Origin of the sequence: Algoriphagus terrigena DSM 22685 (genome assembly GCF_000429445.1) — a bacterium.
Lineage (GTDB): Bacteria > Bacteroidota > Bacteroidia > Cytophagales > Cyclobacteriaceae > Algoriphagus > Algoriphagus terrigena.
The window spans coordinates 115344-173014 of record NZ_AUBW01000004.1 but is presented as its reverse complement, the minus strand read 5'-3'; the positions used below and the strand labels follow the sequence as shown (position 1 = coordinate 173014).

The following is a 57671-nucleotide window of genomic DNA, read 5'->3' as shown; positions in this document are numbered from 1 at the left end:
ACGATTCGCTTTATGTCAATGCCCATCGGATCGGATTCGAACCCAGTGAAATTGCGCTGATATTGAAGGAGTAGTTTCTGACAAATTGAACAAAATAACCCACCGGAATTAGTCTAAATGCAACTCATCCAAGTAGTATTTGTGCAGATTCCATTTCCCTGATAACCATGAAAAGAACAGTTGGATTTTTAGTAGCCTTGGTCATTTGTGTCGTGCAGGCCAAGCTTGGATATGCCCAGGAAAATATGCTCTGCCAAGGCGCTTATTGGACGGAGGACGAGGCCAATGTTCACATGAAGCAATGGGCCACGGAATGGACTACCAAGGCCGACTGGGAACAGCGGGCAGAAGTCATCCGCGAGGGATTGGTTAAGGGAATGAAGCTTGACCAGATGCCGAAGCGCGATACTCCATTCAATATCATCATCCACAGCACTCGCGAGATGGATGGCTATATCGTCGAAAATATTGCGATTGAGAGTTTCCCGGGATTTTACATTACAGGGAATCTTTACAGGCCTTTGTCCAAGGAGCCCTTTCAAAAAAGCCCCGGGATTCTCAGCGTGCATGGACATGGTACAGATCCGAGATTTGGTGAAAGTGTCCAAACCCGCAGTGCGGCCTTTGCCCGGATGGGCGCGGTGGTTTTCGCCTATGACATGATCGGCTATGGCGATTCCAAGCAGGTTGAGCATAAGATTCCCGCTGCGCTCACCATCCAAACTTACAACTCGCAACGGGTGATCGACTACCTCCAATCCCGTCCTGATGTGGATCCTGAAAAAATCGCAGTGACGGGCGAATCCGGCGGCGGCACCCAGACGATTATGCTCACGGCTTTGGATCCACGGATCAAGGTTTCCGTGCCGGTGGTGATGGTCTCGGCCTATTTCTTCGGAGGCTGTGTCTGCGAAAGCGGGATGCCGGTTCACAAAAGCGCGCATCATCAAACCAACAACGTGGAGATTGCTGCCTTGGCCGTGCCGAGACCGATGCTACTGGTGTCCGATGGAGGCGACTGGACGAAAAATACGCCAAGGATCGAGATGCCTTATATCCAAAAAGTCTATGCTCAATACGATGCCGAGAGCAAGGTTGACAACGTCCACCTACCAGCCGAACGCCACGACTTCGGACCAAGCAAACGCGTGGTGGTGTACAATTTCCTCGCGCAATATCTCGGGCTGAATGCCGGGAAGATCCTGGTCAAAAACCAATTTGATGAAGCATTTGTCACCCTTTTGCCCAAAGAAGATCTGATGGTTTTTAATGACAAAAATCCGCTTCCGGCCAATGCCCTCCAAGGTGAGGAAGCGCTTATGAAATCCCTCAATTTCAACCCTTAAGCCAAAGCTTAATCCCGATAACAGCTATGAAATTCCGTTCCGCACTGCTTCTTTCCGCAGGATTGATGACAGGCACCTCTTTGTTTGCCCAGAAAGCCCAAGAAGTCACCTTTGGCCTTTGCACTGATGTCCACATTCCGACCATGCATGATTCGGAATACCGGATGACGGCGTTTATAGAAGCGATGAAAAAAGAGAAGCCGGATTTCATCATCGAATTGGGAGATTTCAGCATACCCAAACCGGAATATCAAAAAGCATATGAAATCTGGAATTCCTTTCCCGGGGACAAACACCATGTGATCGGCAACCATGAGATGGACGGAGGCACTTCTCTTGAGAAAGCCTTGGCCTACCGCAAGATGGAGTCGAGCTATTATTCTTTTGACAAAAATGGGTTTCACTTCATCGTCCTCGATGGCAATGACAAGATCGATCCGAGCAAAAAAGGCTATCAACAACTGATCGGGGCGGAGCAAATGGCTTGGCTTAAGAACGATCTGGAAAAGTCCCAATTTCCGACCATTCTCTTTTCCCACCAGGGACTCTCCACCTACCAAACCCACCAGGAAACCTACGGCGTGGAAAACTACGCCGAAGTTCAGGCCTTGCTCCAAGACCATAACCGGCTTCATCCAGAGCGCAGTGTTATCGCTTCCTTCAATGGCCACACCCACGTCGACTATGCGGAAAACATTGGAGGGATCTGGTACATCTCCACTACTTCGATGGCTTATCACTGGTTGGGAGAAGATTATGGCCATGTCCGCTACAGTGCTGAAGTGGACAAAAACTATCGTTGGATCAAGTTTACGGCGCCGTTTAAGGAACCGCTTTTCACGACCGTGACCATCTCCTCCAAAGGAACTATCAAGATCGCGGGAAAGAAAACCGAATGGGTGGGGCCGTCACCGTTTGACTTGGGTTTTCCGGAAAATCTGAAGCCCTATGTCCATCCTTGGATCACGAAGCGAAAGCTGAAGTTTGAGTAACTCACTGCCTCACTCTTTGGGGAAATGACCGACAATTTTGCCATTACTGGCATTTTTGATCAATTTTAGGTTTGATCTGCACCTTTCCCGATGAAAAAAGTATTCACCTGTTGTTTGGTTTTCCTGGTAGTAACTTCAGAAGTTTCGATAGCCCAAGACTCGCAGAAGGAATCATTTTGGGGAATCGCGGTAGGCATTCGCTCCCAAAATTTCCAGGATCAACTCGTTACCCAGACGAAATACAGCGGAGGGCTGCTCTATTTCATGATCAACCACGAAAAAAACAAAGCCAATACTTGGAGGAAATTTAACTTCGAGGCCGGCATTGGCAGCATGAAAAGTGAGGCGTTCGAGGCCGGGCAGGTGCCAGCACGCTACCTTCAACCAAGTGTCAAATCCTATTGGAACGAAATCAGCTATAGTCATCTCTTCCAGATCAAAAGTGAAGAAAAGAGCTCTTTTTATGTTGGACCGGGAGTTTCGAATGTGATTTCTGTTAGGTACTCTCCCCGCTGGGACAACAGCCAGATCAATTATGAATTTACGGGGAACCTTCAGGCAGAAGGGCGATACTTGAGAGCCTTTGAGCTTTGGGGCAAAGATATGAAGGCGAGTTTTACCCTGAAGCTGCCAATAGTTGGATACATAGCCCGTCCAGGTTATTCGGGAGTTCCGGAGTTTTTGGACCATGAAAAAGACTTTGGATCCTCACTTTTTGACAATACTTCGGTGAGCTGGCTGGGCAATTTCCCCAGGATCCAGTTTGACAACTATGTCGAATTCCCGATCGCCGGTGGAAACAAGATGCAGGTGATCTACAACTGGGAGTATTATTCCTTTCAAAGCCCGGTCACGATGCATTCTGCCGCACACACGATCGGTGTTAACTTCCTGATGAAAGCCAAATGAAAAAGTTCTCCTCCCTTCTTTTGATGTTGATTTTGTTGGGGTCTGGTGCCTGCGAAAATCTGTTTTACGAATCCGAAAAGCAAAACAACAACGCCGATAATTTTGATGTCTTGTGGCAGGCGATGAAAGATCGGTATGCGCTTTTTGAATACAAGAAGATCAACTGGGACAGCATCCAGACTGTGTATCGACCATTGGCTCTCCAAGCAAAAAATGATCAGGAGCTCTATGATGTCATGGCCGAGATGCTCAATACCCTAAAAGACGGGCATACCAACCTCAGGACGCCATTTGATATCAGTCGGTATCTCCCTTATCTGGAAGCTCCTGCCAACTATAATTTTGATCTGTTGGAGAGAAATTACCTGGGAGACTATCGGATCACCGGATTTCTGCTCAATCAAGAGATCGATGGAGTGGGGTACATTCATTACAGAAGTTTTGCCACGCCCATCCTGCAGAGTGAGTTGGACTTTGTGGCAGAGCGGTTCAAAGGCTTGCCAGGAGTGATTATCGATATCAGAAATAACGAAGGCGGGAATCCCGAAAATGGGCTCAAGATCGCTGCCCGCCTGATCGATGAGCGCACAAAGATCTATTCCTTTAAGACCAAAAACGGGCCTGGGCCCGATGATTATTCGGAGGAGAAAGACATCTATCTTGATCCCAATGAAGTGAATCCGCATTTTGAAGGCAGGATAGTCGTCCTTACCAACCGCAAAGTGTACAGCGCAGGCAGTTATTTTTCAGCTTACATCAAAGGAATTCCTGGCGCTATTCTGATGGGGGACGATACCGGTGGAGGATGCGGCGTGCCGGCCGGTTATGATCTTCCCAACGGATGGTATTTCAATTATAGCTCTACGATTGGATATACAGTCGATGGATTGAACTTCGAAGGAGGTGTTCCTGTAGATATCCCGGTTGAAATGACGGAGGCAGACATTGCGGCGGGTAGAGACCCGATCCTGGAACGGGCCATCGAATACATCAAGACTGGAAAGTAGAAAGGGCGCAAGGAAATGCCGGCTTCCTTTTGAAGAGCTAGAAGGCGGAACCATTCCCACATTTGGATGGATCAAAATTAGAACCTTTGGGAATAGCCCGTTACGGTGACTTTTAGGTTCCCTTTAAGGCGACGTTGCTCCCTTTGCCTTTCCAGTTTTTGTCTACCACTAATCTTCGTGAAATGAATCCTCGGCTTCAGTCTATAGCCCTCTGGGCGATCCTCACTCTATTCTTTACTGCTGCATTTCTTACTTTATTTTCCTGCAAAAAAGAATCGGAACAGGCCGAAATTATCTCCGCCGAATCAATTTCAGACGAAGCATTTACCCAGGAGGTTCATGAGGCTTTTTTCATCAGTGACCAACCTGAGGACAATGAAGTCAGGGACATTATGGTGGATCGGCAAAACCAAGTCTGGATCGCGACGGCGGGTGGAATCTTCCGGAAAGTGGAGGTTCAAACGGAATGGGTTCCGGTGATCAGCGGCGCTGAAAGAGGGTCCTCTTATGCCGTGGAACAAGACGGAGCGGGTTCGGTCTGGCTGGGAGCTTGGGACGGGCTTTATGAAGTCAAAGGCGTTGAAGTCAACAAAGTTTCCGATGTTGAGGGACCAATCTCAGAGATTACGGCTGCCGGAGAAGAAGTTTATGCTTTGGGTCCACTGGGAATTTGGAAAAAGAAGGATTCGGGTTGGGAAAAGCTATCTTACTCTATCGCCAAATCGGTGCGGGATGCACTCGCGGACGACGAAGGCAATCTCTGGGTAGCTACCGATGCTGGACTTTATCACTGCGTCGGAGAATCTGTCACACTTTATCAAAACACAGAAGAACTGATCAGCTGCTACGCAAAAGCAGTTTCCTTCGGTCCTCAGGACCAACTTTGGGTAGGAGTCATGGGAGGAGTTTCAGTGAGGGAAGGTCAAAAGCTGAAATATAGTCTCACTGCGAAGGAAGGCATTTCTTCCATTCATGTGAACTCACTTTCCAAATCTCCGGACAATGTCATGTGGGTGGGCACTGAGGTGGGAGTAGTTCGCTATTTTCCTGATGGCAGCCATTCTTTACTTTTTAGCCGTCGCTGGTTGACAGATGATCGTGTCAATCAAGTAGCATTTGACCGGGAGGGAAATGCTTGGGTTGCAACTCAGAATGGTGTTAGCCACATCCGGAAATTCTCCATGACTCTTGCTGAAAAGCAAACCCATTTCTACACTGAATTGATGAGTAAGCACATGCGCGAGCCTTGGATCTGTGGTGTGCTTCGACTCGAAGTAGCAGGGGATACCTCCACCTGGAGAAATTCAGATGACGACAACGACGGGGAATACACGGGAGGATACTTGGCGATGGAGAGCTTTCGCTATGCGGTCACCAAAGATGAAGATGCGTTGATCAAAGCCCGAAAGGCCTTTGGTTTTCTAAAGCTCCTGTACGAAGTCACAGGAACAGAGGGGCTTTTTGCCCGGACTATCGTGCCGATGGACTGGGATCACCTTCACGATCCAAACAGAACTTACGCCGAGCGTGAATTGGCGGAAGCGCTCGAAGATCCCCGATACAAGCCGGTGGAGCAGCGTTGGAGACTCTCTGCCGACAAAAAATGGCTCTGGAAAGGAGATACCAGCAGTGACGAGATGACCGGGCATTTCATGGCTTACTTTTATTTCTATGAGTTTGCGGCCACGGAATCCGACAAAAAGGAAATCCGTGCCCACGTTTCTAAGCTGATGGATGCGATGATCACTAATGATTATAATCTGATCGATGTAGATGGAACTCATACTCGCTGGGGAGTCTGGTCACCGGACAAGATCAACCGCGACCCGGATTGGGCTTCGGAAAAAGCGATTAATTCCTTTGAATTGCTGGCTTTTCTCAAGTTTGCCGCGGCGATCACAGGGGATGAAAAGTATGAAAAGGAGTATCGAAGATTGATCGATGAGGAAGGCTATCTGAAAAACACGGCCCAACTCAACCATAAAAATCCAGCTTGGAAGATCTACTTTGATCTGACCATGGAGGGGTATCTTTTCCCGATTTTGCTGAAATACGAAGAAGACCCCGAGATTAAAAAAGTCTATCAGGATTTGGCGGACGAATGGATCGGAGTGCAAACAGAAGGGGAAAACCTGATCAATAACCTGAGCTATTCCCTGGCCACAGGCAAAAAAGTCAATGTTTCTCAGACGGTTTCCTTCCTGAGAGAAACTCCTTTGGATCTGATGGATTGGCCCATAGATCATACTAAAAGAGAGGATGTATCTGTTGTGCGGACCCCGATTTTGGAGGACATTCAGGTTTCTCAGCTTCCACCTCCGGCTATCCGCGCTACTGTCAGATGGGACAAAAATCCCTGGGCAGCGGTGCAAGGCGACTTACATCAGGTGCGTGAACCTGTATTTTGGCTCTGGCCGTACTGGATGGCGAGGTATCTGGAGATGATTGAGTAGCGGATGGTAGCGGTTCCCGGCTTTCCAAGTTAGATTCCTTTAAAAGTTTACTAATCCGATTCGTCGATGATTATTATTCCTATTCGCTGTCTAAAGACTCTGTTTCGATGAGTTTTACTCAGGCAAACAAGGAATTCCTTCTTTCGCATCCGGTCCAAAGGGCGGTTTGATTCGATAATCTTTGATCTGCGAGGCCACATCAGCGTCCTTCAACTGATAGTCCGGTGTATATCGCACTTCATCCCAATAAGTAGATCTTGGATCCTCAAAACGCCGATCGCCAGTTTTCTCCATCCAGTTGAGAAGTTGCTGGCGTAGCTTAGTTTTGGTTTCAGCCATTTGAGGTTGTGCTGCAAGGTTATGGAGTTGGTAAGGATCGGCAACTACATCGTAGAGCTCCTCTTCTGGACGGGTGCCAAAGGACAGCGCAAAATAGTCGGGTTTTCCTTCTTGTACTTTTTCCTCCATCTCCATAATTAAAAATTTGGTGATCGAATGGTCCACGTCTCCGTATTGCCCGACGGATTGATGCACAGTCGGATCTCCGGCGGGATTTCTTTCGGGCATGGTATTCCAGATGTAGAGGAAGCGCTCATCTCTGACCGCCCGCATCGGATAGCTTAGATCGCCTTTTCTCACGTTGGCGTGACGCTCCCGCTCTAGAAAGACCTGCGATCTGTCCTGCTTTTCACCTGCCAAAAGGGACCAGAGTGACTGGCCGCTCATCTTTTCAGCAGGCAAGTTTGCCGCTTCCAAAAAGCTTGGAGCAAAGTCCACAAAATTCACAAAATCCCGGAGGACTGTGCCGGGCTTCACTTTTTCTGGCCAACGGATCGCCAAAGGCAATCTCGCCCCATAGTCATAAAGATTGGCCTTGGCGCGGGGAAAAGGCATGCCGTTGTCACTCGTCATCACGATGATCGTATTGTCCAACTCACCCATCTCTTCCAGCATCTGGATCAGCTGACCACTTTCCCGGTCAAAGCGTTCCACTTCGAAGTAGTAGTCCAGGATGTCATTTCGCACACAGTCGTTTTCCGGGAAGAATCCCGGAACCGGCATGTCTTCCAGTTTCATCCCGGTCTGGATTCCAGTGTTTGGGATGTAATCCCGATGCGGGTCAGTGCTGCCAAACCAAAAGACAAAAGGCTTCCCCTTAGGCCTTTCCGCCAGGAAAGCTTTGAAATCGGAATAGGTCTTTCCTGCAGGATTGTACTCTAGGCCTGAGACTTTGAAGTCTCCCGGCCCCCAACCTTTGCGGGTGGAACCGGAGAAGTACCCTGCTTCGGTAAGCTGGCTCACATAGGTCGGATATTGGGCTGGCCATTCGGGCCATAGATTTCCGCCGCTTTCGATCTCATGGGGATAGCGCCCAGTAAGAATCGAGGCTCTAGAAGGAGAGCAGGAGGGCGAAGAGGTGAAGGCCTTGTGAAAGAGTGCTCCTTCTCTCGCCAATCGGTCAAACGTCGGCGTGCGAACGACCGGATCTCCGTATACGCCAGCGTGGGGATACGACCAATCGTCTGCAATCAGAAAAAGAATATTAGGTGAAATCTCTGCTGGTTCCTCTTTTTGACCAATAGAGAAAAGAGTGAACAGAATTAGAAAAAAAGGGATCAGATTCATGGCCGTCATTGATTTCGATCAAAATAGCCTGAATCCTTCTTATCTACAAACTATGCCGGAATGATGAGAGATTGAAGCTGGTCTTTACCATCTCGAAGGATGTTCAAATCGATGCGCTCTTTTATTCCCGGTAATTTTCCCTTTTCAGAAAACTGCCAAATCAGCCAATCTTCAGTTTCCGGCTCCACGATCAGATTGTAATTGGCGACCCAGATGGGATAGTCGTCAAAACCCTCGTCATGCAGCACATCCCAAAAAAAGCGGTCGCCGGTGTAGATCATCGGCTTGACGCCATAATGTTCCTCGATGATCCTGAGCCAGTTTTTGAGACCTTCCCGTAGTTTCTCCCGAGGTTGAATGGTGCTGTGCTTTTCGATATCCAATACTGGGATCATGTTGCCGGGCTGGAGTTTGGCAGTCTTGATAAAGTTTTCAGCCTGCTTGGTGCTGTTTTCATTGGGGCGATAGTAGTGATAGGCGCCACGAACGACCGGAAGTGTCCGCGTACCTTCCCAGTTTCGCTTGAATTGGCTGTCGATCCCGTCGTCACCCATGCTCGCCCGAATGACGATAAACTCAATCCGTTGATTTTCCAACTGAAGCTGGAGACCGGAGAAGTCGATCTTTCCCTGATATTCTGAGATGTCGATGCCCAAGACACCCTCCGGGTAGTTGCGGATGGCGTGCTGGAGCTTGAGTTCCTCGGTCAGAGGTACAGCGCCGTGGGTGAATTCGCCCAAGGCCTTTTCAAGTTGATGTCTGAACCTGAATACCAAGACTACAGATGCCAATGCCACCAAAAAGATTAAAGCAACGATTCCTATCCAAGGGGAAGATGTTTTTCGGGGCATACTGGTGGCAATTCCGGGCGCAAATTGGGAAAAGAAAGGTGGACTTGAAAGTTTTAAGTCGCATCAAAAATTAGAGAATTTGATGTGAGATCGGTTTTCCGACCTCAACGTTGAGGTCAGAAAATAGTGTTGACATTAAAATCTGAAAAAATTAAGGCGAAATAGGAAATCAGACCTTGCATTTAAGGTCGGATTTCCTATCTTACATTAAAATTCAAATATTTTAATGTCAGATCAGCGCTACCGAATCAATCCCGACCGGACAGTTCCTTGGAACAATCTTCCAAAACTTCCAATTGACTCCACCCTTTACAGGGATTTGGATGTCTTTGAAGGATTGGGAAAAGCCAAAGCCGCACTTGGAAAGCTTCAAGGCCGGAGCATTGCCATTCCCAATCAGGGGATTTTGGTCAATACGATCAGTTTGCAGGAAGCGAAGGCCTCGAGTGAGATCGAGCATATTTTTACCACAGACGATGAATTGTACAAGGCTTTCAGTGACGAGACTGCTCAAATCAAAGGTCCTGCAAAGGAGGTCTTGAGGTACCGGGAGTCCATTTGGTCCGGACATGAATACCTGGATCAGCATCGAAAGTTTGATTTGGAGTACTTTGAACTCATCTATCGCAACACGACTCAATACACCGACGGTCTGCGAAAACCCTTTGCCCAGACCTATATCCGACAGGGAGGATCCGGTCCCAATGCCGGAAAACCCATCTACACGCCTCCGAGAGGTGAGGGAGTTTTGGAGGAGTTGATGGCTAACCTGATTCAATTTGTCAATGAACCCCAGCAGCCAGAGATCGATCCGCTGATCAAAGTTGCCATCGCTCACCTCCAGTTTGAAGCGATTCACCCTTTTCGGGATGGAAATGGGCGTACAGGCCGGATTTTCAACATCCACTATTTGGTACAAAGTGGATTGCTGGATCTGCCCATACTTTACCTAAGCAAGTACATTTTGAGGGAAAAAGAGCAGTACTACGCCAACCTGGCCGGAGTGACGCAGCGAGCCGCCTGGAAGGAGTGGTTTTTGTTTATTTTCCGGGGAATCGAAGAGACTTCTCTAGACACCTTCCAAAAAATCACCGACATCCTCAATGCCAAAGACGCGATTCTGCATGTCTTGCAAAAAGAAACCAGCATCGCCCGACCCGAATCACTTTTGGAGGCGATTTTCACCCAGCCCTTCACCAAAGTCAAACATTTGGTGGACAAAAAACTCTATGCTGAAAACACCGCCCGGCAGTATTTGAATCAGTTGGTCGAGTTGGGAATCTGTGAAAAACGAAAAATCAGCGGAGGGGACTATTATTTGAATCTGGAGTTGTATCGGATCTTGGGGAGTTAAAGCTCTCAAGGTTGCAAACCTCGAGCAGCCACCTCTACCTCACCTCAAACACCGCCGACTCCAGCGGGCCGAAGTCCAGATCGATTTCTGCACCAGCTTCGGTCACCCGAAGCATTGTCTTCTTTTTTCCAAACATCACTTCGCTGATCTCCCGATCACCCACTGACAGATCCCAGATGTCAAGGATTTCCTGAGAAAGCTTTAGCGCCGTTTGAAGCCCCTCATGCTCCGAAAAGTTGCAAATGACGATCAGCTTTTGGCTTTCATCCCATCGGGCAAAAGCAAATGCTTTGTCGCCATACGCCGGATTTTGAAGACGGTTGACGTTGTGAAGTTCTTGATAGTGTCCCGTCAGTGCAGGAGCTTTCAGGGTAAAATTCAGGACTTCTGAATAGTAGTTTCGCAGCGCTTTTTCATTGGCAGAAAGTTGCCCTCCGTCGAATTTCCCACCATTCATCCATCTCTGATGCTGCGGCACGCCAATATAGTCAAAGATGGAAGTTCGGTTGGGGTGTCCAAAACCCGCCATTTCCGCTGCAGGTTCGCCGACTTCCTGACCGAAATAGATCATCGTCGGCGATGTCGATACCGTGGCCGAAAGGACCATCGCGGGCATGGCTTTCCAGGGATTTATAGCAAACTCCGGGCTGGCGATCCGGACTTCGTCATGATTCTCCAGAAAATGCAGCATGTGACGCTCGATATCTTTAGAAAACTCTAGCACGATGAGCAAAAGATCTGTGGAGCCATGACCTTGGATGAGCTGCTTCAGTGTGTCATATAGCCCGACTTTGTCGTAGAGATAATCCATCTTGCCCTTTTGGATGTAGTCTTTATAAAGACTGGGATTGTAGACTTCGGCCATGAGGAACGCATCCGGCCTGATCATTTTGATGTGGGAATTCAGATAAGACCAAAACTCGACCGGAACCATCTCGGCCATGTCATAGCGAAATCCGTCCACGCCTTTTTCGAGCCAAAATCGGGTGATATCCCTGAATTTTACCCAAGAGTTGGGAACTTCCTTTCCCTGCCAAAATTCGTAATGTGAGCTGCATTCCAAGAATTCTGCTCCGGAAGGCAGCTCCTCAAAATCCTTTTTTCCCTCAGGGCTGATCCCGTAATTGATCTTGGCAGTTTCGTACCAGTCGTCGAAATCCGGCTGTGCCAATCGGGAACCGTTTCCAGTCCATTTAGCCGGAAATTCTTCGAATTTTTTATCTGTAAACAAGTGGATTTCCCCTCCCAGAGTGGTATAGCCGCGCTTGGGTTCTGGTAACTGAAATGTCGCGCCAGTCACGTAGTAGAAGTTATTGTCCTTTTTGTAATCAACAGAGACGTCGTCATCCGCCCCAAAATCCCGAACGCCAGCGGGATTGTTTCGCCCTTCGTAGTAGCGGGACACATGGTTTGGGACAATGTCGATGATGACCTTCATCCCATGCTGATGTGTCCGCTCGATTAGCGCTTCAAATTCTTCCAAGCGCTGGGTCACATCGACTGCCAAATCAGGGTTGACTTGGTAATAGTCACGGATCGCGTAGGGCGAACCGGCGCGGCCTTTGATCACGTCGGGATGGTCTGAAGTCAGCCCAATCTCCGGAAACTCCCCGATCACTCCGTGATGCAGTACGCCGGTGTACCAGATGTGCGTGATCCCGAGCTTTCGGATCTCCTCCAGCGCCAGATCTGTGAAGTCATTGAACTTTCCGACGCCGTTTTCGGCTTTGGTTCCCCAAGGTTTGTTGGTCGTGTTTTTATTGCCAAAGAGTCTGGTGAAGACGTGGTAGATGTTGCTCTTTTGGGGCTTCATTGCTGATGGGTTTGGAAGGTTTGCCGCATCAAAAGGTATGCGGCTAAAAAGCTACTTCATCAGGTTATCGGGTCAATCGGTAGAGCAAAATAGTATTTCTTTTGATCAAATCAGGGTATTGCTTCATATTGATGGTCTCACCCGGCGCATGAGCACCGCTTCCCGAAGCCCCCAACCCGTCGAGGCAATCCATAAATTCCGCCACGAAAGAGATGTCTCCCGCGCCCCGGCTACCCGGGTCGCCCGGCTTCACTTCGCCCAACCCCATGTCGAGGCTGACTTGGTTCAGGATTTTTGCCAACGCATAATTTCCCTCGCTGGGTTCCATGGAAGGCAAGCCGTCCTTGAAGGTGATTTCCGCATTGGTTTGATTGAGGTGCTTGCTGACGATTTCACGCATCTTGACACGTGCGGCTTCCTTTTGAGCTTCTCCCAGAAAGCGCAAATCGCCGGTGACCAAGGCTTCCCGCGCGACGATGTTCGTCTTGCCGAGTGCTTCACCTCTTCCTGTAATCGCATCGTAGCTGATGTCCGATCCTCCGATGATTTGCCCTGGATTGAAAGTCAAGTATTGCTCCCCAGCTAGCGTTTCCTGAAATTGAGTGAGGATTCTGGCCGCTTCGTAGATCGCTCCATAGCCCACCGACTCCCGGAAAACGCCACTCGAATGGCTTTGATTTCCGCTGGTCTTCAGCGTCCAAGTGCTGGCTCCTCTTCTCGCCACGGTTACAGTGCTAAAACCCTGGGCCGTCTCATACGCAAGTGCAATCTCATGCTGTCTGGCTCGAGCGATAAAGTCCTTTCTTGAAATCGTGACATTCCCGGAGCTTTCCTCATCTCCTGGGAAATACACCGTGATCGTTCGGTCGTCGAGCAATCCCAGTTCGTGCATCGCCCTCAGACTGGCCAAAATCAGCACATTCCCACCTTTCATATCGTTGGCTCCCTGACCCGTGGCAATGCTGTCGTTCAGATAGGTGAAAGGTGAAAACGGCATGTCCTTTTCAAAGACCGTATCCAGATGTCCGATCAGGAAAAGCTTTTTGCCTTTGGTCCCTTTTCGGGTTGCTATGAAATGGCCTGCCCGGTTGACTTCAGCTGGTAGTTCCAACCATTCGGTCTCGAAGCCGATCTTTTGAAACTCCCGCTCAAACACCCTTCCCACTTCGCGGACGCCCTCTTTGTTGAGCGAGCCGGAGTTCATGTTGATGGTTTCCTCCAGCAGAGCAAGCGTCTCTTGGTAGTTTTTATCGATCAATTCGGCGAGTTGCTGCTCTTCTTTCGTCAGGTTTTGCTGCGCAAAGGAGAAGACAGGAATCAGGCAAAAGGCTAGAAGCTGGAAGGTCTTTTTCATCCTTGGAAAATAGATGAAAAATCGAGGGATGGCAAATAGCAGACTTGTAAGAAGTGCTGTGAAGAAAATTCAGAACGAGAAAGGGGTGAGCTCAAGTCTTCTCAATAGGTCTATTGTAATCCTCGTAGTTTTTTTCTGACTTTTAAAATCAACCCAAATGCTGTTAAAGTGTCGCGTTGCCGGCAAAGATTGCTCGATTATGCTTTCCTGATGAAGATTTGGATATGGGATGAAACAAATGAGCTACCATTTGTTTCGATTCGTTGCCTAGGTCGTTTTGAAGTTTTGCCTAAATTATGCCCTCAAATAAACTCAAACCATGGCCAATTTTAATATTGATGCTGACAAGAATCTGAACTATGACGCGATCGTCATCGGCTCAGGCATCAGCGGAGGCTGGGCGGCAAAAGAACTTTGCGAAGCCGGACTCAAAACTCTCGTCCTCGAGCGGGGCAGGATCGTGGAGCATGTGGTGGATTATCCCACGATGACCTACGATCCCTGGGAAGTGGAGCTGCGCGGCAGCCTCACACCCGAGCAAAAAGCCCGTCACCCCCAAGGTGGGCGATCCGGTTTTATCGGGTCGATGAACGAGCACTTTCACGCCAACGATGTCGAAAATCCCTACACCGAGGTCAAGCCTTTTCTGTGGGTTCGTGCCCACCAGATGGGGGGACGCTCGCTCCTATGGGGCAAGCAAACCTACCGCTGGTCGGATCTGGACTTTGAAGCCAATGCCAAAGACGGACACGGCGTCGATTGGCCAATTCGGTACAAGGATCTGGAGCCTTGGTACACGCATGTGGAGAAATACGCCGGAATCAGCGGGGAGGCCTTGGGCTTGCCACAGTTGCCAGACTCGCACTTTTTACCTCCGATGGAGCTGAACTGTGTCGAAAAGCACGTGAAGGAACGTATCGAGAAAGAATTCAAAGGTAGAAATATGATCATCGGCCGGGTGGCGCATTTGACGCAACCGCACAACGGACGGGGTCAGTGTCAGTCCAGAAACCGATGCGATCGGGGCTGTCCTTACGGGGCGTATTTCAGCTCCAACGCGGTGACTTTGCCTGCGGCAAATGCGACCGGAAATCTCACCATCCGACCTTTCTCGATTGTGCAGTCGGTCGTATACGACGAGCAAAAAGGCAAAGCCAGCGGCGTGCGGATCATCGACGCGGAGACTGGAGAGGATATCGTGTACAAGGCAAAGATCATCTTCGTCAACGCTTCAACGCTCAGCACGACACAGATTCTGATGAACTCGACTTCCGGCCGGTTTGAAAATGGTCTCGGAAATGACTCGGGAGAACTCGGTCACAACCTGATGGATCATACCTACCGAATCGGCGCAATGGGAACTGTCGAGGGTTTTGAAGACCAATACTATAAAGGTCGAAGACCAAATGGGATCTACATTCCCCGCTATGTTAACCTGAAGGACGGGCCACAAAGCGACAAGTTTGTTCGCGGATATGGCTTCCAAGGCGGTGGCGGCAGATCGGGATGGGGCGCTGGCGGCAATCAGGAGGATTTTGGAGGAAGCTTCAAAGACGGACTGATGAAGCCGGGAAGCTGGGAATTCTTCATCACCGGCTTTGCGGAGTGTCTTCCGTACCATCAAAACCAAGTCTCGCTCAACAAAGAAGTTCTCGACAAATGGGGTCAACCTACACTCAGCATCGATGCCGAATGGGGAGCCAATGAACTCGAGCTCAACAAGCAGATCAAGATCGACGCAAAGGAAATGCTCGATCGGGCTGGACTGAAAGACGTCATGGACTTTGACAACCAGCACGAAATGGGCTACGGCATCCACGAGATGGGCACGGCCCGCATGGGAAAAGATCCCAAAACCTCGGTGCTCAACGCAAACAATCAGGTGCATGGCTGCGAAAATGTATTCGTGACCGACGGCGCCTGCATGACCTCTTCCTCCTGCGTGAATCCATCGCTGACCTACATGGCCTTGACCGCCAGAGCAGCCAATCACGCTATTTCTGAACTTAAAAAGCAAAATCTCTAAGCCATGAACAGACGGGATGCACTCAAAAAATCCGCATTGGCCATTGGCGCCGCTGCCGGAGTACCGACTTTGCTGAGTTTGCTTCAAGCTTGCAGCAAGCAAGATCGACTGACCTGGACGCCTCTTTTCCTCAGCGAGGATCAGGCTGTCTTCATGTCCTCTTTCGTGGATTTTCTCCTGCCAAAGACAGAAACTCCCGGAGGCTTGGACGTGAAGTCCGATATATTCATCGACCTGATGTATGCCAAAGCCTATGATGAAGCAGGACAGAAAAATGTCGTCGCGGAGATCGAGAAGTTCAATGCAGACTGCAAGGCCACTTATGGAAGCGTCTTTGCGGAGCTGAGCGAAGAGGACAAAGCCGCTTGCTTCAAAGCTCACGAGGCCAGTTCTCCGAAGTTTCCCAAGAATGTCTGGGGAACGGCCGTCGGCCCCAGCGAACCTGTTGGCTTCTACCGTGGATTGAAGTCGACCGTGCTTTGGTCCTACTTCAGCTCCGAGGAAATCGGCAAAAACGTCCTGAGCTATGATCCGATCCCCGGACCATTCCAAGGCTGTATTCCACTTTCGGAAGTGGGAAACACCTGGAGTTTGTAAGGATTTTCACTGACCGAAGACCTTTTCAAAGCCTCTTGCGACTGGATTGCAAGAGGCTTTCGGTTTCTTGAAGTGTAGAAAAATTTCCACATAAAAGTGTTACGATTTTTCCCCATACCCAGTCTTGAATGCCGGGATTTGAGGTTTTTAATTTGGCACCATATTGCTTCAGTAACGTGAAATTGTAGAGTGGCTCGATGAAAAAGGCGTTGATAATTGATGATGAGGTGGACCTGTGTAAGCTGCTTTCATTGCAACTGAAATCTCTGGGGATTCCCAATGAGTACGTAAACACGATTCGGGAGGCAAAAGAGAAATTTAGAGAAAACCAGTATGAAATAATTTTTCTGGATCTCAACCTGACTGATGGCAGTGGGTTTGAGATGCTCCAATTCATGAATGGATTTCCCAAACGTCAAAAAGTAATCGTGATCAGTGCCTACGACAACGAGCAAAAGAAGGTCCTCGAAAGCGGCGCTGATTTCTTTCTCCCCAAACCGTTCACCAAGAAAAAAGTAGCGCAAATCGTCGACTCCATTTATCTTTAACTAATTACACCCCACCCCATGAGCAACCAAATATTAGTGATTGACGACGACCAGGATCTTTGTAGGGTTCTTTCGAATTTTTTGAAAAAGTCAAACTATGAAGTCGATGTCGCCCACAAGGCAGCCGAAGGACTTGAACTCCTCAGATCCAAAAGCTACGATCTGATACTCTGTGACTATAGACTTCCCGATATGACGGGCGTGGAGGCTTTGCAGAAGATCAAAGTCCTCAGCCCTGACGCTGCTGTGATCATCATCACCGGATACAGCGATGTACATACTGCTGTGCAGACCTTCCGCTATGGAGCCAATGACTATGTGACCAAACCGCTCTATCCGGATGAGTTGCTGGTGACGGTGAAAGAGACCATCCAAAAAAATCAGGAGAAAAACCAGATAAAATCCGGCCAACCCGCGGGAAAGCCTAGCTCGGGAGAAACTGCTTCAGAGCCAGTTTCAAAGTTTGTAGCTGGGACGAGCGAAGGATCCAAGTCTGTCCAACAGTACGTGGATCTCATCGGGCCAACAGATATGTCCGTACTGATAATGGGAGAGACCGGAACGGGAAAAGAATACGTCTCCAATTCCATTCACAACAAGAGTAACCGCGCCGGAAAACCTTTCATTGCCATTGACTGTGGGGCTTTGCCCAAAGAGTTGGCTGGCAGTGAGCTGTTTGGTCACATGAAGGGCTCTTTTACCGGGGCGATTGCCGATAAGCCGGGGAGTTTCGAGCTGGCAAATGGCGGGACGATCTTTCTCGACGAAATCGGAAACCTGAGCTATGAAAATCAGGTCAAGCTACTCCGCGTGATCCAAGAGCGAAAAATCCGTCGAATAGGCGGGCAAAAGGACGTCAGCGTGGATATCCGCATCATTGCGGCAACCAATGAGAATCTGACCGATGCGATCAAAGATGGTCGGTTTCGGGAGGATTTATACCATCGAATCAATGAGTTCAAGATCAGTCTGCTGCCGCTGCGCGAGCGAAAAGAAGATATCTTGACATTTTCGCAGCACTTTCTGCAATTGGCCAATCAATCGCTGAAAAAGTCCGTGAAGGGATTTTCTGATGAAGTGACGCATCATTTTCTCAACTATCAATGGTACGGAAATCTTCGTGAGCTAAATAATGTCGTCAAGCGGGCCGTGCTGCTGACGCAAGGCGACCTCGTGCAGACCAACGCCCTGCCGGACGAAATCTCGCGGCCGAGAAGCTTTGCCTCACCCGAAAACACCCAGGCGGCAGAGGAAAGTCATACGCTTCGATCAGCCTCCGGTGAAGCTGAAAAGCAAGCCATCCTCAACGCCCTCGAAGCCAGTCGATACAACAAATCCAAAGCGGCGGACTTGCTGCGGATTGACCGAAAAACCCTGTACAATAAGCTGAAGCTGTATAATATTCAGGACTATTGAAAGGTCCTCGCGATCTTCCGAATAGTGCCAGTATTCTGAATGAACCCCATTTTCCATGAATCTTCAAAGACTGCGAATTATCTTTTCCTTGGTCATGGGGCTGCTGATCTTGCTTTGTATCTGGACGTATTGGAATCTCAGCAACTACATTGAGACCGTTGGTACCGTCCGACAGGTAAACTTCACCATCCAGACTACCACGCAAGTACTGTCGACGATCAAAGATGCTGAGACTGGTCATCGTGGTTATCTGCTGACCCAAGACGAAAGCTATCTCGAGCCGTTTTATCACGCCGACGTTTCCATCAATACGGAATTAGTCAAGCTGGACAGCGTATCTGAATACGTCCCCGAAATCAGGGACGATGTGGATCATCTGGACAGCCTGGTGCATGCCCAGCTGAATACCATTGATAAAATTCTCGAGGCAAACAACTGGAAAAACTCTCCGCTGGAGGCAGGGGAGATTCTGCTTTTGCAACAGGGGAAAAAAAACATGGATGAAATCCGCCTGGTAAGTGACCGAATTATCCAGGCTGCGAGAAAATTGTTCTTGGTAGCAATAGAGGATGAAGGCGGCTTCAAGACGGTCACACCGATCAACTTGTTGGTGATCGCCCTGATTGCCTTTGGGGGGATTTTGCTCCTGTTTACCCGCGCCGTGATGCTGCTGGATGAGCGGGACAAAAAGTCCAAAATCCTGGAGATGGCCGTTCAGAATCTGGAGATGGAAACTCAAAAAAGAGTGCACACCGGCAATCTCCTGCGCAACGTCCTGGATAATTCACGGGACGGGATCATGGCATTCACCGCGGTGAGAGACAATGAAAATCTGGTCACGGATTTTGATTTCATTCTCGCCAATGAGGCCTCTGCCAAGATGACCCATCAAAGCCAGGATCAGCTGATTAAGATGAGACTTTCCGATATATTTTCGGAGAATCAATCGCAGTTTTTGTCCGAATACACCCGGGTAGTCGAGACGGGCGTGGATTTCAGAAGGGAGGCGGAGGTTCACTTGAATGGTCAGATGACTTGGTTCAAGATCTTGGCTGTGAAATTTAACGATGGCATGTTGGTGACACTGTCAGATATCTCCAGTGAGAAGGAAACCGAGCACCAGCTAAGGAACTATACGCAAGAGTTGAAACGTTCCAACGAAGACTTGGAGCAATTTGCCTACGTAGCGTCACACGACTTGCAGGAGCCGCTTCGCAAAATCCGGTCCTTTGGAGATCGGCTGATCACCAAATATCACGACAAACTCGACGATACCGGCAAGGACTACATCGAACGGATGCAGGTGGCGTCGGGAAGGATGCAAAACCTGATCGAGGACCTGTTGGCGTTTTCAAGAATCACACGCAGCAGTGAGCTTCCTGGAAAAGTCGACTTGAAAAAGGTCTTTGGGGAGATCTGCGATGATCTTTCAGATCAGATTTCTAGGGAAAATGCCACGTTTGAATTTGCAAAAATACCGGCGGTGCTTGGGGTAAAGGCCCAGATCCAGCGGCTTTTTCAGAACCTCATCAGTAATGCGATCAAGTTTCGAAAAGAGAATGAAAATCCCCACATCACCATTACCGGAGAGAAGTTGACGGCATTGGAAGTGACCAGCCAATTTGCCTTCACTCCCCGTTACAAAAACTACGTGAAAATAACCGTCTCGGACAACGGAATCGGGTTTGATGAGAAGTACGCCGAGCAGATCTTTAATGTGTTTCAACGACTGCATGGGAAGAACGAATTCGAAGGCACAGGCATAGGTTTGGCCATTTGCAAGAAGATTGTGACCCATCATGGAGGGCTTATTACCGCCAGAAGCAATGAGGGAATCGGCTCTGAATTTATTGTTATATTACCTGCGAGTAACTAATATCTATCATGTCCTTAGCTCTTATGAATAAACTAAATAACAAGGCCATGATCCTCATGGCCGACGATGATCCAGATGATCAGATCCTCCTGCAAGAAGCGCTAAAGGAGAATAATATCCCCAATTCCGTCTGTTTTGTCGAAAATGGAGAAGAGTTGCTCGACTTTCTACACAAGAGAGGGAAATTCGAAGGAGTAGAGTTCTCTCCCGGTTTGATCCTTTTGGATCTGAATATGCCAAAGATGGACGGACGTCAGGCATTGAAACTACTCAAAGCTGACCCGCTTTTAAAGAAAATACCGATTGTGGTCCTGACGACCTCCCGGGCAGATTCCGATATCTTGGAATGCTACGATCTTGGCGTCAATTCATTTATCAGCAAGCCGGTGAATTTTGCGGAGCTGGTGGACGTCACCCGCGAAATCAGTAACTATTGGCTGGGCACCGTTACCCTGCCCGAATCCAAGTAAAGATGATAGTAGAGGAAATCAAGATCCTTCTGATTGAAGATGACGAGGATGATGCTTTCTTAGTAAGAGAGTACCTGTCCGACGTCAAGAATTTTGTCTGTGTTCTGGATTGGGAGCCCAATCCAGAGCGAGGCAAAAAGAAGATTTTGGAAGGCGGGTACGACTTGTTTTTGATCGACTTTTATCTGGGCAAATCGACGGGGCTTTCCATCATAGATTTTATCCAGAAAAATCAAATCCTCACACCGGCCATCTTGCTGACTGGACGGAGCGACGCACAGATAGATGTGGATGCCAGCATGGCAGGGGCTTTTGACTATCTGATCAAAGGCGACTTGCGCCCTGATATCCTCGAGCGATCGATTCGATATTCGATCAAGCAAGGGCGGATCATCCGCGAGTTGGATGAGAAGGAGAAAAAGTATCGATCATTGTTTGAACGGTCGCTGGACTGCATTTTTCTAGCCAACTATGATTTTAAAATGTTGGAGCTCAACGATTCCTTTCTGAGATTTTTTGGATACAGGGAGTTTGAAAAAGCAAAACTTCATCTCAAAGACATCTTTGTAAACCCGGAGGATTTTGAGTACTGCACGGAGCAACTGACCGCCACCGGGGCGGTGAAGGACTTCGAGGTGCTGCTGTTGACCAGCGATAAAGAGACGAAAACTTGCCTTTTTAACTGTGTGTTCATCCCGGATCAAGCCGATGATTTCTGTTGCTATCAGGGAATCATCCGGGATTTGACTATCTGGAAAAAAGCCGAGCTGGACTTGATGGTAGCGGAGAAGCTATCCATGACCGGGAAGCTTGCCCGCACGATCGCCCACGAGATCCGCAATCCGCTGACCAATCTCAACCTTGCCCTGGACAATCTCAAAGAGGAAGTTCCGGGGCCAGACGAGCAGTTTACGCTCTATACCGATATCATCCAGCGGAGCTCCAATAGGATCGAAACATTGATCGGAGATCTGCTGAATTCTTCCAAGCCCAAAGAGCTGAGACTTGAGCTGAGTTCACTGCACGAGATTCTGGATGATATATTGGAATTGGTCAGAGACAGAGCGAAGCTTAAGGGAATCCGGATCAAAGAAGAGCTCGAGGAAGAATTGCCACGAATTTTTGTGGATCGGGAGAAGCTGTCGATTGCCTTGGTTAATATTTTACTAAACGGCGTCGAAGCGATCGAACACGACCAAGGGCAACTCACCGTCAAAGCCGAGATCCGGGGCAGTTCCATCTTTGTTTCGATCGAAGACAATGGTCAGGGAATCGAAAAAGAAGACCTCAAAAAGATCTTTGACCCGTTCTATACCAGCAAAGCAGAAGGAACCGGGCTTGGGCTCACCTCAACGCTTAACATCCTGTCCAGCCACAACGCCAGCATGCAAGTCACCAGCAAAGTGGGAATAGGTACGGTATTCGAAGTGGAATTCCCACTGCCGGAATATTAAAAAAGGCCGCCGTTAATTGCTAACGGCGGCCTTTTTTTTCAGATGTTGAGTTATTTTCCAAAGACTCTCGCTCCGAAAATCAAGGTCAGGAGAAACAGCACGATGAAAATCATGAATAATACTTTTGCGATGGATGCTGCACCCGCAGCAATTCCACCAAATCCGAATATTGCCGCAATAATGGCAACAATGAAGAATCCTAAGGCCCAACGTAACATAGTTTTTTGATTTTAGTGAATACAATTTTCACTGCCTATTGAAAATTAAATGCCAAGCCGCAAAACAGGCTTCAAACGCTGCATACCGCTTTGATCAGCCCTAGATGTGTGGACCCCATTCCCCAGAGGCGAAGCTATTTCCCCACGTTCGTGGATTCGAAACCTGATTTTCTATCAATTGAAGTGGTTTTTCCCCTTGGCATTGTCATTGGAAGATGTGGAGCATAATCAATTGTTTTACTAAACCACAATGAAATGAAAACCGACGCAAAATTGATGATCAAAGGATCTTGGAATGAGGCAAAAGGCAAACTCAAGCAGAAATATGCTGACCTAACAGACGACGACCTTCTTTACGAAGAAGGCAAGGAAGATGAGCTTCTGGGCAGACTTCAGCGAAAGCTGGGTAAGTCGATTGATGACGTCAAAGACGAGATCAATAGCTTGTAATCTTCCAATTTGAACTTTACAACTAACCAAACATTGATATGAAAACGAAATCAATTGCAATTCTGGCCTTCGTGGCATTGGGCTTCACGGCCATGTCATGTGGAGAAAACAGGGCAGAGAAACAAGACCAAGAACTCATGGAGGCGAATAACGACTTCGAGAAGGAGCGTGACGAACTTCGTGCAGAACTGAGAGAAATGGACGCCGAGATAGATCGGAAAATAGCTGAACTAAATGCCAAGAAAGAAAAAGCTGACGCGGAGACCAAGATAGAAATCGACAAGATGGAAGCAGAGCTACACCGCGACAAAACTCAGGTAGGTGAGGCTATAGATGATCTCGAACGCGCTACCCAAAATACGTGGAACGATGTGAAAAGAGCCACGAATAACACCGCCGACGACATTGAGAAAGGCTGGAAGGAATTCAAGTCTGACGTCAATGACGCCTTTGACAAGGATAATTAATTTAACGGGTAAGAGAATGGTTAAAAGGGCTGGTACGTAATCAGCCCTTTTATTTTTCCACTGACTCAGAGATTGGAAATGCCATGTAACTGATCATCAGATGAATAGATCATGACTCAAGCGCCATACAAGGGGGTGATCGTAAACCTGCGAAGAGTTCGTGTGACCGCTGAAAAACAATTATAATCAGATGAAATGCCCATGAGAAAGTCTTCGCCGACAGGGGTATGATTACAATGGGCATTCGATGTGATCATTAAAAATCAATTTGTAAACACATGAAAGCAATCAAAGAAGCCTGGCAAATTCTTAAGAAATCCGTCACTTCCTTTATGCAGGAAGATGCGTTTACCTACGCGGCCGCCATCTCCTTCTATACGATGCTTTCCCTACCGGCAGTCTTGCTGATCGTGGTGTCAATAGGAGCCACGTTGTATGAGGAAAACAGGATTCAGCAGGAGTTGGTCGGACAGATTTCCAGTCTGATTGGTTCTTCCACGGCCAAGCAGATCGAGCAAATCCTTGCTGAAGCCTCCATCAAAGAGGATAGCACCTTTCTGGCTCGGGCGGTGGGGATCGGTACGCTTATCTTCAGTTCGACGACGGTATTTTTTGCGTTGCAGGCGGCCATGAACAAGATCTGGAACATTGAGGCCAAGCCCGAAAAAGGATTCTTGAAATACCTGCTCAACCGACTGCTTTCACTCGCCATGGTGGTCGGGATCGGATTTGTCCTGATGGTATCGCTGGTGGTGGAGGCCTTGCTAGTCATCTTCCGGGATTTTATACAGGGATTTCAAGAGACACTCTCTGAGATCGTGATGAAGGTCAGTTCAGAGCTGGTTTCGTTTAGCATTGTTCTGGTGATTTTTTCGCTGATGTACAAGATTCTACCCGATGCCAAACTGAAATGGCGGGATGTATGGGTAGGAGGGTTAGTGACCACGATCTTGTTTGTTGGGGGCAAGTTGCTCATCGGACTTTACCTCGGATCGAGTTCCCTGACAGATGTCTATGGAGCGAGCGGATCCCTGGTTGTATTGCTTGTATGGACTTACTATGCTGCTTTTATTTTTCTCTTTGGAGCCAAAATCACGTACGTCTATACCAAGCGAAAGGTAGGAGAGATCGAGACCTATGATACCGCTGTGGAGGTAAAGACGATGAAAATTGAAAAGCCCAAGTAGCTATCTGCACTGCTCTCAATCCGGAGGATTTTTCCACATTCTGTGGACTTTGGCAGACTCTCCAGACGTGGAGCTGGCAGTTAATGTAAAAGAAAGCCCTGTCCGAATGGCGTGCGGCAAAATTTAATTTTATAAAAGTAAGTGCGGTTGAAATTTGCTTCAACAAGTCGGCAATGGCCTTAATGTTGAGCGATTTGTGGCAACCAAAATACACTAGCTATGACTACCGCAACCAATCAAAAAGCCACGCTGTCCAATCATCTGAATCTGGACGAAAAGCAGATGAAAAAATTAAACGGCCAGCTCAATGACCTGTTGGCCGACTACCACGTGTTCTATCAAAATGTCAGGGGATTTCACTGGAATGTGAAGGGTGACGACTTTTTTACACTCCACGTCAAATTTGAGGAGCTCTACACCAGACTCTATCAGTCAATCGATGAGTTGGCCGAACGAATCCTAATGATCGGATACAAACCCAGTCATGCTTATTCAGACTACCTGAAAGCCACCATTCACAAGGAAATCACAGATGTATTCTCAGGAGATGAATGCGTGACTCACGTAATCACTGGCCTCGGAGTGCTGATAACTTCTCATCGGAAGGTAGCCATGCAGTCAGAGGAGGCGGGTGACATTGCCACGACGGATATGCTGACCAAGTTTGTCGGCGATTTGGAGAAGAGAATGTGGATGTTTACCATGTATAAAAAATAAGTCTGGGCTGAATCAGAATCAAGAAGGCTGTCTATAGGGGCAGCCTTCTTGCGTTTTAGAAAATCTGAAGCGAATTCCCCGACGGAATGTGGAAAGCAGGCAGCCCGGGCATATTTTCATTGAGCCAGTTTTTGACGAATTCAGACCCGCCCTCCTCGCTCGCTGAGTGGCCAATCTCGATCATGGAGAGCTTGATTCCCATCTCGTTGGCGGCACGGACGTACTCGGGAGTTTCCCATTCGTTGGATTCTCCGCAGACGAGGACGTCCGGTTTTTCTTTCATGATGCCTTCTATTTGCCTTCTGCCACCCACTGCGCCGGGTAGCAGCAACACTTTGCTACAGGGCTGGCTGAGGTCTCCGACATAGCGCATGGCGGGCACGCCCATGCTGGTTTTGATGTGATTGATCAGTTCTCTGAGATTGGTTTTTGGAATGTTGAGCACTGGGCTTTTTGCCTGATAGTAGTTGGTCCAGCCCAGTTCCTCCACAACGCCGATCCGTACTCCGTCGTCCCGCATCCGATGTACATAGTCGTGGTTTCTCCAGAGCGTAATCCCGTTTTTTTCCATCAGATCATATTTCCCCCGAAAGACCGGATCACTCAGAAGGTAATCGGTTTCGTCCTGTCCCGAAAAAAAAGTCGGTTCGTGTGGAATGATCAGGTTGGCCTTGAGTTCGATGGCTTTTCGGATGATTTCCAAGGTGGTAAACATCGTCGTCACCACGCCGGTCACCACCGTATCTCTGGAGCCGACTTTGATGGTGTCGACCGTTTGGGCAAAAGGTGCATTGGGAACTTGGGCAATGAATGCGTCTATGATTTCTCCAACTGTCCACGGTTTTGCAGACACTGAGGCGAAGGAAGAAAAGGGATTTGCAAGCAATCCGGCAGCTACCAATGCTCCGGATTTGAGAAGAAATTCACGTCGGGTAGTTTGGGTTGAATCGTTCATTGCATTTGGTTTTTTTCAATTTAAAGAAAAAGTTTAGCCAACTTTTCCTCGAAACAAAAAAGCCTTGGGTTTGACTCAAGGCTTGAATAAGAGTTTTGATTTTGACCTATTCCACTTTGATATTTGATATCCACAGCGTCCTTTTTCCTTCGGCATTGAAGTGTTCGGTGACAAACTTCAGAGGACCATGACTTTCAACAGTTTCCCAAGTGACCGGGCGGCCTTCGGCACCGTTTCCTCTTCTGAAAACCCATTCGGTAATCATCAAATTTTCATCCAAATAGAGATCATATGCATCACCTGGAGTGTATCCCATTCCCATAGACTCGGCTTCTCCCGATTGATAGATGATGGTGAGCTTGGTTGAATTTGCTCCTTTGATGGGAGAGGGAACATTCTCGACCGTCTCAAAAGTATAGCCCTGATCCCAGGCCAATTGAAAAGGCATCATTGCCCAGTATTTATCGTTGATAAACCCTCCGTCCTGCTTTGGCAACGAATCAGCAGTTAAACTATAAGTAAACGTGGTGTCCGGGCCGGAGTAATAGACTGTGCTGTCCTTGATATTCCATTTCCAATCTCTTGAAAGGACATTTACTGAATCCCGCTGCACGTTCCAGGTATATGCAATAGAATTGACCTTGTCAAAATTTTCGATTCCATAGGCTTTGGCCACTTGGAAGGGGAGTGTGTCGGGCATCTCAGTCTTCTGTTGACAGGCACTGACTAGGATGAGAGAGGAAAATAGAAAAAGGGTGGTTTTCATGATCGGGATTGTTTTACGGGTTCAAACTGGTCAGATCACCCATAGTTCAGAAGTTCTGGGCTTTCGTTTTGTAAGTCCAATCCTCTGATATCGAGCTAGAACTAATATAGGGAATAGTTCGAAAGATGATTGTCTCCGTATCGCTAAATGACTGGATTCTTTGCTTCGAAAAGTTGAAACAAGCTTCCATCTGAAAAACGTTTGACAATTTCTGGATTTCGGTCAACAAGCTCGCTCTGGAACGGTTGCTCGGTCAATCTAAGGACATCCTTTTTACTGTCAGGAAGAAGAGAGGATTTAAGTATAGTTTCTCATCGATCTGGGTTTGACGACCAGGTAAGTGATGGGAAAGGTGAGTAGGCCTATTTTCAGCTTAGTGTGTGTTTAAAATTTGAATTGACCCTATGCTGGTTCTCCCTCAGCTACCAGATTAGCACCTCTCCATCGTTTCTTCTTTCGTTGGGTCTGAAAAGATTGATCACCAATGAAAACTCATGAACTCCTCCCGGAAGTAGATAGCTATTGATCAAGGGGTACTCGTACACATATCCAGCTCGGAATTTTCCAAAAATAAATCCAGCCTGCAGGCTGTTTGCATAATTGACCCGATTCCCGACTCCCAACCATACCACATCTTTCAGCAAAACTTTGAGGTTGAATTCGAAGACATCCGGAAGGTCTTTTCTGGTTCGGTAAAATCCATTGGCAGAAACCGCCAGATTCTGTCCCAGCGCTTCTCTGTAGCCGGCCATGACCATTTGCTCGGCCGGATAGCCATTGATGAATTCATCTCCGTTTTGGATTTCTCCGCCAGTCACTCGCTGGACACCGTAGGAGAAATAGTAGTTGGCATGGGTAAGAGCGATTCCCAAGTTTAAATCCAACACATTCATATTGGAGAATGAACCAAGATATTGTCCCAAAACCGGATCATTTTGCTCTTCCGACGAAAGCGCATTTCCGTCCAGGCGAATGCTTTGGTAGTTGATGCCAACTCCCAACCGCAAGTTGTGGCGTTCGGTTAGGCGGATTCTAGATGCATAGTTGAGCATGATTTCGTTTTCGCGAAAGGCACCAAAATTGTCCTGAAGGAAATTGGCCGATATCGCGTTTTTGCCCATCAATGCAGGATCTTCTTCGCCTGCCAATTCTCCAAAATCAAGCTCCGCATTGAAAAAATAGGTTTTTGGGGCGCCTTCGATACCTCCCCATTGGCTACGCACAAATCCTCTGACCACGCTCCCCTCATACCCCGTAAGAGCGGGATTAAAATAGCTTTGAAACTCAGAAAATTGTGAGACAAATTTTCTGTTTTGAGCCAATGAATCGGTGCTGATCAAGCCCCAAATCAACACCAGTACCAGATAGCTAAATTTTCTCATTTTGTAAATCGATTGAAAAGTGTTGTGTAAAAACAGGGAGAATGATCTAGAAACATCTCCCTGTTTGAGTATTTATATTTTTACTTCTTCAGCAGGGTCAATACCCCTCTGCGTACTTCCCCAGACTCGCGCGATTCTACGATCCATACATAAGAACCTGCTGGCATTTCTTTGCCTTCAAATGTGCCATCCCATCTTTCTTGGGGCTTTTCGGTATAGAATATACGTTGTCCACCACGATCGAATACCTGCACTCTTCCTCCCGTGAAGTACTGGAGACCGGGTACGCCCCATGTGTCGTTTACGCCATCTCCGTTAGGAGTGAAGGTATTCGGCACTTCCAACTGATCCAGCGGCGTGCGCTGCCTGGTGATCTGGAAGGATTTCTGCAGTTCATTGCCAGCTCGGTCTGTTACGCTGAGTAGAATGCTAAAGTCTGTTCGACCGGCCGCAGGATCCGCGCTGCTCCAGAAGAGGATGCCGTCGAGTACTTCGAAGTAGCCATTGTCTGCGGCCCCATCCACCAAGGTCAAAGTATGTATGTTATCCGTAGGATCTATCACGGTAAAGCCTCCGATCTCTTGGAAATACTGGTCAGGAACAGCAATGAAGCTGTTATTGCTCAGCGTCACATCCTGTGGCGCGGGCTTAGCCAGCACCGTGATCTCCAGCATTGGCTGCAAGCCATACGGATTGAACAGTCCCTCAGTCACTTCTGCGGTACCCGAATAGGTGGTGGAGCCTGTGCTCATGCCGTCGTAGCCTTTCAGATCCCAAGTCACCGTCAGATTGACAAACTCGCCTTTGGACGTGATCGCCACTACTTCGGCAGGAACTGTGAGGTCATCGGCTGAAGTTCCCCAGACCGCTTCCAGGCTTCCAGTGACAAATTCGCTCACGGCTCTTTGCTGGACATAGTCTGGAACGCCATCTCCATCTTCATCCGGAAAGTCTGTTCCGTCGTTAGGGTCCGTCCCCTTCTGCTCTTCGACATAGTCCGGAGTCCCGTCTTCGTCTGTATCCTGGTAGTCTCCCGGATCACTTGGATCAGTTCCCGTTTGCTCCTCTACATAGTCCGGCACATCGTCTACGTCTGTATCCTGATAGTCCGTTGGATCTTTAGGGTCGGTTCCCTGAGTTTCCTCCACGTCATCCGGTACGTCATCACCATCCGTGTCGTTGGTGAGGATTTCGAAGTCTGCACCCGTATAGTCAATCGAATAGTTTGTCCCGGCGGCGAGGGTTCCTATCGTGATGGCATAGCTGCCAACTTCCTCACCTGGTACGCGGGAAAGTGTGCCGGTAAGAATGGATTCGGTATCCGCACCTTTCAATCCCGAAACGGTATAGGTCAGTTCAGGATCAGCCGTACCGTACAACTTGCTTTGGCCAGTGCCTACGGTAATGGTCAGTGTAGCCGGCGTGATCGTTAGATCTGCCTTCAGCACTTTTGTAGTATAGTTCGCTCCTGTGATGGTGGCCGTCACTTCTTGAGTTCCGACGTTAGTTCTGGAGTTGTTAGCATAACCCACCGAAGTTCCCATCGGAAGAGTCCCTGCTATTGCCAGAGATTTGGCGGTGCCATCGTAGGTAAAGCTTCCGTCTGTGAAAGTGACACCGCTGATCGTTGCAGGGGTAATGGTCAGATCAGCAGTCAAGACCAAGGTTGTGTAGTTTGAGCTTGTGATGGTGGCGGTCACTTCCTGAGTTCCGACATTCGTTCTGGAGTTGTTAGCGTAGGCTACCGAAGTTCCCATCGGAAGAGTCCCTGCTATTGCCAGAGATTTGGCGGTGCCATCGTAGGTAAAGCTTCCGTCTGCAAAAGTGACACCGCTGAACGCTGCAGGGGTAATGGTCAGATCAGCAGTCAAGACCAAGGTTGTGTAGTTTGAGCCGGTGATCGTGGCCGTTACTTCCTGAGTTCCGACGTTCGTTCTGGAGTTGTTAGCGTAGTCCACCGAAGTTTCCATCGGAAGAGTCCCTGCTATTGCCAGAGATTTGGCCGTGCCATCGTAGGTAAAGCTTCCGTCTGAGAAAGTAATACCGCTGATCGTTGCAGGTGTGATGGTCAGATCAGCAGTCAAGACCAAGGTCGTGTAATTTGAGCCTGTGATTGTGACTGTCACTTCCTGAGTTCCGACGTTCGTTCTGCTATTGTTAGCGTAAGCCACCCAGGTGCCCATTGGAAGAGTTCCAGTGATTGCCAGAGATTTGGCCGTGCCATCGTAGGTGAAGCTTCCGTCTGCGAAAACAATACCGCTGATCGTTGCAGGGGTAATGGTCAGATCAGCAGTCAGGACCAAGGTCGTGTAGTTCGCTCCTGTGATGGTGGCCGTCACTTCCTGCGTCCCGACGTTCGTTCTGCTATTGTTAGCGTATGCGACGGATGTTCCAGTAGGCAGTGCTCCAGAGATGGACAAAGACTTAGCTGATCCGTCAAAGACAAAGCTTGCATCCGTTAAACTAATGCCGCTGATTGTTGCTTTGGTAATCACAAAGTCAGCACCGATATAGTTGATCGCGTAGTTCTCACCTGCATTCAAACTTCCCAGATTGATCGCGTAAGCCCCGACATTCTCTCCTGATGCTCTCTCCAATTCTCCGGTCAGGATGCTTGCGTTGTCACCGTTTTCAAAGCCCGAGACGGCATAACTAAAGACCGGATCAACCGTGCCAAAGATTTTGGTTTGTCCCGTGTCGGCGGTCACATTCAACACTTTTGCAGCGATGGTGAAAGTGGCTGAGGTGAAGTCAATCACGTAGTTGCTTCCGGCATTGAGACTGCCAATCAAGATTGCATACTCGCCAATGTTCTCTCCCGTTTCTCTCGCCAGCGCTCCTGTCAGAATACTTTCTGTATCTCCATTGCCGAAGTTGGTGGCAGTGAAGGCAAAGACAGGATCAGCGGAGCCGTAGACTTTCGCCTGATCCGGATTTGCGGAAATTTGCAAGGTTCGAGCAGTGATTTCGAAGTCCGATCCTGTGAAGTTGATCGTGTAGTTAGCGCCGGCGGACAGTGATCCCAATCCGATTGCATAGGCGCCGACACCTTCTCCGGCTGCTCTGTTCAGCGCTCCAGAGAAGACGGAATTAGTGTCTCCATTTTGGAAGCCGGTGGCTGTGTAAGTCAGAGCTGGCTCTGCATTACCGTACACTTTGGTTTGACCGGCGTCTGCTGTCACATTCAAGGTGGCTTTAGTGATCTCAAAGTCGGCAGGCGTAAAGTTGATGGTGTAGTTGCCTCCCGCCGAAAGTGTTCCTTGACTGATCACATACAGGCCTACATTTTCTCCCGAAGTTCTTTCGATAGTGCCCGTGAGTACAGTGTTGGTATCTCCGTTTTCGAATCCTGTTGCCGTGTAAGTCAAGGTTGGTTCTGCATCACCATACACTTTGGTTTGACCGGCGTCTGCGGTCACGTTCAGTGTGGTTTTGGTGATCTCAAAGTTGGCAGATGTAAAGTTGATGGTGTAGTTGCTTCCTGCGGACAGTGTTCCTTGGCTGATCGCATAGAGGCCTACATTTTCTCCTGCAGTTCTTTGGAGGGAGCCGGTGAGTACTGTGTTGGTATCTCCGTTTTCGAATCCAGTTGCCGAGTAGGTAAAGACCGGATCAGCATTTCCATACACCTTGGATTGACCCGCAGTGACGGTGACTTGCAGTAGTTGGGTACCAATGGTGAAATCCGCTCCGGTGTAATTGATCGTGTAGTTAGCACCTGCGGAAAGCGATCCCAATCCGATTGCATAGGCGCCGACAGTTTCTCCGGCCGTTCTATCCAGCGCTCCAGTAAAGACGGCATTCGTGTCCCCGTTTTGGAGGCCGGTTGCCGTATATGCAAAGATCGGATCGGCACTCCCGTACGCTTTGGATTGACCTGCATTTGCCGTCACATTCAGGGTCGCTGGTGTGATTTCAAAGTCCTCTCCGGTGTAGCTGATCGTGTAGTTAGCTCCCGCAGAGAGTGTGCCCAATCCGATAGCATAGGCGCCGACACTTTCTCCAGCCGTTCTATCCAGCGCTCCGGCCAAGATGACATTGGTGTCTCCATTTTCGAAGCCAGTGGCTGTGTAGGCAAATGTAGGATCGGCATTGCCATATATTTTGGTTTGACCAGCAGTGGCGGTCAGGTTCAGAGTGGCTTTGGTGATCTCGAAGTCGGCAGAAGTAAAGTCAATCGTGTAGTTGCTTCCGGCGGACAACGTTCCTTGGCTGATCGCATAGAGGCCTGCATTCTCTCCCGGCATTCTGTTCAAAGCTCCGGTAATATTATCACCTGCTACCAACCCAGTACTGCTGTAAGTGAGCATAGGATCCACTGTTCCGTAGATTTTTGTCTGGCCCGTATCTGCGATGATGGCTAGTGTAGCTGGTGTGACTGTGAGGTCCGCTTTCAATACAAGATCAGCGTAGTTTCCTCCCGTGATCATAGCGGTCACCTCCTGCGTACCCACGTCTGTTCTGCTGTTGCCGGTATAGCTCACCGAGGTGCCTGCCGGCAGGGTTCCGGCGATGGCAAGGGATTTTACCGTACCGTCGTAGACAAAGCTTCCGTCGGTGAAAGTGACTCCGGTGACAGTTGCCGGTGTGATGCTAAAGTCCGCACTTACATAACTCAAGGAATAGCCAGAACCAGGGATGACACTAAGCGTTCCTTGCTGGATAGCATAGTCTCCGACATCTTCTCCGATTTCCCTGCTTAGGGCACCTGTCAACACGCTGGAGATATCATCGCCAGGATTCAGTCCCGAATATGTATAAGTCAACGCTGGATCAGCCTGTCCAAATACCTTGCTTTGGGCATCTGCGGTGACATTCAAGACGGTAAGATCGGAAGTAGTGAAACTTACTTCATTTCCATAAACCGTTATTCCGTTGCTGTTGGTAGAATATGCTTTGGCATAATACGTCGTAGTCAAAGCGAGGCCGGAGATCACTTCGCTGAATTCCCCTCCTGTGATAGTCATTACCTCCTTCGAATCTGTCAAATCCGGACCAGGGGAAGTGGAATAAACCACACCTGTTTCGGATGCGCAGCCCACTTCACTGGTGGAGATAGTGCCTCCCAGCGTTGCGCCGGAGAATGTGACACCAGTGACCGCAGCCGTTGTAAGACTTGCCGTAGCCGGCTGTGTAATGGTCACGTTCAATATCTTACTACAGCCGTTGGCGTCAGTTACAGTTACACTGTAAGGTCCAGCGGCAAGACCTGTGGCAGTCGCACCAGTTCCTCCTCCACCAGTCCATTGATAGTCAAATGGTCCAATTCCTTCTTGCACCGTTACTGTCGCGCTGCCATCATTTCCGCCAAAGCAGCTGACATCGGATTGAGAAGTAGTGGCGTTAAGTGTGAATGCTCCGCCGATCGTAAAGTTTTTAGTTAATTCACAGCCGTTCATATCTGTGATAAGTACACTATGATTGCCCGCTGCCAATCCGGTAGCAATGGAACTGGTACTACCTGACGACCATAAATAGGTATATCCACCCGCACCACCCGACGGAGTTACGCTGGCTGATCCTCCGACTCCGCATACGGCATCAATTTGCGAGGTGGAAGCTACCAATGCCGTTGGTTGAGAAATGTCGAATGACTGGGATGCGCTACAGCCGTTAGCATCCGTCACAGTTACGGTATACATTCCAACTGTCAATCCCAACGCTGTGGCTGCGTCGCCACCCGACGGCGCCCATGAGTAGGAATATTCGCCTGTCCCTCCGGAAACCGATATGGTGGCACTTCCGTCGCTTCCGCCAAAACATGACACGTCAGTTTGACTGCCTATAGCGATCAGCAATGCACTTGGCTCGGTGATAGTAGCGGAAGCCATCGCTATTTGCCCGTTCTCATCTGTCACCGTCACGGAATAGCCTCCTGCAATCAGGCTGGTCAAATCGTTGGTACTAGAGGATGTGCCGGCTACAATAGTCCCGTTGCTCCAAGAGTAGGTGTAATTTGCCATGCCTCCAGATACCTCCACGGTTAAACTACCTGTATTGTCACCGTTGCAAGCCACATCGGTTTGGGCCGTGATTGCGGCAGTGATCGGAGCCAGTTTTTGGCTCGTATCCGACACTTCGTCGCCGATATTTCCAGTAGGATCTGTGAGGGAGGCACTAAGCGTTATTGTTCCAATAGCTAGACTTGTCAAGTCAATCCCTGCTACTTGCTGAGTCATAGACGCAACTGTACCGCTACCGGACACGCTTGTTCCGCCTCCACTGCTGGAGAATGAATAATTGAATGTCGCTCCCACTTCCGCTCCTGCAAAAGTGAAGCTCACTGCCGTCTGATTTGTGGTAATTATCGGATCTTGATCTATTAACACCGAATATCCGGAAGGCTTGACTGCGTCGATCACCAACGCTTTATTGGCTCCCAATGATCCGGCTGCTCCAGGGTTCGGCAAAGTCAGAGTCGCATTATTCCCTGGTATATTTCTAAGAGTAGCTCCGTTCAGCGAAAGTGCTGAAGTGGATTGATAATCGAGATCAGCACTTACGTCACCAGCAACTACGGTGTATGCAAAGAGCAAGGTTTCGGTTCCACTTCCAGAGGTATAGGTAGCTTCTCTATCTGTGGAGCCAGTTTCTAGTAACAACCTAGGTGTTCCTCCTGCTGTATTTACGAGGATGTTTTGATTGAATGTTACGGCGACTACGATGGGGCTGTCAACACCATAAGTACCATTTGCGGTCGTGCTACTCACGCCGGTCACAACTGGATTGATAGAATTGACTGTGACCTGAATCTCGTCAGTGTCGGTCAATGGTCCGCCGCTTCCCGTATTTCCCAGATCATTCGTAGAGATCTGAACTGCTGCTGCTCCATAATATCCAGATGTAGGACTAAAGGTCAGCCCGTTGAGTGCGTTGTTTACGTCGGAGATCGAGCCTTCCATCCCCATGGACGCATCGGATGTTCCGTCGCCAATGTTGAAAACAAGTCCTACGGTTCCAGAAAGTGTTAAAGTACCATTGGTTGCAGTAAGTGTTAGCCTGACGCTCGATGCTCCAGCGTCCACATCGCTGATGCTGATCTGGTTTCCGCCTCCGCCATTAAATACCAGCGATGTGTTTTGGCCTGTTACTTGTGAGCCAGGTATTGAGTTTACTGGTGCATCATTGATAGCAGCAACGGCAATGTCAAATGAATCAGAAATGGTCCCGACGTTTCCGTCGTCAGCAGAGACATTGACGCTTACCGTTCCCACGTTTGCATTTGTCGGAGTACCGGAGAAAGTTCGTGTGGCTGCATCAAAAGATAGCCAAACAGGAAGGGCTCCGCCTCCCGCAAGCTCCGCAGTGTAAACCAGCGTACTTCCCAGATCGACGTCTTCAAAGGTATTAGCCGCAAACTGGAAGTTGAAGGCCATGTCTTCGGTTGCATTTTGGTTCGGAATTGGATTGGCGACGGTTGGCGCGTCGTTTACGTTTGCGACGACGATGTCAAATGAATCAGAAATAGTCCCAAGATTTCCGTCGTCAGCAGTGACCGTGATACTGACCGTTTCAACGTTTGCATTCGTTGGAGTGCCCGAGAAAGTGCGGGTCAGCCCATCAAAAGACAGCCAAGCTGGAAGCAATCCTCCACCGTCTAGTCCTGCCGTGTAAGTCAGCGTGGTTCCAGCATCAGCGTCTTCAAACGTGCTGACTGCAAACTGGAAGCTAAAGGCAATGTCCTCAGTGGCGCTTTGGTTAGGGATTGGATTGGCGACCGTTGGTGCACTATTGACGTTTGCGACGACGATATCAAACTCATCGAATACACTTTCGCCGTTTCCGTCAGCTGCGGTAACCTTTATACTGACAGTTCCCACGTCGCCATTTGTAGGAGTACCCGAGAAGGTTCGGGTGGCTGCATCAAAGGATAACCATCCAGGAAGTGCTCCACCTCCGACAAGCTCAGCGGTATAAGTCAGTGTGTTTCCGAGATCAACATCTTCGAAGGTATTAGCCGCAAACTGGAAGTTGAAGGCTGCGTCCTCGCTTGCATTTTGGTTCGGAATTAGATTGGCGACGGTTGGGGCGTCGTTTACAGGCGTGATATTTACATTGACGGTGCCGACTACTACATCATTTCCACCGCCATCTCCAGTATTCCCCTTGTCATTTGCGGTGAGAGTTATGGTTATAGCGTTCGGCCCACTTAGGTTATTGGGTAAAATCAGAGCGGCATTGGTATCTATATTTAAAAAAGACTCAATATTGGCTGCCGGTCCGGTGAGAATCAGCGTTGGCGTGTTATGCCCAGACTGACTGACTCCATAGCCAGCCGGATTACTTATACCAATAACGCCTTGAGAGGTAGCTATGGTCAATGAAACATCACTTAATCCCGCATCTATATCTTGAAATAAACCTGAAGAAAGAGCATCTCTCAAGTAGGCTGGATATTCATCTTCCACTACGGTGATTGAATTTATTATGCCTCCAAAAGTAGGGTCATCATTCACTCCCGCTATATCAAAAGTCCCCGAAGCAGTATTGGAATCCACAGTGCCGTCATTGCTCACGAATGCGATTGTAGCCACACCGGTGCCAAATAAATTGGCAATTGGTGTGAACGTCGCTGCATCCAGCGCTGTATTGATGGCTGCCAAAGTGCCTGAAGCCGTAAAGCTTGCGGATCCGTTTCCGCCGCCTCCGAATGTTACTCCCGTGGTTCCCAAGGATAAGGTGCCTCCTGTAATCGTAAAGGTGACACTTTGATCATCGCTTTCTCCGTCAGTAATTTCGATATCGTCCGGCAGGTCAGCTGATGTATCCTCAGACACTGACGGTGCTGTCGGTGCTGTAGCCACCGGCGCAGCATTTACGATTCGTTGCTTGGTGTCAGTGGCCACTGCTCCGGTATTTCCAGATGGATCTGTCAGTGTCACAGACAGTGTCACCGTACCTCCGCCTAGTCCGCTGAGGTTTATGGATGTGATTTGGTCGGTAAGAGTGGCAACCGTCCCTGATCCTGTCACATCAGTTCCACCGCCATCACTGGAAAAAGTATAATCATAGGTAGCGCCAACTTCGGCATCCGCAAAAGTAAAGCTGGCTGCAGCAGCATTTGCATCGTCAATCTGAGCCTGGTCTATCGCAACGGTGTACCCCGATGGTGCTTCGAAGTCAGAGCAGAACTCAAGATTATCTAAGGCGAGATAGATGAAACTGCCACCTATTTCTATCTCGAGACCATCTACATAGGTTTCAGAATTGTCTACTCCGCCCTCTGTTGAGAAGTCTATATAGAAGTAACCTTGATTGGAACTGAAGTCTGTTGGGAACCCGGTGGTCTTGGTGATAGTATAGGCAGTAGTTGCTCCATCTTTTCCTCTGATCGTGACCGTTCCATCACTGGTTGGTGACGGAGCTCCACCTGTATTGGAAGTCAGAAACAGCGCCAATTTGCTGAACTGGACCGGTGCATCGACAGCTATTGTGTAAGTCCCTGAACCTGTATTCTCCAGGAATTTGCTGGAAGGACCGATTCCGAATCCAGTTCGGTCTTTTACGGCCCAGTTCCCACCTATTGTGAAAGCCTTCCCATTGGAACTAAAGGAAGTGGCACCGTTGATAAGAGACTCGAAGGTTTCGATGTAGCAAGCTCCCACCAAGTGAATTTGCCCGTTTAGAAATTCAAACGGAGGGGTGTTGCCAAGCGCATCTTGAATGTTGGTTCCTGCATTTAGTTTAACCTGAATAGACCCCTCTCCGGATATGCCAGTAACGCCTAATGTGTAGTTAAATCCAGAACCTGAAATACTTGTCAATGCGCCGGTTACCGTGCCGGTTCTAATCAGCGTAAAATCGTCCAAGGTAACATTGGTCGCATTTTCATTGAAGAGCACTTGGAAGTTTACACCGCTTGAGGTGGAGAGTGGGCTTCCTGTTTTTGAGATGCTTTGCACTACGGGTGCCTGCGTATCGACCAATGAAACAGCCTTGCAGAAGTTGAAGTTATCGATGGCCAATTGTGTAAATCCACCGCTAAGTGTAAACACCAGTTCATCTACATTGATATTTCGATAGTTGCCAGCTCCATCCGTTGCAAAATTGATGGTAAAAAAGCCCCCGTTGCTTACCGTACTCGTTGGGAATCCGGTGCTCTTGGAGATTGTAAACTGATCTGCACCGCCTTTTTTTCCTGTGATTACGATCGTGCCGTTGGCAGTCGGGTTATCCCCATTTGTCTGATCAGAAAGAAACAGATCAACAGTACTCATGGTGAATTCTGTCGCGCTGGTCAGGGAGAATGATCCCGCCGTATTGTTATTAATCACAAAGCCACCTGAATGCCCTGCACCGAATCCACCTCGTTTTTCAATTTCCAGTCCCGTTCCTAAAGAAAAATTAGCTCCGTTTCCACTGAAACTGGTGCTGGCATCGGTTTCCGTTTCAAATGTCTCTACAAAGCAGGCTGATACCGTGTGGGGCTGACCCGATGTGAAAGCTGGAGTTCCTTGGATATCATCTTCGTTGGCGATATTGGTTCCGCTTTTCAGATCCAGGCGGATGGTCCCTTCTCCTGATATTCCGGTCACTGCTACCGTATAGCTGCTTCCCGATCCTGAGACTGAGCCAATCGTCCCGGCGGTTCCCGCGGTCGTGAGAACAAAGTCATCACTACTGACATTTTTGGCAGTTTTCGAAAAGCTAACTGAGAAATTAACCGAAGTAGCCGTAGTCAGAGGTGCGCCTACAGGAGAAATACCTGTAACTAAGGGCGGATCAGAATCAACGGGTATCAGAGCGGGGGCAAAAGCAAAATTGTCGATGTAGATAAAAATATCTACACCTTCAATCCGAACTTCATCTATATCATAAAAATCAGGATTTGAGGCGAAGCTTTTCGCTCCAGCACTTTGGCTGTCAAAAGTGACATTCACGGTTGCACCTACTTGGGCGCCACTCTTGTATGCTTTTACCGTCCCAGATGCAGACGCTATGGGATCCCCCCTTTGTAGCCAAATGCTGATTAATTGAAAGGGTGAGCTGTCTGTTTTTTTAATTTTCCAGCCAGTGACGCCCCCAGGAACTGTATTAGTATCATCTAATGCTCTGGTCCCTCCAAATCCACTAGTAGTAGAACTGACCGCTGCCCCCGCATTACTTCCAGAGAAAATTTCAAACCTTACGCCAGAATTGTCATAGATTTTTGTGCCATTCAAAGAGAGAAAAGTGTCTCCAGTTAGTTCATTGAAGGTAACAGTGGTGGTCTGTGAGTAACCGATACTGCAGAAAATCAACGATAATGCTACTAAAAAATAGGATTTGGGTGATAAAAATTTCATAATCAAGACGTTAAAAACATTAAACTCTAATCTGGGTATGAGAAACTAAAAGAACCAACCCCGTGAGGTTGGTTCTTGGGAGTCATTAGCTTTGAGAAGGAAAGATGCCTTCCGTTGCTATGATATAGTTCAGCGCGAGCGAAGGGTGCGCATTTGCATGCGGAAGATTGCTCCCGTTAAAAGGCGATATACTGGAGGGATTCATCGCCACATTTGCCGAAGCGCTCGTGTAGCTACTGGTAGGAATCGGATTTGCTCCTCGTTGTATTACTACAGAGCTCTTCGCCAGACTGGCAGCACTGGGGTCATTGGAGGCTCCATCCCCATTGCTTACGAGCAGAGAGTGGGAATGTGAAGGCATCTGAGTCTGGATTAGAGTCACTTGTTCCTGACCCATTGCCGCGCCGAGTGGTTGATAGGGAAGCCCAGGGCCTTGGCCCATGCCTACCGCACTTCTACCCCGGAGATCGGGTACGGCAAAAGTATTTACCCCATCTCCTCCATAAGTGGTTCCCAATAACACGTACAGGACTTCATACTCCGAAATTGGCAACAGTTGCCCCTTACAAAAAACCCATCCGAGAGGAGCAAAGTATCCCCCGAAGATTTCAATTTGACCAACAAAAGGTGTCATAGTTATCTTGTTTTAAAACTAGGATCAATCCCTTGGAGGAAATATACCTTGCAATGCAATGATGTAATTCATGGCAATTGAAGGTTGCATGTTGTTGTGAGGCTGGTTGCCTCCGGCAGGCGCGATGCTGGGTACTGCCATAGCCACATTAGGAGCCCCGGAAGCATAAGTGTTCACAGGTATTGGGCTTGTTCCTCGTTCGATTGTCACCGAACTTTTGGCAAGTGTGTTATTGGTTGGATCGCTGGTAGTGCCATCGGTATTGCTGCCCAGCAATTGATGGATATGTGAGGGTGTCTCGGCAATCGTCAGCGTAACAGATTCCTGGCCGAACATCTCGCCTTGCGTTCTATCAGAAAGACCGGGTCCCTGGCCCATCCCCACCGCACACCTGCCCCGTAGATCCGGAAGCGCAAAGGTTGTGCGGCCATCGCCGCCATACATTGTTCCCAAAAGTGAAAACAGCGCGCTGTTCTGTGAGATTGAAAGTAATTGGCCTTGGCAGAGCGCCCAGCCTTTGGGGGCGAAGTTGAATCCGACCATCATAATTTGTCCTAAAAAGGGTTCCATGTTTGTTAAAAGTTAAGTGTTGCTAGATGTGAAATATTGCTGGGTATATACCAGGGCAAAGCCCGGTCTAGTCGAAGCCTAAGGTTGCGATCCCCCAATCCAAACGAAAAATCATGGAGGTAAAAATTAATACTAAAGAAGTCTCTAATCTACAATAAGTTGAATGACAAGCGCAAGAATTAGGTGTAATATTTCTTGCTTTTTTTCGTTAGGTCGGAAAAACTAAGCTTGAGAATGTGTCCTTCAGCATTCATGACAGCGGATCATGAAATCTTTGCAAAAGAGATGAAAACCCGCCTCGAAATCCGGGCTGTTTATTTGTTTTAAGGGGGCAGTCAAGTTCCGGAAAATAAAAAAAACTGGGATCAAGATACGCCTGAGGTGGGATTTGGGTTCGCGCCTTGCTGATGAATGAGAGGGGGAATCTGCGTCGGTAAATAAGGACTCAAGTCGGGTTTCCGGCTGTTTTTAAGACCATTTTCTTGGGAGAATTAAGGTCATCCGTACGGTGATGGGCTGATCGAAGTCCATCCTCCATCGACAATGAGAGATTGGCCGGTGATGTGCCGGGCGGCATCTGAGAGTAAAAATGCCGCAGCTTCGGCGATGTCGGTCGTATTAGCAGGGCGACCTAGCGGCGTGAGCCTTGACCAGGTACTAACATAGTTAGGGTCGGAGGTAGTCCGCTCAGTCAGGGTGGCACCCGGCGCGATGGTGTTAATCCGGATTCCGAGAGGAGCGAGCTCGATGACCAGATTCTTCGCGAGCATCTCCACTGCTGCTTTGCTCATGGCGTAGGCCGCCAGATTTTCATGGCTTTGGTGCGCTGTCACAGAGGATGTCAGCAAGATCGATCCGCCGTTTGGCTGGCCTTTCATAATTCTCGCCGCAGCTTGGGTTAGAAAGAAACTCCCGGCTTGGTTGATCCGGGTGACTTCGAAAAAATCCTCTCTGGAATAGTCCAGAAAGTTTCCAAAAAGCGTGATTCCGGCATTGGCCACCACTTGGTCAACTGAGCCAAAATGATGCATGGCCAAGTCGATGATCTCTGAGATCACCTCCCCCGAAGAGGAGTCGCCAGAGCAGCCCAAGACAGCACCTTTTCCGAGTTGGGAAAGTGAAGCGACTGCTTCTTCCGTTAGGCCTTTTTCCAGATCGTTGAGGATGACGTGGGAACCTGTTATCAGCAGTTTGCGGGCGATCTCCAGCCCAATTCCTTGTCCAGCACCGGTGACAATGGCGACTTTTTGAGGTTTCATTTTTGTTTTTTTTCAAAGAGACCTGCCAGGTTTTCAAAACGCTGGCAGGTCTTTGTTTTTTAATGCGAATCTCTTTTCACTTCGGAGCCCGAGCTTCCCTGCAGGAAGTCGAAATCCACGCCTTCATGAGCTTGGTTTACTTTGTCGAGGAAGAGGTTGACATAGCCTCTTTCGTAAGGCAACCGGGTCGGGACAAAGTCCTTTCGACGTCGTTCAAATTCTTCCTCAGAGATCAGAAGGTTGAGACTACGGTTGGGGACGTCCAACGCGATCATGTCGCCGTTTTGGACAAAAGCCAAGGGGCCGCCAATGGCAGATTCCGGGGACACGTGCAGCACGACGGTGCCGAAGCCCGTTCCGCTCATTCGGCCGTCAGAGATCCGGATCATGTCTTTGAAGCCTTTTTCGAGGACTTTTTTTGGCAAGCCCATGTTGCCAACCTCTGGCATTCCGGGGTAGCCTTTTGGCCCTACATTTTTCATCACCATCACGCAGGTCTCGTCGATGTCGAGATTTGGATCGTCTACTTTGGCTTTGTAGTCGTCGATGTTTTCAAAGACTACGGCCCGACCGGTGTGTGTGAGGAGTTCAGGACTGGCGGCTGAAGGCTTCAGAACTGCGCCGTTTGGGCACAAATTGCCTTTCAGGACGGCAATTCCAGAATCCGGCTTGATGGGATTTTCCAGTGTTCCGATCAGGTTTCTATCCCAGCATTCAGCCTTGGCGATGTTGTCTCCAATCGTTTTTCCATTGACAGTGAGGGCGTCTGTGTGTAGGTGTTTTTCGATTTCCTTCATCACGGCAGGCAAACCACCGGCATAGAACAGATCCTCGACCCAATGCTCTCCCGAAGGCTGGACGTTGGCAATAAGGGGGATTTTCGAAGAGAAATAATCAAAGTCGGTCAAGTCGAGCTCGACACCGATCCGCTTGGCTATCGCAGTCAGGTGCAGTATAAAGTTGGTAGATCCACCCACTGCGGCGTTGACCATGATGGAGTTTTCGAAGGCCTTGCGAGTGAGAATGGTGCTCATCTTCATGTCTTCTCTTACCATCTCCACGATTCGCATGCCGGTGAGATGCGCCAGGACTTTTCTCCTGGAATCTGCGGCCGGAATGGTAGCATTGTCAGGCAACGAAAGCCCCAGAGACTCGACCATCGCGGCCATCGTTGAAGCGGTGCCCATCGGAGCGCAGTGTCCTGCCGAACGGGACATGGCGGCTTCGGCTTCGATAAATTCTTCCTGAGTAAGTCTACCCATCTTGAAGTCCTCCGCGAATCTCCAGATGTCTGAAGTTCCGATCTTTTTCCCCCTAAATCTCCCGACCAGCATCGGGCCGCCTGACAGCACCAAAGCAGGGATGTCCACCGAGGCGGCGCCCATGACCAGCGAAGGGGTGGTTTTGTCGCAGCCGCACATCAGCACAACGCCATCCAATGGATTGCCTCGAATGCTCTCTTCGACATCCATTGACATCAGGTTGCGAAAAAGCATGGCGGTAGGCTTGATTGAGCACTCGCCCAGCGACATCACTGGGAATTCCAGCGGGAATCCGCCTGCTTCCCAAATACCTTTTTTGAGACTTTCGGCGAGTTCTTTGAAGTGGCCGTTGCAGGGGGTGAGTTCAGACCAGGTGTTACAGATGCCGATTACGGGCTTTTCGCCCTCGAAAAGATGATGGGGAAGTCCCTGGTTTTTCATCCAGGATCTATAGATAAATCCGTCTTTGCCAGTGCGGCCGTACCATTCCTGGCTGCGGAGTTTTTTCTTGGTCATAGGTTTTAATGGGTTGAACTAATAGCCCAAAAAGATAGCAAAAAATTGTGTACTACCTGAAAGGCCGGAAAGACGATGTGGCAAAATGTGCCTATAAACTCAAAGAGTTTGGGTTGTTGTTTGATCAATTTGATCCAGAACATGCTCCAGCGAGACCAGATCAATGGTGAAGTCACTCATGATGGTGTGTTTGCCGTCTCCTTGGTTCAGCGTGTAATAGTAAGCAAGCCCGAGTGCGGAGCTCAAGTTGAAATAGCATTGACTGACTGAGTCACCATGATTTCTGAATTCGAGGACTTTGGCCGTGGGAGGCAGAAAAAGCATATTGGTCAACGCAGCACCGTGCAGACATACCAAAAGCTGCGTTTCGGACATGAGTTGGATCTGCTGGCTCAGGCTGAGTTTCTCGGCGTATACGACGTCGAATCCCCGTTTTTGAAGCAGGATCTCCACGTCTGCGTCGTTGTGGGCTTTTCTTTTGGGTGCAAGTTTTCGGCTGATGTAGACTTTTCGCCAAGGCTCGGAGATGCTTTTGACGCTAAGTTTTGTTCTGGTTTTGTCAGCGAGAGGTGGATTGAAATTGGGAAAAGTAGCCGTTCTCGCGGTCAAAATAAGCTTTTTGACGTGGAGGTTTTGACTTGCTTTGAAAAAGACCGCGGTCACTCCAGCCAGATCCAGCGATTGGATGACGTAGTCCAAACTTTTGAAAGATTCCGGGAGGATCACCGGACAATCCGGTTCCCGCTCGATTCCTTCCCAGATTCGGGGCAGACAGTCGGTCATCCAATGAAAATAATTGGCGCTCCACTCATCCAAAACCCACATGCCCAATGGGATTTTTTTCCAGGATTTGGGTGCACAATAGATGGCCCGCTTGGCAAACTGCAGGGGGCCGATGTCGGCGATATGGGTATGGGAGGAGTAAAATCTCATTTCCCCTGGCGAAAAAATGGTGTCCTGCAGGATCCAGACATTTTTCAGATGAACGGGGTGCAGCCGCTCAAACGTAACTTGCTTTGAGCCTTGAAAAAGCGCTAAGTCCTTTGGCGTCAGATTGACCGGTAAAGTTCGTGTGACGGTGATCTCTTGTCGCAAAAGGGAAAAGTTTTTAGGGTTAAATGAAAAAGGGAGCGTTCACTCCCTTTTGGATTTAAGTCAAACGCTCGATTTTGGCCCCGAGTGCGTTGAGTCGCTCGTCGATGTTTTGGTATCCACGGTCAATCTGCTCGATGTTGTCGATGACAGAAGTTCCGTTAGCAGACATCGCTGCAATCAGGAGTGCCACACCGGCGCGAATGTCCGGCGAAGTCATTCGGATACCCCGAAGTGCGTACTTTCTGTCCAGACCGATCACGGTGGCTCTGTGAGGATCGCAAAGGATAATCTGCGCTCCCATGTCGATCAGTTTATCGACGAAGAACAGTCGGGATTCGAACATTTTCTGATGAACTAGCACGGTACCTTTGGCCTGTGTTGCAGTCACGAGAATGATCGAAAGCAAGTCTGGCGTAAACCCAGGCCAGATTTGATCCGCAACTGTCAGGATCGATCCGTCGATAAACGTCTCAATCTCGTAGTGTTTTTGAGCAGGAATGTGAATGTCGTCTCCACGGAATTCCATCTGGATTCCCATCCTTCGGAAGGTATCCGGGATGATGCCCAAGCGATGGATCTGACAATCTTTGATGGTGATCTCCGATCCGGTCATCGCTGCCATGCCGATGAATGAACCGATCTCGATCATGTCAGGCAGCATGGTGTGGTCTGTGCCTCCGAGGGATTTTACTCCGTTGATATGCAGCATATTGGAGCCCACGCCGGTGATCTTGGCTCCCATGCGGTTGAGCATGTCGCAAAGCTGTTGCAGGTAAGGCTCGCAGGCGGCGTTGTAGATGGTGGTTTTTCCTTCGGCTAGCACTGCTGCCATCACGATGTTGGCGGTGCCGGTGACGGAAGCCTCGTCGAGGAGCATATAGGTGCCCTTGAGGTTTTTGCCATCGATGTGGAAAATCTCGTTTTTGGCGTCGTAGTGGAACTCTGCGCCCAGCTTTTGAAAGCCAAAAAAGTGCGTGTCCATGCGGCGACGGCCGATTTTATCCCCTCCCGGTTTGGAAAGTTTTCCTTTGCCAAATCGCGCCAAGAGTGGGCCGAGAATCATGACTGAGCCTCTGAGTGCGGATGCTTTCTGCAGAAAATCTTCTGTCTCCAGATAGTCCATATTGACTTCGTCGGCCTGGAAAACATAGGATTCAGCTCCTAGCTTTTGGACTTTAACACCCATGTCCGCCAAGAGCTCGATCAGCTTGTTAACGTCACGGATATTCGGGATTTTGTTGATGGTTACTTTCTCGGGAGTGAGCAGGACCGCGCAAAGAATCTGAAGCGCCTCGTTTTTTGCTCCCTGGGGAATGATCTCACCTTTCAATCTGGTGCCGCCGGTTACGCGAAATGATGCCATTAATTTCTACGTTTTTTGTTGTTGTGGCCGTTGTTTCGGTGATTGCTTTTTTTGTGTTGGACAGGCCGCTTGTTTTTGGAGTGCTCTTCTTCGACGTGGGGAATCTTGAAATCCCGACGGGTGTTTGATTCGAAAAGTGCGTTCTCTCTCACCTTTTCCAGGTCGATGTGCAGCTTGCCTTTGGAGAGGGTCTTGATGTCATCCAGGATGATGCCGTCGTCGAAGTTGTCTCTGTTCCAGGTAGAATGAAAGCTTCGCATCAGCTGACCGATGTAGATGATGGCTGCTTCTTGGTCCTCGTCATTTTCGATTTCGATGGCCTTTTCGATCAGTTTTTCGATGTTTCGTCCGTAGTGCTTGAACTTCACTTCACCTTTGGGGTAGCCAACAGGCAGGGGTTTTTTCCCAAGAAGCTCTTTCTCCGGCATTGGGAAAGGTCCGTCCACATCAAGTTGGAAATCAGACATGATGTAGATGTCATCCCACAGCTTCTGATCGTTTTCGGCCTTGACCGAAGGATTGAGCTGCTTGATGATTTCGATGACGGTGTAGGCACTCTGCGTGCGCTTCTCACGGTCTTCAATGCCGGTGACATGCGCTACCAGGCGTTGAATGTTTTTGCCGTATTCTTTCAAAATAAGTTGTTGTTTTTCAGGTTCGGTGTGCTCCATGTTGCTTCCCGTTTATAGCCTTTCAAAAGGTAACAAAAAATCACCAAAGGACAGGGGAGCAGGTGATTAGTCTATGATTCTGAGCTTGGCAAAGCTAAGCAATAATGTTTTCTCTCCAAAATGCTCAAATTGGATGGTTGCCTTTTTATTAAGTCCTTCTGTTTCAATCTTCTGTACTTTTCCAAATCCGAATTTCGGATGTTCGACCAGTTGCTCTGCCTTCAGATTGTTGGTGTTGCTCGGCATGAAATCAGGCGACGGCGTGTGGATTTTCAGCTGGATCGGCGCACGGGATTCGGGTTGCTTTTTGATTCCGATGAACCCGACACTTCCGGGCAATCCTTCCTTTCGAAGCGCTCCAGGCATCTCCTTCGAGGCCATCCGCTTATTTACTTTGATCATATTCGGATTCACTTCTTCCAGAAAGCGACTCGGTTCGCAGTTGAGTAGCCGTCCAAATCGATAACGTGACAAGGCATAAGTCAGGTATAATTTTTCCATCGCCCGGGTCGAGGCCACATAGAAAAGTCTGCGCTCTTCCTCCAAGTCATCCCGGCTCTGCATCATCATCTGTGAAGGGAAAAGATCCTCCTCCATCCCGACTACAAAGACTTGCTTAAACTCCAGGCCTTTGGAGGCGTGGACGGTCATGAGCGTGATCGAATCGGTCTTGTCTTTGTCCTGATCGTTGTCGGTGAGGAGCGCGATTTCCTGAAGGAAAGAACCGAGACTTTTGTCCTCATTTTCGGGATTGTCCACGTATTCCTTGATCGCATTGAGCAGTTCCTGGACGTTTTCGTAGCGGTTGAGCCCCTCGATCGTTTTGTCTTCGTAGAGCTCGCGCAGCAATCCGCTTTGCTTCGCAATGGAACTGGCCGCTTCAAAGGCGTCTTTTCGCTCTACTTCGATCTGGAAGGCCTTGATCATCGTGGAGAAATTGTCGACCGAAGAGCCGGCTTTTCCACCCAAGAAGCTATGTGCATTCTGCACCACGTCCCAAAGGGGCATGTCGTGCTCGTAGGCCGAGACAAGGATTTTATCGACCGAAGTGTCGCCGATTCCCCGCTTGGGATAGTTGATCACTCGCTTGAAAGCTTCCTCATCCACTGGATTGACCGTGAAGCGCATATACGCCATTAGATCTTTGATTTCTTTCCGCTGATAAAAAGAAAGCCCGCCGACGATCTTGTAAGTGAGGTTCATCTTGCGCAGCGCCTCTTCCATCGACCGGGATTGGGAGTTGGTGCGGTAGAGGATCGCGAAATCGCTGTTCTTGAGTTTCTTGTTGTTTTTCTCTTCGAAAATGATGTTGGCGACGATGCGACCTTCTTCGTTGTCAGAGGCTGCTTTGATCAATTCGATCAGCTCGCCGTCCGGGTTGGAAGTCCAGACGAGCTTTTTCAGCTGGGCTTTATTCTTGTCGATGATCGAGTTTGCCGCCTCTACAATCGTTTTGGTGGATCGGTAGTTTTGCTCGAGTTTGACTACAAAGAGGTCCGGATAGTCCTTTTCGAAGTTGAGGATATTTTGGATATCCGCTCCCCGAAAAGCGTAGATACTCTGGGCGTCGTCACCGACGACACAGATATTTTGGTGGACGGCGGCTAGTTTTTTGGTGATGAGGTATTGGGAGATGTTCGTGTCCTGAAACTCATCCACCATCACGTATTTGAAACGTTGTTGGTATTTGTTGAGCACGTCGAGATGATCGCGGAAAAGGACGTTGGTGTTGAAGAGCAAATCGTCAAAATCCATCGCTCCGGCTTTGAAAAGACGCTCCTGGTACTTTTGGTAGAGTTCGCCCATGCGGGGCTTCATCGCTGCTTCATCGTCTGCTTTGACATAAATATCTGCCTGATAAGCTTGCCAGGAGATCAGGCGGTTTTTGGCCCCGGAGATTCGGGAGAGGACGACGCCGGCTTTATAGACTTTGTCGTCCAGTCGCATTTCCTTCACCAGCGTGCGGATCAGCGACTTGGAATCGTCCGTGTCGTAGATGGTGAAGTTGGAGGGATAGCCGATTTTTGCGGATTCGACCCGCAGGATTTTTGCAAAAATCGAGTGAAATGTTCCCATCCACGTGTTGCGGGCTTCAAGTCCGACGAGCGTCTCGATCCGATGCTTCATCTCTGCCGCCGCCTTATTGGTAAAGGTCAGGGACAGAATATTGAACGGGTCGATCCCTTTGGAATAGATCAGGTGAGCGATCCGGTAGGTGAGGACCCGGGTCTTGCCCGAACCTGCGCCCGCAATGATCATCACCGGACCGTCGGTATGCTGTACTGCTTGTAATTGTGGGGTGTTCAGTTCCTTGAGGTAATCCATTTTGTTAAGAAGCAAGAAGCTAGATACAAGAATCAAGTATCAAATAGCGGGTATCAAGATTTAAGAATCGGCAGCCGAGAATCATGAAACAAGACTTTAGGCGCAGGATAGGGTTTTGGAATCCAGTCACTGGAACAAGATAGGAATCGTAGAGAAAGGGTTTGGGAAATCTTCCAACCTTCCCATTTTGCAATCTTCCACCTTAAACCTTCCACCGCTTGTGGCTCCAAAGGTACAAATCTGGTTGGTTTCGGATGTTCTCTTCCAGGATTTTACAAAACGCATCGGTGATGCTATGTGATGGCGAGTCATGGTAAGGAGGCATGGCAATGTTGTGGAATTCAAGGTAATAGTAGCCTCTTTTTACTTTGGTCACACTTCCGAAATAGACGGGGAGTGCCATTTTTTTTGCTAAAACTTCTGCGCCTTCAAAGAAAAGCGCGGGTCGGCCCATAAACTCCCGCCGGTATCTTTTCAGCGAAAGAGGCGGACGCTGGTCTGAGGCCAATTGAATGATCCTCGGTTGGCATTTCAGCGTTGCCATACTTTTTAGGAACTCCTTTTTCTCAGTCAAAACACCGTTAAACCGGGTTCTGATTTTAAGTAAAAGCTGATTGAAAAAGCGATTGTTAAGTTGCAGATAGACGGTTTCAGTGGTCACAGCGGATTGCTGCGCGATCGCCTGAATGGCCATTTCCCAATTGAAAAGATGGCCTGCAGTCATGATTGCGCTTTGGCCTGATTTCACGGTGCGCTCTGGGAGATGGTTGTCTATCAAAATAAAGCGCTTTTTCAATTCGGCATCGGAGATCGTTAGCAGCTTGATGGTTTCGGCGATCGAATCGCTGAAATTTCGATAGAATTGATTTCGGATTTTCTTACGCTCTTTTGCCGTTTTCTCTGGAAATGCGAATCGCAGATTTTCGTCAATTACCCCTTTGCGATAGCCAATAATGAAGCGGGCAACTAGATAAAGCCAGTCCGAAAACAAATACAGGATCGGCAGCGGGAAATGCGAAAATAGCCTAAAGAACACCATGGGTAGCGGATTTGCGTGGAAAATCCAGATCGGGTAGTCGGCCAGAAACCAATGGTGTCAAGTTGGGATAAGATAACAAGCTATAAATCTTCTCGGGTGGTTCTTTTCTTAAGAAAAATCAATCTCTTAAGTACTCATAAAAAAACAAGCTTTCAAGATTAAGTAGTTGAAAAATAGTAAAAATGAAAAATCATGGGTGGCATCCCAGGCTGTGGAAAGTCCAAAAAAACATGATTTACAGCTGCTACCGAGGTGGCGTGAACTGCCGCATCCTGCGCGAATTCGAGTTTATAATTTCCACCGCTTGTGGCTCCAAAGATACAAGTCGGGTTGGTTTCGGATGTTGTTTTCCAGTCTACGACAAAACTCATCTGTGACACTATGTGGCGCAGCATCATCGTACGGTGGGCTGGCCATCTTTTCGTATTCAAATCGGTAATGCCCTCGCTTCAGCTTCGTGATCGTTCCAAAGAAAACTGGCAGGCCCATCTTCTTTGCAAACATCTCTCCGCCTTCATAGAAGTTGGCTGGGCGATTGAGAAATTCCCGTTGATATTTATCCTTGCCGGTAGGCCGCTGGTCTGCCGCTAGGTGCAGGATTCTGGGACGGCTTCGGAGCGTAATCATGCTCTTGCGAAAATCCTTGACCTCGGTCATGACGCCACCAAAATGCGTCCGGATGCCGAACATGAGCTGGTTGAAAAACGGATTGTTCAGCTTGAGATAAACTGTCTCGGCCTCTACTTGTGTGTTCAGTGCGACACCAAGGATGGCCATTTCCCAGTTGAACACGTGGCCGGCCATCATGATGGCGGTTTTGCCCTGAAATACCTCTTGGTCAATCAACTCCTGATTGACCACGTGGAATCGCTGCCGGAGTTCTTCTTCCGAGATGGTCAGCATCTTGATCGTTTCAGCAAAGAAGGAATCTGTGAAGTTTCTGTAGAAGCTGTTTCGGATTTTTTTTCGTTCGGCGTCAGTCTTTTCCGGAAAGGCAAATTTCAGGTTTTGGTCGATCACTTTTTTGCGATAGCTGATCACAAACCGGGCAATCAGGTAGATAAAATCGGAAAACAGATACAACACCCAAAGCGGAAGCCTGGACAACAGCCTGAAAAAAAACATGAGCTCTGTGGAATTTTGTAGATGAATCCATGCTTATGCAAGGATCTAGACCACAAAATAAAGGAAATACACTGACTTTAAGTTCAGAGTTTAGGGATAAATTGGGGCAATGATTACTTTTGAAGCTTATGTCTGAAGTACAGCGCAGAAAATATTCTCAGGAAGAGAAAACGGCCATCTTCGATGGGGAGTTTATGCCGCACATAGATTCCATGTACAATTTTGCTTTTCGACTCACTTTTGACGAGGACGATGCCAAAGACCTCGTGCAGGACACCTACATGAAGGCTTTTCGGTTTATCAACTCTTTTGAGCAGGGCACGAATGCAAAAGCTTGGCTGTTCAGGATTCTGAAAAACAGCTTTATCAACGAATACCGAAAGAAAAGCAAGCAACCTGCGAAGGTAGATTACCAAGAGGTTGAAACTTTCTACAACTCGGATGATGTTGACTACCAAAGTACTACTGATCTCAGGGCCGAATCCGTCAAGGATATGCTCGGAGATGAGATCTCCAACGCGCTCAATGCACTGGCTGTGGACTTCCGCACGGTGATCATCTTGGCAGATCTGGAGGGCTTTACTTACGAGGAAATGGCAAAGATTCTAGATATTCCGATCGGCACCGTGAGGTCAAGGCTGCACCGCGCCAGGAATCTTTTGAAAGATCAATTGAAAGGATATGCCCAATCGATGGGTTACAACACTGATGAAGAAGAGGAGGATTAAAATGATTACTCATGGAAATTAACGATCAAGCATCTGGCGAGCGAAAGCTCGAATGCAGCGATGTGACCAAATGTTTTCAGCTGCTCGAAAGCATCCTTGACGGAGAGCTCGGTGACAGCGGCAAAGAAATTCTAAAGGATAAATTGGCCAAATGCCAACCTTGCTTTGAGCATTTTCACCTAGAGGAAGCGATTAGGGATGTGCTGAAGACCAAATGCACCAAACAACCGGTGCCTACGGAACTGGCTGACTCGATCCGCCAGATGATAAAAGAAGGCAAATGAATCAAGTCCAAGGAAAAGCGATTATTTTCTCCGCTCCCTCCGGCTCAGGGAAAACTTCTCTGGTCAAACACCTGATCCAACATGTACCCAACTTGGGATTTTCGATTTCGGCCTGCACCCGGGACAAAAGAGGAAGACATGAAGTACACGGACGGGATTACTACTTTTTAAGCATCGAAGAATTCAAAAACAACATTGACAAAGACGCCTTTGTCGAATGGGAAGAAGTCTATGAAGGCAACTTCTACGGCACGCTCAAGCAAGAAGTCCAGCGCATCTGGGACAGCGGCAAAGCGGTGATCTTCGATGTGGACGTCAAGGGAGGACTGGCTTTGAAGAAGTACTTCGGAGAAAACGGACTGGCGATCTTCGTCAAAGTGCCCTCGATGGAAGTGCTGGAGTCGCGACTCAATGATCGAGGTACGGAAACACCCGAGTCGCTCTCACGGAGGATCTACAAAGCTAAGTTTGAGATGACCTTTGAGCCGCAGTTTGACGTGAGCATCTTCAACGATGACTTCGAGCGCGCTTCCGCAGAAGCGGTCCGCTTGGTCTCTGAGTTTTTGGCAAAATAGCGATGAAAATCGGGCTGTACTTTGGGAGCTTCAATCCGATTCACGTTGGGCACTTAATCATCGCAAACACACTCTACGACCGGACGGACCTCGATGAGGTCTGGTTTGTGGTGAGTCCGCAAAATCCCTTCAAAAGGCAGCAATCAATGATTCACGAGTTTGATCGGTTGCGGATGGTAGAGCTGGCGATCGCCGATCATTACCACTTCCGAGCCAGTGACGTGGAGTTTCGTATGCCGAAGCCGAGCTACACCATCGACACGCTCACCTACCTCAGCGAGCAATATCCCCAGCATCAGTTTTGCCTTTTTTTGGGTTCGGACAATCTGACCCACTTTCACAAGTGGAAAAATCATCAGGCGATCCTGGACAACTATGAGATCTTTGTCTATCCGCGGCCAGGAGAGACCAAAGTCTTCGATCACCCTAAGATCAAAACCATCGATGCGCCGCTACTGGACATCTCGGCGACTTTTATCCGCAAGGCAATGCAGGATGGCCGCTCGGTCAAATACCTCCTGCCGGAACCAGTGGAGGAGTACGTTCGGGATAAGAAGCTGTATCAATAAAAAAGCCGGGCCGATACCGTTGGGGATTTTAGTAAGTTGTTAGGATGCACGTTTAGAAAGTCTTTCCAACCGTCAGCTTGAAGCCCCTGTTGTAGACCGATTCGGATATTTCACTGACATTGGCAAATCCGTGTTCATAGGTTGTTTGAATGTGCATCCCTGCGCCAACCTCAACCCCCAATCCGATCACACCGGCAAGGTCAAAACCTTTCCAAAGTTCTGATACATCGCTACCGTTTACTACAACTCTATTCCCGTTTTCCTCCAAAACAATAGCAGGTGATATCAAAAACGAGGGTTGAGCACCCGCAAGTAGATAAAACTTCTCTCCACTTTTAATTTTAAGCAGGAGGGGAAGATCAAGATAGCCGTTTCGTATGACTGAAGAGATCCCACCCTCGGAACCTTTGGCCCCTTTGTTGGAATACTGCAGTCCTGGCTCGAAACTCAGAGACTCTGAGATTGCAAAAGAAGCGTATCCGCCTATATGGAACCCGACTCGGAATTTTGCGCCAATACTGCCTTCCTCGCCTCCCAGAGTAGCGAAGTTGGGGCCGCCCCTGAGTCCGAATGTAATATCCTGTGCATACAGCGGTGAACATACCAAAAATACTAGAACAAAAAAGAGGGCCTTATTCATTATGAGATAGATTAGAAGATTAAAGATTTAGAATATTACAAAATAAACTAAATACATCAAACTAAATTCTATCTCAATTGTAAACGGAATTCTCTGAACCTAAAAGCCCTGAATTTACAGATTCAGGGCTTTTTTTGTATTAGTTTTTCTGTGCTACTGTCTTGGGTTTGGTTGAGATCTTTTGCCAGATCAGCTCGCCGACTTGCTTGCCCTGGACAGATCCCTGTGTGATGGCAGGCATGTAGTGAATCCCCCCGTAGAGTCTGCTGAGCGCAGCTTCCTGGGCCATCTGGGTAAATCCGTCAAACTCCCGGATCGGAAGGCCATAGGCCACCTCCGAGCTGTCCACAATGTGCAGTTCGTCTCCGAAAAGCTGCGCAAGCGTGAAGGCGGCAGCGGTGGAAGCTACACTATGTCCGCTGGTGTATTCGGGAAATGGTGGGGTCTGGAGAATCGGAACCCACTCCTCATCGATGTATTGATTGATGTAAGTCTCCGGTCGGATCAGCTTGGTGCGGTACTTTTCGTCCCAGCAGGAGATGAAGGCTTCATTGAGCGAAATCGCCGTGAGCGCATAGGCTTCGACGGTTCCCCTCCAGTCTCTTCCGGATGCTTTGCTTGCGATAGACGCAATGCTCATCCAGTGTCCGCCCGGCGTGATCTTCTTCTCCGCAAACATCACATGTCCCTTTACATTCATCTTGTAAGGATTGCAATCCCAAAACATTGCAGTAGCAAGTTGCGGATCGGTCATGTTGACCTTAGCATCATAGACTTCCTTGGCCATTTTGTAGAAATCAGAACTGGGTTCGGTCGAAAATGGAGGAGGGGGAAGCGCTTTGAATTGGGCGGCAGAATCCAGGACGAAGGTGCGGATTTTGCTCCAGTGAGGCTCCACAGCCTCCATGTAAGCTGGCGGAGTAGGTTGCCAGGTGTCAGCCTGGCTGATTACGGTGTACTTGGGGAAGGAACGGCTTTGATGGTAGTTGTCTTTTTTGGCATAGTCTTTCACCTTTTCGGCTACATCCTGCCCAAACTTGACCGAAGCCTCAAATACGTCCTCCGGGATTCCTTTTTCCATCAGCTCCGCAAAGACCTTGTCCCGCTGGGTGTGCATCATTTCTTCAGAGAAGATCAACGCTGTCCCCATGTGATAGTAGGCCGCCAAAGCCGCAAGCGGAGGATAGACGTTTGCGGGAATAGTCAGGTTGAGAGGCTCGGAGCCATTCAGTTGGCCCAGCAACGGGGTGTAATTTGCCGGATCGCTTGCAGCGGCCACTTCGTAAGCAGCCATCGAAGCATAGGAATAAATTCTCGTAGCCACAGGCGGGGAGAAGATGTCATGAATGATGACTTCGGTAATCCGGTTTTGGGCTTGATGAAAATAGTGGCCATCGGTGATGGCTTCGGAGTAATCTGTCGGTTTTTGACATGCAGCGAAAGCACTGATCAAAACCAGAATCAACAAGGTTATTTTAAACGTACGCATACAGGGTTTTTTCAATTTTAAGTTGACGATAGATTTTCCCGTGACGGGCGATTGGGTTCGATCAACTTACATGAGGTTCCAAAGCTAATTATATGGGTTTCAATCCCAAATGATTTAAGGGAAGATTTTACCGGATCCAGATCAAAGGGCCATTGTTTTGAGCAGCCACGACACTCACTCCGGCACCTGATCGGAAAAGCTTAAGGCTCCGGATTTCGGATTTTTGAGTCGAAGGGCTTTTTGTCGTTTGCTGCCAAGAATTCTGACTCCACTGATAGCTAACAATTCCAAGATTCATGGACCTGCCGAGATCGACCCTCAAGTCGCTCGAATTGCCTCCGAGGTATACCGTGCCGGTAGCTTCATCCAGCGCGATCGCGAAGATGGGGCTCCATTGCGCTTCGGCAGGGAAGGGCATAAACTCAAAGCTCCCGTCGTCCTTTTGAAAATAGACTCCGGAGCGAAATTCATAAGCGGGGAGTTTCCTCGCTTTTTCAATCTCTTCGGTGGAGAAAAGGTCTTCCGGCTTGCTGATCTGCGCATACTCCGCATAGGAATTATGCTTTCGCTTGATTCCCGGGATCTGTCGGATCAAGTCGTCTCTGGTTCCGAATGGCACCAGTTTTTGCTCCAGGTAGTGGAAGATCAACGGATCTGCCTGGCCGTTTCCGTCAAAGTCGTGATGATACAGCCAAACCGGTTTTTTCCGCGACGCTTTGAGCTTGCTGTTCAAGCCAAGGTTTCCAGTCAGAATATCCATCTTCCCGTCCCCGTTTAGATCAGCCAGCTCTATGGCGTTGATCCATCCTGCGGAAAATTCCAGGCCTTTTGGCCGTATTTCCATCAGCTTTTTTTCTGAAGAAAGTCCGAAAACCCGGACGCTTTGCCAATCTCCGCTCAGGATCAATTCGGCTTTTCCGTCGCCGTTTAGGTCAGCCCATTTTGCAGTGTTGACCATGCCCAAGCCTGGCTGGGATCCGAACCAAAGGTCAGTTTCATCCTGGAACTGACCTTTACCATTGTTGATCAGCAAGCTGCTTTTTGGGCTGGCGCCATAGTCGCCCGAGGTCACAGCGCTCCCGACAAAAAGATCCAGATCCCCATCACCGTCCACGTCATGAATGGCTACTGAGGAGGTGTTTTCTCCGATCGGGGGCAGTGCCCTCATAGAAAAAGTAAAATGACCGCTGCCGTCTCCCAAGAAGATTCGATCAAAGTTGTAAAGCTCGCCAGATAGGTGCTCATTCCCCCCGCTGCCGACGAAAAGGTCCAATTTGCCGTCACCATTAAGATCTGCGAACTCAGCAACCACATCCTCTGCCTTGGCCAATTGATCAAACATCGGGTTGGGGACTGATTCAAATTGGCCGTTTTCTTTTTGTAGAAAAAAAGCGCCTGGCTGATCCATGGCACCCCCGACATAAAAGTCGTCCAGGCCGTCTCCATTTACATCTGCAACCGCCAACGCCGGTCCCATCCTGGAGAAGCTTTTGGGAGCGAGATATTCCCGCTTGACAAAGTCCACGATATCCTTTTCCCGATGCGTCCAGTCGATAGGAAATGGTTTTGTCTCGTCTGCTGCCGGAGCAGCCGATAGGGAATATGTTTTTCCCTGACCTTGGGACAGGTTTAGACTTTGATCGGAGGCAGTCTTGGGAAAAAGTTCCGAATGTCCGTCCGGCCAATTGACCAAAATAGAATCGACTGAATTTGTTTTTCCCAAACCGAAAACCAAAGTCGTGGAGGGGCCGGATTGGAATCCCCGGCTTGTGCTCACGCGCTGTGTCCACTTTTGCTCCCCGGAAAAAAGAACGGCCTGCGCGCCGATGGCAAGCGGGTTTTTTCCCAAAGCACTCAAGTTAATCCGCAGGAAATGATTCCCCGATTTGTCGGCATGATTTTGATAGATAAATGCCTCCTGATTGAGATTGTTGATGACCAGATCCAGATCTCCGTCGTTGTCCAGATCGGCGTACGCTGAGCCGGAGGAATAGCTTTCTTGATCCAG

The 57671-nt window shown here is 48.8% G+C and carries 44 protein-coding genes (2 of these 44 cut by a window edge); 22 read left to right on the top strand and 22 right to left on the bottom strand.

Features of this window, described 5'->3' with window-relative positions:
- The 6 genes from G459_RS26700 to G459_RS0103040 all read left to right on the top strand — a co-directional run.
- Positions 1–74: the final stretch of a sulfatase family protein gene (locus tag G459_RS26700; protein WP_245588117.1), read on the top strand. It extends 1558 nt beyond the left edge of the window; only the last 74 of its 1632 coding nucleotides appear in the window; the start codon falls outside the window, past its left edge; it ends in the stop codon at positions 72–74.
- Positions 75–167: 93 nt separating this feature from the next.
- Positions 168–1346 carry an alpha/beta hydrolase family protein gene (locus tag G459_RS0103060; protein WP_026966321.1) on the top strand — a complete coding sequence of 393 codons (1179 nt, stop codon included), beginning with the start codon at positions 168–170 and terminating at the stop codon, positions 1344–1346.
- 26 nt (positions 1347–1372) lie between these two features.
- A complete protein-coding gene (locus tag G459_RS0103055; protein WP_026966320.1) occupies positions 1373–2338 on the top strand; it encodes a metallophosphoesterase family protein in 966 nt (321 codons plus the stop codon).
- 90 nt (positions 2339–2428) lie between these two features.
- Positions 2429–3247, top strand: a complete 819-nt coding sequence (locus G459_RS0103050) for a hypothetical protein (RefSeq protein ID WP_026966319.1) — start codon at positions 2429–2431, stop codon at positions 3245–3247.
- Complete coding sequence (locus G459_RS0103045) at positions 3244–4254, top strand: S41 family peptidase (RefSeq protein ID WP_026966318.1); 1011 nt, start codon at positions 3244–3246, stop codon at positions 4252–4254. Before G459_RS0103050 ends, G459_RS0103045 begins: the two co-directional genes overlap by 4 nt.
- Positions 4255–4436: 182 nt before the next feature.
- Positions 4437–6707 (top strand): ligand-binding sensor domain-containing protein, encoded by a 2271-nt coding sequence (locus G459_RS0103040; protein WP_157373263.1) that lies wholly within the window; start codon positions 4437–4439, stop codon positions 6705–6707.
- Between the two features lie 114 nt (positions 6708–6821).
- Here G459_RS0103040 and G459_RS26695 read toward each other — a convergent pair whose 3' ends face one another.
- Both G459_RS26695 and G459_RS26690 read right to left on the bottom strand, forming a co-directional pair.
- Positions 6822–8333 (bottom strand): sulfatase family protein, encoded by a 1512-nt coding sequence (locus G459_RS26695; protein ID WP_051315049.1) that lies wholly within the window; start codon positions 8331–8333, stop codon positions 6822–6824.
- Positions 8334–8383: 50 nt separating this feature from the next.
- Entirely contained in the window at positions 8384–9184 is an 801-nt protein-coding gene (locus tag G459_RS26690; protein ID WP_026966316.1) for a glycoside hydrolase family 25 protein, read from the bottom strand.
- A 226-nt stretch (positions 9185–9410) separates the two neighbouring features.
- Between G459_RS26690 and G459_RS0103025 the strand changes: the two genes are divergently transcribed.
- Positions 9411–10538 (top strand): Fic family protein, encoded by a 1128-nt coding sequence (locus tag G459_RS0103025; protein WP_026966315.1) that lies wholly within the window; start codon positions 9411–9413, stop codon positions 10536–10538.
- Positions 10539–10572: 34 nt separating this feature from the next.
- Here the strand turns inward: G459_RS0103025 and G459_RS0103020 are convergent, their stop codons facing one another.
- Together G459_RS0103020 and G459_RS0103015 are read right to left on the bottom strand one after the other, a co-directional pair.
- Positions 10573–12351, bottom strand: coding sequence for an alpha-amylase family glycosyl hydrolase (locus G459_RS0103020; RefSeq protein WP_026966314.1), 1779 nt, complete (start codon positions 12349–12351; stop codon positions 10573–10575).
- A gap of 64 nt (positions 12352–12415) precedes the next feature.
- Positions 12416–13705: a M20/M25/M40 family metallo-hydrolase gene (locus tag G459_RS0103015; protein WP_026966313.1), complete on the bottom strand. Its 1290-nt coding sequence runs from the start codon at positions 13703–13705 to the stop codon at positions 12416–12418.
- A 319-nt stretch (positions 13706–14024) separates the two neighbouring features.
- On the opposite strand from G459_RS0103015, the gene G459_RS0103010 reads away from it, so the two are divergent.
- From G459_RS0103010 to G459_RS0102980, 7 genes are all read left to right on the top strand, one after another.
- A complete protein-coding gene (locus tag G459_RS0103010; RefSeq protein ID WP_026966312.1) occupies positions 14025–15731 on the top strand; it encodes a GMC oxidoreductase in 1707 nt (568 codons plus the stop codon).
- 3 nt (positions 15732–15734) lie between these two features.
- Complete coding sequence (locus G459_RS0103005; protein ID WP_026966311.1) at positions 15735–16328, top strand: gluconate 2-dehydrogenase subunit 3 family protein; 594 nt, start codon at positions 15735–15737, stop codon at positions 16326–16328.
- Between the two features lie 197 nt (positions 16329–16525).
- Positions 16526–16876 carry a response regulator transcription factor gene (locus G459_RS0103000; RefSeq protein WP_026966310.1) on the top strand — a complete coding sequence of 117 codons (351 nt, stop codon included), beginning with the start codon at positions 16526–16528 and terminating at the stop codon, positions 16874–16876.
- Positions 16877–16894: 18 nt separating this feature from the next.
- Positions 16895–18292 (top strand): sigma-54-dependent transcriptional regulator, encoded by a 1398-nt coding sequence (locus G459_RS0102995; protein WP_035455062.1) that lies wholly within the window; start codon positions 16895–16897, stop codon positions 18290–18292.
- Between the two features lie 55 nt (positions 18293–18347).
- Entirely contained in the window at positions 18348–20168 is a 1821-nt protein-coding gene (locus G459_RS28785) for a sensor histidine kinase (RefSeq protein ID WP_051315048.1), read from the top strand.
- A 23-nt stretch (positions 20169–20191) separates the two neighbouring features.
- On the top strand, positions 20192–20638 hold the full coding sequence (locus G459_RS0102985; RefSeq protein WP_026966308.1) for a response regulator: 447 nt from the start codon (positions 20192–20194) through the stop codon (positions 20636–20638).
- 2 nt (positions 20639–20640) lie between these two features.
- A complete protein-coding gene (locus G459_RS0102980) occupies positions 20641–22092 on the top strand; it encodes an ATP-binding response regulator (protein WP_035455061.1) in 1452 nt (483 codons plus the stop codon).
- Between the two features lie 50 nt (positions 22093–22142).
- Here the strand turns inward: G459_RS0102980 and G459_RS29360 are convergent, their stop codons facing one another.
- Positions 22143–22310 carry a DUF1328 family protein gene (locus tag G459_RS29360; protein ID WP_084454328.1) on the bottom strand — a complete coding sequence of 56 codons (168 nt, stop codon included), beginning with the start codon at positions 22308–22310 and terminating at the stop codon, positions 22143–22145.
- A gap of 255 nt (positions 22311–22565) precedes the next feature.
- Here G459_RS29360 and G459_RS0102970 point away from each other — a divergent pair, with 255 nt between their 5' ends.
- From G459_RS0102970 to G459_RS0102955, 4 genes are all read left to right on the top strand, one after another.
- A complete protein-coding gene (locus G459_RS0102970; protein ID WP_026966305.1) occupies positions 22566–22760 on the top strand; it encodes a CsbD family protein in 195 nt (64 codons plus the stop codon).
- Between the two features lie 38 nt (positions 22761–22798).
- A complete protein-coding gene (locus tag G459_RS0102965; protein ID WP_026966304.1) occupies positions 22799–23227 on the top strand; it encodes a sll1863 family stress response protein in 429 nt (142 codons plus the stop codon).
- Positions 23228–23505: 278 nt separating this feature from the next.
- The gene (locus G459_RS0102960) at positions 23506–24414 is read left to right on the top strand and encodes a YihY/virulence factor BrkB family protein (RefSeq protein ID WP_035455058.1); all 909 of its coding nucleotides are present in this window, start codon (positions 23506–23508) and stop codon (positions 24412–24414) included.
- Positions 24415–24633: 219 nt separating this feature from the next.
- A complete protein-coding gene (locus G459_RS0102955) occupies positions 24634–25131 on the top strand; it encodes a Dps family protein (RefSeq protein ID WP_026966302.1) in 498 nt (165 codons plus the stop codon).
- Between the two features lie 55 nt (positions 25132–25186).
- On the opposite strand, the gene G459_RS0102950 is transcribed toward G459_RS0102955, so the two are convergent.
- From G459_RS0102950 to G459_RS0102880, 14 genes are all read right to left on the bottom strand, one after another.
- A complete protein-coding gene (locus tag G459_RS0102950) occupies positions 25187–26086 on the bottom strand; it encodes a Nif3-like dinuclear metal center hexameric protein (RefSeq protein WP_026966301.1) in 900 nt (299 codons plus the stop codon).
- A 106-nt stretch (positions 26087–26192) separates the two neighbouring features.
- Positions 26193–26852 carry a hypothetical protein gene (locus G459_RS0102945; RefSeq protein WP_026966300.1) on the bottom strand — a complete coding sequence of 220 codons (660 nt, stop codon included), beginning with the start codon at positions 26850–26852 and terminating at the stop codon, positions 26193–26195.
- A gap of 422 nt (positions 26853–27274) precedes the next feature.
- Positions 27275–28234 carry a PorP/SprF family type IX secretion system membrane protein gene (locus G459_RS0102940; RefSeq protein ID WP_035455055.1) on the bottom strand — a complete coding sequence of 320 codons (960 nt, stop codon included), beginning with the start codon at positions 28232–28234 and terminating at the stop codon, positions 27275–27277.
- A gap of 80 nt (positions 28235–28314) precedes the next feature.
- Entirely contained in the window at positions 28315–39114 is a 10800-nt protein-coding gene (locus G459_RS26680) for an MBG domain-containing protein (RefSeq protein WP_169724996.1), read from the bottom strand.
- A 490-nt stretch (positions 39115–39604) separates the two neighbouring features.
- The gene (locus G459_RS0102930) at positions 39605–40153 is read right to left on the bottom strand and encodes a phage tail protein (protein WP_026966298.1); all 549 of its coding nucleotides are present in this window, start codon (positions 40151–40153) and stop codon (positions 39605–39607) included.
- A 24-nt stretch (positions 40154–40177) separates the two neighbouring features.
- On the bottom strand, positions 40178–40723 hold the full coding sequence (locus G459_RS0102925) for a phage tail protein (protein ID WP_026966297.1): 546 nt from the start codon (positions 40721–40723) through the stop codon (positions 40178–40180).
- 497 nt (positions 40724–41220) lie between these two features.
- Complete coding sequence (locus G459_RS0102915) at positions 41221–41982, bottom strand: SDR family NAD(P)-dependent oxidoreductase (protein WP_026966296.1); 762 nt, start codon at positions 41980–41982, stop codon at positions 41221–41223.
- Positions 41983–42041: 59 nt separating this feature from the next.
- Entirely contained in the window at positions 42042–43760 is a 1719-nt protein-coding gene (locus tag G459_RS0102910; RefSeq protein ID WP_026966295.1) for an IlvD/Edd family dehydratase, read from the bottom strand.
- 99 nt (positions 43761–43859) lie between these two features.
- On the bottom strand, positions 43860–44855 hold the full coding sequence (locus G459_RS0102905; protein WP_026966294.1) for a glycosyltransferase family 61 protein: 996 nt from the start codon (positions 44853–44855) through the stop codon (positions 43860–43862).
- A 55-nt stretch (positions 44856–44910) separates the two neighbouring features.
- Complete coding sequence (gene murA / locus G459_RS0102900) at positions 44911–46218, bottom strand: UDP-N-acetylglucosamine 1-carboxyvinyltransferase (protein WP_026966293.1); 1308 nt, start codon at positions 46216–46218, stop codon at positions 44911–44913.
- Positions 46218–46889, bottom strand: coding sequence for a DUF4290 domain-containing protein (locus G459_RS0102895; protein ID WP_026966292.1), 672 nt, complete (start codon positions 46887–46889; stop codon positions 46218–46220). Before G459_RS0102895 ends, murA begins: the two co-directional genes overlap by 1 nt.
- A 66-nt stretch (positions 46890–46955) precedes the next feature.
- Complete coding sequence (locus G459_RS0102890) at positions 46956–49214, bottom strand: ATP-dependent helicase (RefSeq protein WP_026966291.1); 2259 nt, start codon at positions 49212–49214, stop codon at positions 46956–46958.
- A gap of 202 nt (positions 49215–49416) precedes the next feature.
- Positions 49417–50253, bottom strand: coding sequence for a lysophospholipid acyltransferase family protein (locus tag G459_RS0102885; protein ID WP_026966290.1), 837 nt, complete (start codon positions 50251–50253; stop codon positions 49417–49419).
- Between the two features lie 288 nt (positions 50254–50541).
- Positions 50542–51378 (bottom strand): lysophospholipid acyltransferase family protein, encoded by an 837-nt coding sequence (locus tag G459_RS0102880; RefSeq protein ID WP_026966289.1) that lies wholly within the window; start codon positions 51376–51378, stop codon positions 50542–50544.
- Positions 51379–51506: 128 nt separating this feature from the next.
- On the opposite strand from G459_RS0102880, the gene G459_RS0102875 reads away from it, so the two are divergent.
- Genes G459_RS0102875 through nadD form a run of 4 tightly spaced genes read left to right on the top strand, consistent with a single transcriptional unit; the run spans position 51507 to position 53534 of the window.
- Positions 51507–52106 carry a sigma-70 family RNA polymerase sigma factor gene (locus G459_RS0102875; protein WP_026966288.1) on the top strand — a complete coding sequence of 200 codons (600 nt, stop codon included), beginning with the start codon at positions 51507–51509 and terminating at the stop codon, positions 52104–52106.
- A gap of 11 nt (positions 52107–52117) precedes the next feature.
- Positions 52118–52390, top strand: coding sequence for a mycothiol system anti-sigma-R factor (locus G459_RS0102870; RefSeq protein WP_026966287.1), 273 nt, complete (start codon positions 52118–52120; stop codon positions 52388–52390).
- Positions 52387–52965 (top strand): guanylate kinase, encoded by a 579-nt coding sequence (gmk, locus tag G459_RS0102865; protein WP_026966286.1) that lies wholly within the window; start codon positions 52387–52389, stop codon positions 52963–52965. Before G459_RS0102870 ends, gmk begins: the two co-directional genes overlap by 4 nt.
- A gap of 2 nt (positions 52966–52967) precedes the next feature.
- Positions 52968–53534, top strand: a complete 567-nt coding sequence (gene nadD / locus G459_RS0102860) for a nicotinate (nicotinamide) nucleotide adenylyltransferase (RefSeq protein ID WP_026966285.1) — start codon at positions 52968–52970, stop codon at positions 53532–53534.
- A 52-nt stretch (positions 53535–53586) separates the two neighbouring features.
- Here nadD and G459_RS0102855 read toward each other — a convergent pair whose 3' ends face one another.
- From G459_RS0102855 to G459_RS0102845, 3 genes are all read right to left on the bottom strand, one after another.
- Positions 53587–54174 carry a porin family protein gene (locus G459_RS0102855; RefSeq protein ID WP_035455049.1) on the bottom strand — a complete coding sequence of 196 codons (588 nt, stop codon included), beginning with the start codon at positions 54172–54174 and terminating at the stop codon, positions 53587–53589.
- A gap of 139 nt (positions 54175–54313) precedes the next feature.
- On the bottom strand, positions 54314–55663 hold the full coding sequence (locus G459_RS26675) for a vanadium-dependent haloperoxidase (RefSeq protein ID WP_035455046.1): 1350 nt from the start codon (positions 55661–55663) through the stop codon (positions 54314–54316).
- Positions 55664–55790: 127 nt separating this feature from the next.
- Positions 55791–57671, bottom strand: the 3' portion of a protein-coding gene (locus G459_RS0102845; protein WP_026966283.1) for a VCBS repeat-containing protein. Its footprint extends 1389 nt past the window's final position; only the last 1881 of its 3270 coding nucleotides appear in the window; its start codon lies off the right edge, out of view; it ends in the stop codon at positions 55791–55793.

Excerpts from the sequence above, each read along its gene's own strand:
- murA (WP_026966293.1), bottom strand. The coding sequence starts at position 46,218 with ATGGCATCATTTCGCGTAACCGGCGGCACCAGATTGAAAGGTGAGATC.
- G459_RS0102895 (WP_026966292.1), bottom strand. The coding sequence starts at position 46,889 with ATGGAGCACACCGAACCTGAAAAACAACAACTTATTTTGAAAGAATAC.
- G459_RS0102880 (WP_026966289.1), bottom strand. The coding sequence starts at position 51,378 with ATGTTTTTTTTCAGGCTGTTGTCCAGGCTTCCGCTTTGGGTGTTGTAT.
- G459_RS0103010 (WP_026966312.1), top strand. The coding sequence starts at position 14,025 with ATGGCCAATTTTAATATTGATGCTGACAAGAATCTGAACTATGACGCG.
- G459_RS0103040 (WP_157373263.1), top strand. The coding sequence starts at position 4,437 with ATGAATCCTCGGCTTCAGTCTATAGCCCTCTGGGCGATCCTCACTCTA.
- G459_RS0103015 (WP_026966313.1), bottom strand. The coding sequence starts at position 13,705 with ATGAAAAAGACCTTCCAGCTTCTAGCCTTTTGCCTGATTCCTGTCTTC.
- G459_RS0102985 (WP_026966308.1), top strand. The coding sequence starts at position 20,192 with ATGAATAAACTAAATAACAAGGCCATGATCCTCATGGCCGACGATGAT.
- G459_RS0102995 (WP_035455062.1), top strand. The coding sequence starts at position 16,895 with ATGAGCAACCAAATATTAGTGATTGACGACGACCAGGATCTTTGTAGG.
- G459_RS28785 (WP_051315048.1), top strand. The coding sequence starts at position 18,348 with ATGAATCTTCAAAGACTGCGAATTATCTTTTCCTTGGTCATGGGGCTG.
- G459_RS0102940 (WP_035455055.1), bottom strand. The coding sequence starts at position 28,234 with ATGAGAAAATTTAGCTATCTGGTACTGGTGTTGATTTGGGGCTTGATC.
- G459_RS0102950 (WP_026966301.1), bottom strand. The coding sequence starts at position 26,086 with ATGAACGATTCAACCCAAACTACCCGACGTGAATTTCTTCTCAAATCC.
- G459_RS0102925 (WP_026966297.1), bottom strand. The coding sequence starts at position 40,723 with ATGGAACCCTTTTTAGGACAAATTATGATGGTCGGATTCAACTTCGCC.
- nadD (WP_026966285.1), top strand. The coding sequence starts at position 52,968 with ATGAAAATCGGGCTGTACTTTGGGAGCTTCAATCCGATTCACGTTGGG.
- G459_RS0103025 (WP_026966315.1), top strand. The coding sequence starts at position 9,411 with ATGTCAGATCAGCGCTACCGAATCAATCCCGACCGGACAGTTCCTTGG.
- G459_RS0103000 (WP_026966310.1), top strand. The coding sequence starts at position 16,526 with ATGAAAAAGGCGTTGATAATTGATGATGAGGTGGACCTGTGTAAGCTG.
- G459_RS0102970 (WP_026966305.1), top strand. The coding sequence starts at position 22,566 with ATGAAAACCGACGCAAAATTGATGATCAAAGGATCTTGGAATGAGGCA.
- G459_RS0102855 (WP_035455049.1), bottom strand. The coding sequence starts at position 54,174 with ATGAATAAGGCCCTCTTTTTTGTTCTAGTATTTTTGGTATGTTCACCG.
- G459_RS0102980 (WP_035455061.1), top strand. The coding sequence starts at position 20,641 with ATGATAGTAGAGGAAATCAAGATCCTTCTGATTGAAGATGACGAGGAT.
- G459_RS0102955 (WP_026966302.1), top strand. The coding sequence starts at position 24,634 with ATGACTACCGCAACCAATCAAAAAGCCACGCTGTCCAATCATCTGAAT.
- G459_RS0103045 (WP_026966318.1), top strand. The coding sequence starts at position 3,244 with ATGAAAAAGTTCTCCTCCCTTCTTTTGATGTTGATTTTGTTGGGGTCT.
- G459_RS0102915 (WP_026966296.1), bottom strand. The coding sequence starts at position 41,982 with ATGAAACCTCAAAAAGTCGCCATTGTCACCGGTGCTGGACAAGGAATT.
- G459_RS0103055 (WP_026966320.1), top strand. The coding sequence starts at position 1,373 with ATGAAATTCCGTTCCGCACTGCTTCTTTCCGCAGGATTGATGACAGGC.
- G459_RS0102945 (WP_026966300.1), bottom strand. The coding sequence starts at position 26,852 with ATGAAAACCACCCTTTTTCTATTTTCCTCTCTCATCCTAGTCAGTGCC.
- G459_RS0102960 (WP_035455058.1), top strand. The coding sequence starts at position 23,506 with ATGAAAGCAATCAAAGAAGCCTGGCAAATTCTTAAGAAATCCGTCACT.
- G459_RS0102930 (WP_026966298.1), bottom strand. The coding sequence starts at position 40,153 with ATGACACCTTTTGTTGGTCAAATTGAAATCTTCGGGGGATACTTTGCT.
- G459_RS0102875 (WP_026966288.1), top strand. The coding sequence starts at position 51,507 with ATGTCTGAAGTACAGCGCAGAAAATATTCTCAGGAAGAGAAAACGGCC.
- G459_RS26675 (WP_035455046.1), bottom strand. The coding sequence starts at position 55,663 with ATGCGTACGTTTAAAATAACCTTGTTGATTCTGGTTTTGATCAGTGCT.
- G459_RS0102910 (WP_026966295.1), bottom strand. The coding sequence starts at position 43,760 with ATGACCAAGAAAAAACTCCGCAGCCAGGAATGGTACGGCCGCACTGGC.
- G459_RS0102870 (WP_026966287.1), top strand. The coding sequence starts at position 52,118 with ATGGAAATTAACGATCAAGCATCTGGCGAGCGAAAGCTCGAATGCAGC.
- G459_RS0103020 (WP_026966314.1), bottom strand. The coding sequence starts at position 12,351 with ATGAAGCCCCAAAAGAGCAACATCTACCACGTCTTCACCAGACTCTTT.
- G459_RS0103060 (WP_026966321.1), top strand. The coding sequence starts at position 168 with ATGAAAAGAACAGTTGGATTTTTAGTAGCCTTGGTCATTTGTGTCGTG.
- G459_RS26690 (WP_026966316.1), bottom strand. The coding sequence starts at position 9,184 with ATGCCCCGAAAAACATCTTCCCCTTGGATAGGAATCGTTGCTTTAATC.
- G459_RS0103005 (WP_026966311.1), top strand. The coding sequence starts at position 15,735 with ATGAACAGACGGGATGCACTCAAAAAATCCGCATTGGCCATTGGCGCC.
- G459_RS0103050 (WP_026966319.1), top strand. The coding sequence starts at position 2,429 with ATGAAAAAAGTATTCACCTGTTGTTTGGTTTTCCTGGTAGTAACTTCA.
- G459_RS0102885 (WP_026966290.1), bottom strand. The coding sequence starts at position 50,253 with ATGGTGTTCTTTAGGCTATTTTCGCATTTCCCGCTGCCGATCCTGTAT.
- G459_RS0102965 (WP_026966304.1), top strand. The coding sequence starts at position 22,799 with ATGAAAACGAAATCAATTGCAATTCTGGCCTTCGTGGCATTGGGCTTC.
- gmk (WP_026966286.1), top strand. The coding sequence starts at position 52,387 with ATGAATCAAGTCCAAGGAAAAGCGATTATTTTCTCCGCTCCCTCCGGC.
- G459_RS29360 (WP_084454328.1), bottom strand. The coding sequence starts at position 22,310 with ATGTTACGTTGGGCCTTAGGATTCTTCATTGTTGCCATTATTGCGGCA.
- G459_RS26695 (WP_051315049.1), bottom strand. The coding sequence starts at position 8,333 with ATGAATCTGATCCCTTTTTTTCTAATTCTGTTCACTCTTTTCTCTATT.
- G459_RS0102890 (WP_026966291.1), bottom strand. The coding sequence starts at position 49,214 with ATGGATTACCTCAAGGAACTGAACACCCCACAATTACAAGCAGTACAG.